Source organism: Plantactinospora sp. DSM 117369, from assembly GCF_053764795.1.
On sequence record NZ_CM132446.1, the window covers coordinates 2,446,642 to 2,504,312 of the forward strand.

47 protein-coding genes and 7 pseudogenes (1 of these 54 running past the window's edge) are annotated in these 57,671 nt (G+C 68.5%); 25 read left to right on the forward strand and 29 right to left on the reverse strand.

All coding sequences use genetic code 11. The features are described from left to right. Window positions 1-254 carry the beginning of a helix-turn-helix domain-containing protein gene (locus ACSMXO_RS10920; RefSeq protein WP_455417589.1) on the reverse strand. 397 nt of this gene lie to the left of the window's left edge, so the window shows 254 of its 651 coding nt (coding positions 1-254); the start codon lies at window positions 252-254; its stop codon lies beyond the left edge, outside the window. A gap of 45 nt (window positions 255-299) precedes the next feature. On the opposite strand from ACSMXO_RS10920, the gene ACSMXO_RS10925 reads away from it, so the two are divergent. Continuing rightward, window positions 300-1,064: an alanine--tRNA ligase-related protein gene (locus tag ACSMXO_RS10925; protein ID WP_455417590.1), complete on the forward strand. Its 765-nt coding sequence runs from the start codon at window positions 300-302 to the stop codon at window positions 1,062-1,064. Here ACSMXO_RS10925 and ACSMXO_RS10930 read toward each other — a convergent pair. Both ACSMXO_RS10930 and ACSMXO_RS10935 read right to left on the reverse strand, forming a co-directional pair. Next, a pseudogene (locus ACSMXO_RS10930) lies at window positions 1,061-1,442 on the reverse strand (pyridoxamine 5'-phosphate oxidase family protein); the annotation flags it as partial. The gene ACSMXO_RS10925 and the pseudogene ACSMXO_RS10930 sit on opposite strands and share 4 nt — an antisense overlap. Then, window positions 1,415-1,817 (reverse strand): annotated as a pseudogene (locus ACSMXO_RS10935) (IS1380 family transposase); the annotation flags it as partial. The pseudogenes ACSMXO_RS10935 and ACSMXO_RS10930, both read right to left, overlap by 28 nt. A gap of 916 nt (window positions 1,818-2,733) precedes the next feature. On the opposite strand from ACSMXO_RS10935, the gene ACSMXO_RS10940 reads away from it, so the two are divergent. From ACSMXO_RS10940 to ACSMXO_RS10955, 4 genes and pseudogenes are all read left to right on the forward strand, one after another. After that, entirely contained in the window at window positions 2,734-4,992 is a 2,259-nt protein-coding gene (locus ACSMXO_RS10940) for an RCC1-like domain-containing protein (protein ID WP_455417591.1), read from the forward strand. A 255-nt stretch (window positions 4,993-5,247) separates the two neighbouring features. After that, window positions 5,248-6,783 (forward strand): annotated as a pseudogene (locus tag ACSMXO_RS10945) (ISL3 family transposase). Between the two features lie 233 nt (window positions 6,784-7,016). After that, window positions 7,017-8,039, forward strand: coding sequence for an IS110 family RNA-guided transposase (locus ACSMXO_RS10950; protein ID WP_455414638.1), 1,023 nt, complete (start codon window positions 7,017-7,019; stop codon window positions 8,037-8,039). A 415-nt stretch (window positions 8,040-8,454) separates the two neighbouring features. Beyond that, complete coding sequence (locus ACSMXO_RS10955) at window positions 8,455-9,222, forward strand: XRE family transcriptional regulator (protein WP_455417592.1); 768 nt, start codon at window positions 8,455-8,457, stop codon at window positions 9,220-9,222. Between the two features lie 307 nt (window positions 9,223-9,529). Here ACSMXO_RS10955 and ACSMXO_RS10960 read toward each other — a convergent pair whose 3' ends face one another. Next, window positions 9,530-9,922: a hypothetical protein gene (locus tag ACSMXO_RS10960; RefSeq protein ID WP_455417593.1), complete on the reverse strand. Its 393-nt coding sequence runs from the start codon at window positions 9,920-9,922 to the stop codon at window positions 9,530-9,532. Between the two features lie 227 nt (window positions 9,923-10,149). After that, window positions 10,150-11,214, reverse strand: a complete 1,065-nt coding sequence (locus tag ACSMXO_RS10965) for an IS701 family transposase (RefSeq protein ID WP_455417594.1) — start codon at window positions 11,212-11,214, stop codon at window positions 10,150-10,152. A gap of 228 nt (window positions 11,215-11,442) precedes the next feature. Between ACSMXO_RS10965 and ACSMXO_RS10970 the strand changes: the two genes are divergently transcribed. Continuing rightward, on the forward strand, window positions 11,443-12,801 hold the full coding sequence (locus ACSMXO_RS10970; RefSeq protein ID WP_455417595.1) for a serine hydrolase domain-containing protein: 1,359 nt from the start codon (window positions 11,443-11,445) through the stop codon (window positions 12,799-12,801). 106 nt (window positions 12,802-12,907) lie between these two features. On the opposite strand, the gene ACSMXO_RS10975 is transcribed toward ACSMXO_RS10970, so the two are convergent. Further along, entirely contained in the window at window positions 12,908-13,441 is a 534-nt protein-coding gene (locus tag ACSMXO_RS10975; protein WP_455417596.1) for a hypothetical protein, read from the reverse strand. A 291-nt stretch (window positions 13,442-13,732) separates the two neighbouring features. Here ACSMXO_RS10975 and ACSMXO_RS10980 point away from each other — a divergent pair, with 291 nt between their 5' ends. After that, the gene (locus tag ACSMXO_RS10980) at window positions 13,733-14,764 is read left to right on the forward strand and encodes a tyrosine-type recombinase/integrase (RefSeq protein WP_455417597.1); all 1,032 of its coding nucleotides are present in this window, start codon (window positions 13,733-13,735) and stop codon (window positions 14,762-14,764) included. Between the two features lie 445 nt (window positions 14,765-15,209). Here the strand turns inward: ACSMXO_RS10980 and ACSMXO_RS10985 are convergent, their stop codons facing one another. Next, window positions 15,210-15,614 (reverse strand): hypothetical protein, encoded by a 405-nt coding sequence (locus ACSMXO_RS10985; RefSeq protein ID WP_455417598.1) that lies wholly within the window; start codon window positions 15,612-15,614, stop codon window positions 15,210-15,212. 231 nt (window positions 15,615-15,845) lie between these two features. Then, entirely contained in the window at window positions 15,846-16,559 is a 714-nt protein-coding gene (locus tag ACSMXO_RS10990) for an IS6 family transposase (protein ID WP_455417599.1), read from the reverse strand. Window positions 16,560-16,826: 267 nt separating this feature from the next. Here ACSMXO_RS10990 and ACSMXO_RS10995 point away from each other — a divergent pair, with 267 nt between their 5' ends. From ACSMXO_RS10995 to ACSMXO_RS11005, 3 genes are all read left to right on the forward strand, one after another. Beyond that, a complete protein-coding gene (locus ACSMXO_RS10995) occupies window positions 16,827-17,633 on the forward strand; it encodes a PPOX class F420-dependent oxidoreductase (RefSeq protein ID WP_455417600.1) in 807 nt (268 codons plus the stop codon). A 361-nt stretch (window positions 17,634-17,994) separates the two neighbouring features. After that, complete coding sequence (locus ACSMXO_RS11000) at window positions 17,995-18,240, forward strand: hypothetical protein (RefSeq protein WP_455417601.1); 246 nt, start codon at window positions 17,995-17,997, stop codon at window positions 18,238-18,240. Next, the gene (locus tag ACSMXO_RS11005) at window positions 18,228-18,833 is read left to right on the forward strand and encodes an integrase core domain-containing protein (protein ID WP_455417602.1); all 606 of its coding nucleotides are present in this window, start codon (window positions 18,228-18,230) and stop codon (window positions 18,831-18,833) included. Before ACSMXO_RS11000 ends, ACSMXO_RS11005 begins: the two co-directional genes overlap by 13 nt. 1,177 nt (window positions 18,834-20,010) lie before the next feature. On the opposite strand, the gene ACSMXO_RS11010 is transcribed toward ACSMXO_RS11005, so the two are convergent. Beyond that, window positions 20,011-21,279, reverse strand: a complete 1,269-nt coding sequence (locus tag ACSMXO_RS11010) for a serine hydrolase domain-containing protein (protein WP_455417603.1) — start codon at window positions 21,277-21,279, stop codon at window positions 20,011-20,013. Window positions 21,280-21,749: 470 nt separating this feature from the next. On the opposite strand from ACSMXO_RS11010, the gene ACSMXO_RS11015 reads away from it, so the two are divergent. Next, complete coding sequence (locus ACSMXO_RS11015) at window positions 21,750-22,196, forward strand: hypothetical protein (protein ID WP_455417604.1); 447 nt, start codon at window positions 21,750-21,752, stop codon at window positions 22,194-22,196. Window positions 22,197-22,552: 356 nt separating this feature from the next. Continuing rightward, complete coding sequence (locus ACSMXO_RS11020) at window positions 22,553-24,013, forward strand: tetratricopeptide repeat protein (RefSeq protein ID WP_455417605.1); 1,461 nt, start codon at window positions 22,553-22,555, stop codon at window positions 24,011-24,013. On the opposite strand, the gene ACSMXO_RS11025 is transcribed toward ACSMXO_RS11020, so the two are convergent. From ACSMXO_RS11025 to ACSMXO_RS11050, 6 genes are all read right to left on the reverse strand, one after another. Then, window positions 24,010-25,302, reverse strand: a complete 1,293-nt coding sequence (locus ACSMXO_RS11025; RefSeq protein ID WP_455417606.1) for a hypothetical protein — start codon at window positions 25,300-25,302, stop codon at window positions 24,010-24,012. The genes ACSMXO_RS11020 and ACSMXO_RS11025 overlap by 4 nt on opposite strands. Before the next feature lie 655 nt (window positions 25,303-25,957). Further along, window positions 25,958-26,278: a hypothetical protein gene (locus ACSMXO_RS11030; protein ID WP_455417607.1), complete on the reverse strand. Its 321-nt coding sequence runs from the start codon at window positions 26,276-26,278 to the stop codon at window positions 25,958-25,960. A gap of 273 nt (window positions 26,279-26,551) precedes the next feature. Further along, a complete protein-coding gene (locus ACSMXO_RS11035) occupies window positions 26,552-27,025 on the reverse strand; it encodes a hypothetical protein (protein ID WP_455417608.1) in 474 nt (157 codons plus the stop codon). Between the two features lie 181 nt (window positions 27,026-27,206). After that, on the reverse strand, window positions 27,207-27,659 hold the full coding sequence (locus ACSMXO_RS11040; RefSeq protein ID WP_455417609.1) for a hypothetical protein: 453 nt from the start codon (window positions 27,657-27,659) through the stop codon (window positions 27,207-27,209). 59 nt (window positions 27,660-27,718) lie between these two features. Further along, a complete protein-coding gene (locus tag ACSMXO_RS11045) occupies window positions 27,719-28,507 on the reverse strand; it encodes an SGNH/GDSL hydrolase family protein (protein WP_455417610.1) in 789 nt (262 codons plus the stop codon). A gap of 55 nt (window positions 28,508-28,562) precedes the next feature. After that, window positions 28,563-30,248, reverse strand: a complete 1,686-nt coding sequence (locus ACSMXO_RS11050; RefSeq protein ID WP_455417611.1) for a glycosyl hydrolase family 28-related protein — start codon at window positions 30,246-30,248, stop codon at window positions 28,563-28,565. Window positions 30,249-30,587: 339 nt separating this feature from the next. Here ACSMXO_RS11050 and ACSMXO_RS11055 point away from each other — a divergent pair, with 339 nt between their 5' ends. After that, window positions 30,588-30,938 carry a sialidase family protein gene (locus ACSMXO_RS11055; protein WP_455417612.1) on the forward strand — a complete coding sequence of 117 codons (351 nt, stop codon included), beginning with the start codon at window positions 30,588-30,590 and terminating at the stop codon, window positions 30,936-30,938. 35 nt (window positions 30,939-30,973) lie between these two features. Continuing rightward, a pseudogene (locus ACSMXO_RS11060) lies at window positions 30,974-31,258 on the forward strand (hypothetical protein); the annotation flags it as partial. A gap of 240 nt (window positions 31,259-31,498) precedes the next feature. On the opposite strand, the gene ACSMXO_RS11065 reads toward ACSMXO_RS11060, so the two are convergent. From ACSMXO_RS11065 to ACSMXO_RS11090, 6 genes are all read right to left on the reverse strand, one after another. Beyond that, entirely contained in the window at window positions 31,499-31,999 is a 501-nt protein-coding gene (locus ACSMXO_RS11065) for a MauE/DoxX family redox-associated membrane protein (protein ID WP_346263070.1), read from the reverse strand. 3 nt (window positions 32,000-32,002) lie between these two features. Then, window positions 32,003-32,314: a S24/S26 family peptidase gene (locus ACSMXO_RS11070; RefSeq protein ID WP_455417613.1), complete on the reverse strand. Its 312-nt coding sequence runs from the start codon at window positions 32,312-32,314 to the stop codon at window positions 32,003-32,005. Next, window positions 32,311-34,089 (reverse strand): ABC transporter ATP-binding protein, encoded by a 1,779-nt coding sequence (locus ACSMXO_RS11075; RefSeq protein ID WP_455417614.1) that lies wholly within the window; start codon window positions 34,087-34,089, stop codon window positions 32,311-32,313. The genes ACSMXO_RS11070 and ACSMXO_RS11075 overlap by 4 nt, the downstream gene beginning before the upstream one ends. Window positions 34,090-34,091: 2 nt before the next feature. Continuing rightward, the gene (locus tag ACSMXO_RS11080) at window positions 34,092-34,574 is read right to left on the reverse strand and encodes a hypothetical protein (RefSeq protein WP_346263067.1); all 483 of its coding nucleotides are present in this window, start codon (window positions 34,572-34,574) and stop codon (window positions 34,092-34,094) included. A gap of 68 nt (window positions 34,575-34,642) precedes the next feature. Beyond that, window positions 34,643-34,882, reverse strand: coding sequence for a hypothetical protein (locus tag ACSMXO_RS11085; RefSeq protein WP_455417615.1), 240 nt, complete (start codon window positions 34,880-34,882; stop codon window positions 34,643-34,645). A 66-nt stretch (window positions 34,883-34,948) separates the two neighbouring features. Further along, window positions 34,949-37,870 carry a BTAD domain-containing putative transcriptional regulator gene (locus ACSMXO_RS11090; protein WP_455417616.1) on the reverse strand — a complete coding sequence of 974 codons (2,922 nt, stop codon included), beginning with the start codon at window positions 37,868-37,870 and terminating at the stop codon, window positions 34,949-34,951. 325 nt (window positions 37,871-38,195) lie between these two features. Between ACSMXO_RS11090 and ACSMXO_RS11095 the strand changes: the two genes are divergently transcribed. From ACSMXO_RS11095 to ACSMXO_RS11105, 3 genes are all read left to right on the forward strand, one after another. After that, the gene (locus tag ACSMXO_RS11095) at window positions 38,196-38,426 is read left to right on the forward strand and encodes an AfsR/SARP family transcriptional regulator (protein WP_455419219.1); all 231 of its coding nucleotides are present in this window, start codon (window positions 38,196-38,198) and stop codon (window positions 38,424-38,426) included. Window positions 38,427-38,434: 8 nt separating this feature from the next. After that, a complete protein-coding gene (locus tag ACSMXO_RS11100; RefSeq protein WP_455417617.1) occupies window positions 38,435-39,223 on the forward strand; it encodes a hypothetical protein in 789 nt (262 codons plus the stop codon). 465 nt (window positions 39,224-39,688) lie between these two features. Beyond that, window positions 39,689-40,759 carry an IS110 family RNA-guided transposase gene (locus ACSMXO_RS11105; RefSeq protein WP_455417618.1) on the forward strand — a complete coding sequence of 357 codons (1,071 nt, stop codon included), beginning with the start codon at window positions 39,689-39,691 and terminating at the stop codon, window positions 40,757-40,759. 389 nt (window positions 40,760-41,148) lie between these two features. On the opposite strand, the gene ACSMXO_RS11110 is transcribed toward ACSMXO_RS11105, so the two are convergent. Then, complete coding sequence (locus tag ACSMXO_RS11110) at window positions 41,149-42,120, reverse strand: MBL fold metallo-hydrolase (RefSeq protein WP_455417619.1); 972 nt, start codon at window positions 42,118-42,120, stop codon at window positions 41,149-41,151. A gap of 553 nt (window positions 42,121-42,673) precedes the next feature. On the opposite strand from ACSMXO_RS11110, the gene ACSMXO_RS11115 reads away from it, so the two are divergent. Next, window positions 42,674-43,027, forward strand: a complete 354-nt coding sequence (locus tag ACSMXO_RS11115) for a YybH family protein (RefSeq protein WP_346263783.1) — start codon at window positions 42,674-42,676, stop codon at window positions 43,025-43,027. Window positions 43,028-43,186: 159 nt separating this feature from the next. Here ACSMXO_RS11115 and ACSMXO_RS11120 read toward each other — a convergent pair whose 3' ends face one another. From ACSMXO_RS11120 to ACSMXO_RS11130, 3 genes are read right to left on the reverse strand one after another with little or no spacing between them, the layout of a single operon-like run. Next, entirely contained in the window at window positions 43,187-43,489 is a 303-nt protein-coding gene (locus ACSMXO_RS11120) for a muconolactone Delta-isomerase family protein (protein WP_346263784.1), read from the reverse strand. 17 nt (window positions 43,490-43,506) lie between these two features. Then, on the reverse strand, window positions 43,507-43,860 hold the full coding sequence (locus ACSMXO_RS11125) for a TetR family transcriptional regulator C-terminal domain-containing protein (protein ID WP_455417620.1): 354 nt from the start codon (window positions 43,858-43,860) through the stop codon (window positions 43,507-43,509). A 33-nt stretch (window positions 43,861-43,893) separates the two neighbouring features. Further along, window positions 43,894-44,214, reverse strand: a complete 321-nt coding sequence (locus tag ACSMXO_RS11130) for an integrase core domain-containing protein (protein WP_455417621.1) — start codon at window positions 44,212-44,214, stop codon at window positions 43,894-43,896. Between the two features lie 23 nt (window positions 44,215-44,237). Between ACSMXO_RS11130 and ACSMXO_RS11135 the strand changes: the two are divergent. Beyond that, a pseudogene (locus ACSMXO_RS11135) lies at window positions 44,238-44,646 on the forward strand (helix-turn-helix domain-containing protein); the annotation flags it as partial. Between the two features lie 623 nt (window positions 44,647-45,269). On the opposite strand, the gene ACSMXO_RS11140 reads toward ACSMXO_RS11135, so the two are convergent. Together ACSMXO_RS11140 and ACSMXO_RS11145 are read right to left on the reverse strand one after the other, a co-directional pair. Beyond that, on the reverse strand, window positions 45,270-46,022 hold the full coding sequence (locus ACSMXO_RS11140) for an SDR family NAD(P)-dependent oxidoreductase (RefSeq protein ID WP_346263617.1): 753 nt from the start codon (window positions 46,020-46,022) through the stop codon (window positions 45,270-45,272). Window positions 46,023-46,129: 107 nt separating this feature from the next. Beyond that, window positions 46,130-46,354, reverse strand: a pseudogene (locus tag ACSMXO_RS11145) (IS982 family transposase); the annotation flags it as partial. Between the two features lie 58 nt (window positions 46,355-46,412). Here ACSMXO_RS11145 and ACSMXO_RS11150 point away from each other — a divergent pair. The 5 genes from ACSMXO_RS11150 to ACSMXO_RS11170 all read left to right on the forward strand — a co-directional run bounded on the left by ACSMXO_RS11150 (window position 46,413) and on the right by ACSMXO_RS11170 (window position 55,397). Further along, on the forward strand, window positions 46,413-46,778 hold the full coding sequence (locus ACSMXO_RS11150; RefSeq protein ID WP_346263618.1) for a dihydrofolate reductase family protein: 366 nt from the start codon (window positions 46,413-46,415) through the stop codon (window positions 46,776-46,778). Between the two features lie 605 nt (window positions 46,779-47,383). Beyond that, window positions 47,384-50,266: an AfsR/SARP family transcriptional regulator gene (locus tag ACSMXO_RS11155; RefSeq protein WP_455417622.1), complete on the forward strand. Its 2,883-nt coding sequence runs from the start codon at window positions 47,384-47,386 to the stop codon at window positions 50,264-50,266. A gap of 253 nt (window positions 50,267-50,519) precedes the next feature. Beyond that, the gene (locus ACSMXO_RS11160) at window positions 50,520-52,529 is read left to right on the forward strand and encodes a VWD domain-containing protein (protein WP_455417623.1); all 2,010 of its coding nucleotides are present in this window, start codon (window positions 50,520-50,522) and stop codon (window positions 52,527-52,529) included. Between the two features lie 263 nt (window positions 52,530-52,792). Continuing rightward, entirely contained in the window at window positions 52,793-54,814 is a 2,022-nt protein-coding gene (locus ACSMXO_RS11165) for a serine protease (protein ID WP_455417624.1), read from the forward strand. Window positions 54,815-54,983: 169 nt separating this feature from the next. Continuing rightward, complete coding sequence (locus tag ACSMXO_RS11170; RefSeq protein ID WP_455417625.1) at window positions 54,984-55,397, forward strand: ArsR/SmtB family transcription factor; 414 nt, start codon at window positions 54,984-54,986, stop codon at window positions 55,395-55,397. Here ACSMXO_RS11170 and ACSMXO_RS11175 read toward each other — a convergent pair. After that, window positions 55,306-56,112, reverse strand: a complete 807-nt coding sequence (locus ACSMXO_RS11175) for an alanine--tRNA ligase-related protein (protein ID WP_455417626.1) — start codon at window positions 56,110-56,112, stop codon at window positions 55,306-55,308. The two genes, ACSMXO_RS11170 and ACSMXO_RS11175, sit on opposite strands and share 92 nt — an antisense overlap. A gap of 333 nt (window positions 56,113-56,445) precedes the next feature. Further along, a pseudogene (locus ACSMXO_RS11180) lies at window positions 56,446-56,982 on the reverse strand (IS701 family transposase); the annotation flags it as partial. A 202-nt stretch (window positions 56,983-57,184) separates the two neighbouring features. On the opposite strand from ACSMXO_RS11180, the gene ACSMXO_RS11185 reads away from it, so the two are divergent. Next, window positions 57,185-57,565: a DUF6355 family natural product biosynthesis protein gene (locus ACSMXO_RS11185; RefSeq protein ID WP_455417627.1), complete on the forward strand. Its 381-nt coding sequence runs from the start codon at window positions 57,185-57,187 to the stop codon at window positions 57,563-57,565. The last annotated feature ends 106 nt before the right edge of the window (window positions 57,566-57,671 follow it).

A 57,671-nucleotide genomic window follows, 5' to 3' on the forward strand; every position in this document is an offset into this window, starting at 1 on the left:
TGCCAGTTCAGCAACGTGGCCGGGGTGACGATCCGGTGTGCCTGTCGTCGGCGGGGCAGCAGGCGGGCGAGGGCGGACAGGATCGCCCGGTCCGGCCAGGACAGTCGCGGCCGGCCGTGGATGTGGCGGCGTAGCACCGCTGTCTCGTGCCGCAGCGCGAGGACTTCGACCAGCAACGCTCTGTCGCTGCGGATCAGCAATCCCAGACCGTTGAACAGGTGGATCATTCCCAGGTACAGCAACCGCACGACCATACCGGCGATCGTCAGACCGAGCCAAGAACTCCCAGCTCACAGCCTGTGCGACAGGTTTGGCACGGTACAGGGCCGACCTCGGAGATCTTCTACGACCGGGGCCCGGCGATCGGCCGCGACGGTGGTCCGGCCGTCGACAGCGAGCGCTTCGTCGAGCTGTGGAACCTCGTGTTCATGCAGTACCAGCGGGGGAGCACCGACGAGGAGATCCTCGGCGACCTGCCCGGCCGGCACATCGACACTGGCCTGGGTCGGGACCGGCTGGCGATGCTGCTGCAGGGCGTCGGCAACCTCCAGGAGACCGCTGTCGTGCGCCCGACGCTGCGCGCGGTCCGCGAGGCGACGGGCCGGGACGACGGGCCGGCGGCGCACCGCCTGGTCACCGACCACCTGCGGACCGCGGTCTTCCTGATCTCCGCGGGCGTCCGGCCCGGCAACGAGGGCCGCAGGTACGTGGTGCGCCGGCTGCTCCGGCGAGCGGTGCGCCGGCTGGTGTTGCTCGGCGTCGACGAGCCGGTGCTCGGCACCGTCGCGGACAGCGTGACCGAGGTGCCGGGCGGGACCCGCGAGGTCGTCGAGCGCGAGGAGCGGGCGTTCCGGCGCACGCTGCGGGCCGGCAACCGACTGCTCGACACGGAGTTGAGCCGTGGCCCGCTGCGCGGCGAGACGGTGTTCAAGCTGCACGACACCTACGGGTTCCCGGTGGACTTCACCGTTGAGATCGCCCGGGAGCACGGGGTCTCCGTCGACACCGACGGTTTCGCGCGGCTGATGCGCGAGCACCGCGAGCGCAGTCGCGCGCAGCGCTAGTAGAGCTTCTTCGCGTAGTCCGGGCCGTAGTGCCGGTCGAGGTCTGCCAGGGTCTCGGTCGGCCGCTCGACCTCTTCGATCAGCACCGCCCGGCGGTGCAGCACCTCCGGGGTGCCAGGTCTCCGCCTTCCACGGCGCGGAGCGGAGGAACGCCTTGGCGCAGTCGTAGAAGGTCTGTTCGATCTCGACCTGGAGTGCGAACCCCGGGCGGTGCCCCTCAACCGCCATGGGATCGAAGTACGGCGCGTCGCGCAGGACGGTGGCCCGGCCGTTGATCCGTAGCGTGTCGTCGCGGCCGGGGATCAGGTAGATCAGCCTCACGTGCGGGTTGTCGATGATGTTGCGGAACCCGCATACGTGGCCGGGACGTTCCCGAACAATGCCCACGCCCGGACCCGGACCTTCGCCCGTGCCCGGCTGATACGCCGCCCCCCGCAGGTCGCTGATCTCGTCGAGGGCCCGCCAACACGTCGCCGGCGACGCCACCAGGCCAAACACCTCGCCCTGATGGCGCAGCATGTCGATATCCGCAATTGCCTCACCGCCGTCGGCGACCATCACCGCAGGGTCGACCAGCACCCTGCCCCGGTCCCGGCCAGGGACGAACTCTCGCCGAGCCACCGCCACCGACAACGCCTGTGTCAGCCCGCTGCGATCAGCCAGCAGCCGCAGCAGCGCCGCACCCACGTGCGGAACCACGCCACGGCCACCGGCCTCAGCGGACAAGCCCTTGGACCAATCGGTAATCTGCACCTACGAAGTGCCTTTCACACCGGAACCTGCACGACTCGACACCGGGCGGTTTTCCTTACGTGGCAGGCACTTCGCCAGATCTACCCACCCGCCATACAGCCAAGATCACGACCGCCGCGAAAGGCCGAGGTTAGACCCCTGTCTGCCTGTGGGGACGCTCCCTGATGTGAGCGGCGGCGGGCGGGAGGAGGCAGTGTTACCGCACTCGTGGTGCTCGAAGCGAGCAGCCTCACCGTCGCTGCGTCGTCCAACCAGGTGCCAAGCACGGCTCTACCGTCCAGTCGTCACCGAGCACCCGCCCCTTCGCCTCCTCGATCGTCGGCAGGGCCCGCTTCGCCAACTCGACGAAACCGGCGACTTCATTGTGAACGCCAGCCAGCAGCCGATTGCTGAGATTACTTGGGCGTCGCGCAGGATCGCCGCGGTTCGCCGATCAGTTTGTCGCAGCACCTCAGCCGCGACGTGGGCCACTCCGGCAGAGGAGCGGTGAGGGTCGTACACCAAGCCTGTCCGTGATCAGATAGTCATACGCGCTAGGCATCCATAGAGTCACTGTCGGTGATGCTGGCCTGGTTTGGTGCCGCCGGTGATTCCGGAGCGCGCTGATCTGCCGACGGGCTCCCATCCCTCACTGATCGTCCGGCCCTGGAACAGGGTTCGGTCGTGTCCCTGTGGGAGGAGCACGTTCATGTCCGAGAACATGAGAAGACGTTCGTCAGACGAGCAGACATGCGGTGTCAGGGATGCCACTGAGAAAGGCGACGCAGCGACCGGTGCGCGGGGCGGTCATGATTGCCGGGTCCTGGTTGGCGGGAGGAGCGGCGGGGGTCAGTGGTGGTCTTGCCGGTGGGTGGGTTCGAGTCGAGGTCGGCGTGGACCCGCGGCGGATGTGGGTCGTGGGTTCACGGCGCTGCTGGTGGCTGGCCTGCTCACCGGTGCCGGGCTGGTGGCGGGGTTGGCGGTGCCCGCCGCAGCGGCGACGGCCGGTACTGATGTCCTCTCCTGGGGAGAGAACAACGATTTCCAGTTGGGTAATGGAACAAGGGGCGACCGTAACCGTCCGGGGCCGGTGTCGGTGCCGGAGGGCGTAACGTTTACGGACGTCGCTGGTGGCCAACGACACGGGTTGGCGGTCAGTTCCGACGGGCTCGTCTATGCGTGGGGCGCCAACGGTTCCGGCCAGGTGGGGGATGGCAGCACTTCCGTCCGTCCGACACCCGTCCAGGTGCTGATGCCCAGCGAGATCACCACGACTGCCGTGGCCGCCGGCTTCGCTCACAGTTTGGCGTTGACGTCGACGGGACAGGTGTATGCATGGGGATGGAACAGCGAAGGCCAGTTGGGGACGGGCGCCCCGGGAGGTAACTCTTCCACTCCTGCACCGGTACAGTTGCCGACCGGCACGACCGTGACCGACATCGCCGCCCACGGCGATCACAGTCTGGCGTTGACCTCCACCGGCCAGGTTCTGGCCTGGGGCGACAACTCGCAAGGCCAACTCGGCGATGGCACCACCACCGACCGGCACACGGCCACGCCGGTGTCGCTGCCCGCCGGCACGACCGTGACCGACATCGGCGCCGGCAGCTTTCACAGTTTGGCGATCATCTCCACCGGACAGGCGCTCGCGTGGGGGCGGAACGCCGAGGGCCAGTTGGGCAGGGGAACTGTCGTCCCTGAGGTCAACCCAGTCCCGGCAGCGGTGTGGCTGCCGCCCGGTGTCACCGTCACCAAGATCGAGGGCGGTTACTATTCCAGCTACGCGATTACCTTTCAGGGACGCGCACTCGCCTGGGGCTACAACTTTTTCGGGGATCTCGGCAGCGGCACCGACGGGGCGGCCCTTACCCCTGTGTGGGTAGCGTTGCCGGCCGGTGTCACAGTCACCGACCTTGACGCCGGCCGGCACCATGCCCTGGCACTCACCTCGACCGGCCGCACGTTGGGCTGGGGAGAGAACAACCATGGGCAGCTTGGCAACGGAACCCTCAACCTCAGCAGGGTTCCAGTGTGGGTGGACCTACCCACGAACACCAAGGCCACCGCCGTCGCCGCCGGCAATTTCTTCAGCCTGGCGGTGGTGGCCAGCGGTCTCGCGTTGGGGTGGGGCGCCAACGATGCCGGCCAGATAGGCAACGGCACGATCACCGACAGAGCCCTCCCGGTGGCGATGGCGTTCCCCGCAGGCAGGGTGCTCACCTCGATCGAGGGCGGCTACAGCCACAGCCTGGCAGCGACCAGCACCGGAAAGGCCTACGCCTGGGGTTCCAACAGCGACGGGCAACTCGGCACCGGCGACACCAGCGACCGAGACTCCCCAACCCAGGTACTCATGCCGTCCGGGACCACGACGGTTGCGGTGGCCGGCGGCGCAGGCCACAGCCTCGCCCTGACCTCTGACGGCCGGGTGTTCGCCTGGGGCCGCAACAACTCCGGGCAACTCGGCCTCGGGGACACCAACCGGCGGCTCACTCCTGTGCAGGTGACGTTCCCCGCCGGCACGGTCATCACCGCCATCGCCGTGCACAACGTGCACAACGTCGCCCTCACGTCCATCGGACAGATCTACACCTGGGGCGACAACACCTTCGGGCAGATCGGCGACGGCACCGCCACCGACCGCCGCACGCCCACCCTCATCCCACTACCCGGCGGAGCCGCCACCGCCGCAGTCGCCGCCGGAGCATTCCACACCCTGGCCATGACCTCCACTGGCGGCGCCTACGCCTGGGGCTACAACAACTACGGCCAACTCGGCAACGCCAGCACCACCAACAGCTCCATCCCCGTCGCCGTCGGCATCCCCGCCGGAACCACCATCACCGACATCGACGCCGGGCTCTCCCACAGCCTCGCCATCACCGACACCGGACGCGCCCTCGCCTGGGGCGCCAACGCTTCCGGACAACTCGGCAACTCGACTACCACCCACAGCAGCCTTCCCGTCTCGGTATGGCTGCCTCCCGGGGTCAGCATCAACACCATTAGCGGCGGTCAGTCCCACAGCCTCGCCGTCACCGACGGCGGTCGCGTCCTCGCATGGGGGCTCAACAACCGTGGCCAACTCGGCGACGGCACCCTCGCCGCCCGCCTCACACCCGTCTACGCCCAACAACCCACGGGCACCATCGCCACAGAAGTCGCCGGCGGCCGATTCCACAGCCTTGCCCGATAAGCCACCCACCACCACACCCCGCCGGGGCCGCCCACCACAACCGGGCCGCCCGAGCTAACCTGACCGCGCGGGTGAGATCAGCCGGACTCGCCGGGGCGCTGGTCGAAGGCGGCCCGCTCCACGACCTCCGCGACCGGCCAGATCGTGCTGCCCGGCGACGACCCCGACCACCACTTTCGTCGGGAGTGTCAAGTTAACTTGGCCCTGTCTCACATTCGGTGGTGACGGAGGGTGGCAGGGGTCGTTGATTCCTATGTGGAGGACCTCAACAGACTTGTACAGACGGTGTTCTCGGGGCTATCCCCGCTGGTCATCGAGGACGTGGTCGACGAGGGTGAGCGGATCGTGGTGCGGGCCCGGACGCCGCGGGACACCGCGGTCTGCCCGGTGTGCGGGGCCTCGTCGGGACGGGTCCACGGCTATCACTGGCGGACGGTGGCGGACGTTCCGGTCGACGGACGCCGGGTGGTGGTCCGCGTGCGGGTGCGGCGTCTGGTGTGCCCCACGCGCGGCTGCCGCCACACCTTCCGGGAACAGGTCCTGGGGTGCTGGAGCGATACCAGCGCCGCACGGCCCGCCTGTCCAGGCAGGTCAAAGCCGTCGTCAAGGAGTTAGCGGGCCGGGCAGGGTCGCGTTTGCTGGCGATACTGGCCATGGGCCTGTCCCGTCACACGGCCCTGCGCGCCCTGCTGCGCATCCCGTTGCCCACCGGGCGGACGCCCCGTGTGATCGGCGTTGACGATTTCGCTCTGCGCCGGCGGGACCGCTACGCCACCGTGGTGATCGACGCCGAGACCCATGAGCGGATCGAGGTACTGCCCGACCGCACCGCCGACACCCTGCAAGCGTGGCTGCGCGAGCATCCCGGCGTCGAGGTCGTGTGCCGCGACGGCTCGGCCACCTACGCCGAGGCCATCCGCCGCGCCCTGCCCAACGCGGTGCAGGTCGCGGACAGGTGGCACCTATGGCACAACCTATGCGAAGCCGCCCTCAGCGAGGTGAAGGCGCACAGCACCTGCTGGGCCCCCGTACTGGACGCACCCCTGTATGACGGGCCCCGCGCGCGGACGACCCTGGAACGCTGGCACCACGTCCATGACCTGCTCGACCAGGGCGTCGGCCTGCTCGAATCCGCCCGCCGTCTACAACTGGCCCTGAACACCGTCAAACGCTACGCCCGAGCCGACCGGCCCGAACGGATGCTCCGCGTCCCCAAATACCGTGCCAGCCTCGTCGACCCATACCGCGAACACCTGCGTAAACGTCGAGCCGAGGACCCCGGCGTCCCCATCAAGCACCTCTTCGAAGAGATCAAGGCCCTCGGCTTCACCGGCTGCCTCAACCTCCTGCACAAGTACATCAACCAAGGCCGCGCGGACGTCGACCGCAGGCTACATCTCCCCGCGCCGGCTCGCCCGAATGATCCTCACCAGACCCGACAACCTCAAGCCCGAGCATCGAGATCTACTGGCACGGCTCACCGCAGCCTGCCCCGAGATGACCCAACTGGCCTCCGTAGTCGGCGGCTTCGCCGAACTCCTGACCCCTCAGCCGAGAAACGCCGACCGGCTCTCGCTCTGGATCGTCCAGGCCCACGCGGCCGACCTACCTCATCTGCACGCCTTCACCCGCGGCCTGGAACGCGACCGCGACGCCGTTAACGCCGCGCTCACGCTTCCCTACAGCAACGGCCCCACCGAAGGCGTCAACACCAAGACCAAACGGATCGCACGCCAAATGCACGGACGAGCGGGCTTCACCCTACTTCGCCACCGCATCCTCCTCGGATAACAACACCCTCCGTCACCACCGAATGTGAGACAGGGCCGTTATTTCCAGTGTCACTCTTGATCAGTCCGGCGGGCTCGCTCTGCCGTTAGATGCCTGCGTGGCTGGTGTAAATATTGCGGCCCGCCGGACATCGAGGACCGGCCGGCATGGCTTGAGAGGAGCGTGCCAGCGCCCGACTGGGATATGCCCACCGACCGGTCCCGCGCCCCCTCGGTCAAGGAGACACGACTCTTATGGTCGTCATCGGCATCGACGCGCACAAGCGCACCCACACCGCTGTCATCATCGACGGCAATGGGCGGAAACTCGCCACGAAGACGTGCGAAACAACCAGCAAGGACCACCTGTCGCTGCTGCGCTGGGCGGCCGGGCACGGCAAGGACCGTGTCTGGGCGGTGGAGGACTGCCGCAACATGACTCGCCGCCTCGAACGCGACCTGCTCGCCGCCGGTGAACGCATCGTGCGGGTGCCACCCAAGCTCATGGCCAACGCCCGCGACGCCGCCCGCACCTACGGCAAGTCAGACCCGATCGACGCCCTGGCCGTCGCCCGCGCTGCGCTGCGCGAGGACGACCTGCCCACCGCCCACCTCGATGGTCCCGACCGCGACCTGCGCCTGCTGATCGACCACCGCGAAGACCTCATCGCCGAACGCACCCGCGCGGTCAACCGGCTCCGCTGGCACCTGCACGAACTCGACCCGGAATGGGACCCACCAGCGCGATCGCTCGACCGCGTCAGCAACCTGGACCACGTCCTGTACCGGCTGACGCAACTGCCCGGCGTCGTCGCCCACCTCGCCACCGCGATCACCCAACGGTGCAAGCACCTCACCGAAGAGATCAACACGATCGAGACCGAAATCCGCCAGCTGGCCGAAGAACTCGCGCCAGCGCTCATCGCCGTGCCCGGCTGCGGCGCCCTGACCGCCGCGAAGATCCTCGGCGAGACCGCAGGCATCACCCGATTCCGTTCCGCGGCCGCCTACGCACGCCACAACGGCACCGCACCGCTACCGGTATGGTCATCCAATAGAGCCCGCCACCGACTCAGCCGAACCGGCAACCGCCAGCTCAACGCCGCTCTGCACCGCATCGCGATGACCCAGGCCCGCTGCCACCAACCCGCCAAAGACCTCCTCGCCCGCCGCCGAAATGCCGGCGACGGCGGCCTTGAAGCCCTCCGTGTACTGAAACGACGCCTGTCCGACGTCGTCTACCAAGCCCTACACACAGACTGCACACCCAGGGCTTGACAGAGGAGCTATGTACAGTCCCCGGATGCGGAGGTCGTCGTCCGTGATGCGTCGGACGACTCGGCAGGGTACTCCAACGGCGACGGTGATGGCCGGGATGTCGTGAGTGACGACGCTGCCTGCACCGACGACGGCGCCGTACCCGATGCGAACGCCGGGGGGCACGACGGCGTGCTGCCGATCCAGACCTCCTCCTCGATCACGATGTAAGTTGAGAACACTACCGGCCAGAGCATGTCATCAAAGCGCTGAAGCGCCCTGGTGGCCCAGGGCGGATCGCCGACTTCGCGAGTGTGCGCCGCGTTCCGCTTCACTCTTCCCCGCGATCAGCGCGCAGGGCCATCGGCTTTCGTGGGGTGGCGGTGGTCCGTAGGGTGGGACGGTGAGGACGTGGCCGACATTTGGCATGCAGTTGATGCGGCTGGCCGAGGTGCGTGGCGTCGACGTCGGCTCGCTAGCCCGACAGGCAACCGTCGCTGAAGCCGCGATCACGTCGGTGCTCGACGGCGGCGAGCCTGACCCGTTACTGCTGCGCCGGCTCGCGCCTACCCTGGACCTGCATCAAAGCGACCTGTTCGTCATCGCCGGTCAGCAGGTACCCGACGACCTCGCCCCACTGGACGCGACCGCCGCCAGCGTCATCGGCTCGCTGGGATGGTCACTAACGTATCTGCCACGTGCTGTACCGGAGCTGCGCCAGCTCGTCCAATCTCTGCCGCAGCAGCCCCGTCCGCAGGGATCGCGGCCACCGATGCCGTCATATCAGCAGTACCCGAGCAGCGCTGGCGGCGTGGTACTGCGCCTGCTGCACAACCGCAACCTCAATTGGATCGGTTCCGCTCGGTACCTGTTCGGCCTGGGCCGCGGCGACATGCTGTCGGCGTCTACGATCGGCATGATCGGGCACGGCAAGAAGGCCCTGACACCCGAACTGCTGGCCGGGTTCGCCGCCTTCCTCGACATCTCATCGCGCGACCTCAGCGCGCTGACCGGCATCGACCTGACGAGTGCCGGCCCGCCGGTCCACCCGGACGCAGCCGAGGCCGCCGCACTGATCTGGAACGCCCGCCGTCTGACCGCCGGCCAGCTGCGACAGGTCGACGATCGGGCACACGCCATCCGGCACGAACGCGCCGACGAACTCGAGCCCGGACTGCGGTGCAGCTGCCCTGGACCTCACTGAGGCCAGGTCACCGACCGCCAGCGACGCCGTCCTGCAAAGTCGCGATTGCGCACGGCGCACTGCCCCACCTGCCATCCGGATCTGCCGCCGAGCGGGCGCCGGGTTGTAACCCTTGTCACCCTCCGTAGACGTCCGCCGCCTGCATGGACCGGCCGCTTGTGCACGCACGTGCCGAGAAGAGCACGTTTGGTCAATTCCCGCCATGGCGCCGTGGCGGCCTCGTAGCTAGACCAGAAGAACGATCAACCAGGGGCCGCGTCCATGATCAGCGGGGTTGCCAATCAGCCGCCGCAGGATAAAAACCGAGTTAGCAGTCGTAACCGTGTTGGCGGAGTAACCGACGGACCGCCTCAGCATCGGGACTCTCGGCTCCCCAGCCGCTGATATCGCTGCCGTTAACCTCATCGATGTGCCAATGGTCGCCTTTAAGAGCACCGGATGACGTTGCCGGGTGTTCCAGCTCTACCGTGCAGCTAACGGAGTCCTGGTCAAGGTTGACAGTCCAATCGAGGTCGTAAGCGACGAGCTTCTTCTTCTTGCCGGACTTCTCTACGTCACGATCGATTGCGACAGCGTCGAAGCCGGCACTCCGCAGCTTGTCGCTATAGGTCTGCTCTCCGCTCTTGTTGCCACAACCGACAAGCGTCAGAAGGGTAGCGATCGTTGCAATCGCTAGCGGGAGTGGTTTCTTGCTGCGCACATGACCTCCTAGACCGGTATCGGAACTTTGCTGCGGGACATTGTAGAGCGTGCTGCCAAGTGTTGATCGAAGCTGGTGCGCCTCATGCAACGCAGGAGGAGGAGAGGGACCCGCGGTAAGTTCGCGCAGTCACGGGTTTGGCGCTGTCGGACAGGTACGGGCCCTCGGAGGCGGGGCGCAGGTTCGAATCCTGCCGCGGGCACCCTTGATGAGCAGCACGAAAGGCCCTAACCAGCGAGAACCCGGTCAGGGGTCTTTAGAGGCCGTTCGGTTCGGTCACTGTCGCAGCGTAGTACGGCGATGTTCGCGGTCCTGCTCGGTGAGCCGTCCGCGTACGAGGGCGGCCGCCGCGTGATCATGCAGTGTGAGGACAACTTCAGATTCCGTGGTGGCCGTAGGCCACAGCGTAGACCCCGCCCGGTGGCAGGCGTGGCGTTGTGCCGTTCGACCTCGCGTGGCCAGCCACGCTGGGTTGCATCATCGGCAAGTCGTTGCTCCAGGCAGAGCCGGTCGTGCAGTCGGGGTGCGTACTCGGTGGTGGTGAAGAACTTGGAGCCGCCGGGATCGTCCGGGCCGCCCCAGGGCACGGCGCGGGCGGCGTCTTTCGGCGTGTATGCCTCGGCACCGTACTGCCAGGTGCCCCTCGACGGCTTGAGGGCCATGACGAAACCCAGCCCGCTCTGGCGGAGCGCACCACGCAGGTCGTCGTGCTCGCCGTAGAAGCTGTCCGCCACTACTGCCCGGCAGGTCACGCCGGCGGCGAGCGCTTTGGCGATCAGGTCGGCGGCGATCTGCAACTTGGTCCGGAACTCGGGGTCGGCCTGGTTGCGAGGGAAATGGGAGGCCGGGGTGTACGGCTGCGCGTGCAACGGATAGTAGACACGCTCGTCGGCCCACACCGTGGTCACGGTGACGATCCCGTTGTCGGCCTTGCCGCAACGGCCCAGCCACTGCCGCCCGACGTGTGCCGTCGCGGTGCCATCCTTACGGTCGCCGGAATCGTCGATTGCGATCACGCCACGGGCGTGCGGCGCGGTGGCCGGAGCATTCACCAGCAACTCCAGCCGCCGCCGGTTGACCTCCGCCGCGTCCCATGTGGACTGCGACGGGAAGTACTGCAACCGTTGCACCGCAGCATGCTGCGCGCCGGCGACCGGCTCTGCCCCGGCAAGACCGGTCAAGGTCTTGTTCCGATCACCGGGTGCGAGCAGCCCGGTCAGATATTCACGAAACCCGCGCCGCTGGGCCAGCCGGGAGAACAACTCGTCGAAACAGGCCGCGTAATCCTCCAACGGAGCCGCAGCCGGCGGACACACCGCACGAACCACCCAGCACCCCAACTACCGCTAGCTACTCTGGCCGGACGTCCGCCGACCCGGACCGCCCTGTCACCGACCCGCACCTCATACCGCCCGACGAGGCCGACCAGCACGCGAAGTTCGGCTGCCGGTGTGGGGCACAGACGGAGGCGGTGACGCGGCCGGACGGGGCGGTCGGCTGGCTGGCGGTACATCGCCGACGTGTCTATACCAGATCGGGTGTGTCGCGGGCATATCGAAAATCGCATACGCCACCGTAACGGTCTTCCGGGTTCAGTGCAGGCGGGGACCACAGCACATCAACGGTCAGATTGTCGATCAAGAAAGGACGTGATTGTGGATTCGGATTCGGTACGTGGTATCGACCGCCGGCGGCTGCTCGGGTGGGGCGGGGTGGCGGCCGCTGGCATGGCGGCCGGGCCGCTGGTGGGCGCCGGGCCCGGCCGGGCCGACACCGCCCCAACCGACGCCGACATCCCGCCGGACACCCGTCCCGGCGGCGCCTACGACCGGTACATCGCGAAGCTGGCCGCCGAGGACAAGTTCTCCGGAGTGGTGATGCTGTCGCATCGCGGCCGGACGGTGCTGTCGCGCAGCTACGGCATGGCCGACACGGAGAAGAGGATCCGTAACCACGAAGGTGTCGCGTTCAACCTCTACGGCGGGCCGTTCGTCAGCCTGTCCATTGTGCAGCTCGCGCAGCAGGGCAAGGTGAAGCTGTGGGACACGGTGGGCACCTACCTGACCGGTTTCGCCACGGAGATCGCTGAGCAGGTACGCATCCACCACCTGCTCATCGGTACCTCCGGGTTGTCGTTCCCGGAGCACGACTACCAACGCATCTTCCACCGCAAGGAGGAGCAGCAAGACTACTACCAGCAGTACACCCGGCAGGCGAAGCTGGTGGCCGCGCCCGGCGCGGGTTCGAACAAACCCGGTTGGGGTTCGGATGTCGTCGTGCAGATCGTCGAGGCGGTTACCGGCATGACGTTCTGGGACTACGTGCACGAGCATGTCTTCGCACGCTGCGGCATGACCGGCTCGGCGTACTACACCAGGCCGCAGTGGCTGGCCGACGAACACATCGCGCACTCGTACATGAAACAGGCCGACGGCAGCCGGGTGGACGCCGCCCGCAATCTGGACAAGGACAGCCCGCACCCGGGCATGGCGGGCCAGAACAATGCCCGCAACTTCGTCCCAGACGGCGGGTTCATTACCGCACCGGACATGGTCCGGTTCGCGGAAGCGTTGTACGACGGCACCGTGCTCGACCCGGCCTGGGCCGACGTGTACACCTCGGTCAAGGCCCCCAACTTCCGAGGCTCCCCGGGGTTCACCACCTACGGGCCGACAGCCCACATCGTCGAAGGCCAGTGGGAGATCGGGCGCGGCGGCCCCCACCCCGGCAGCTCCACCTACTACAGCATCTACCCGGACACCGGGTGGGTCGGCGTCGTCCTCAGCAACTACGACGACATACCGCTGCAGGAGATCACCGGACAGCAGACGCAGGCCATCACCGGGGCTTCACCCGGCAACGGCGGCGGTGGCGGCTGACGGGCGGCCACGGCATGGCCGACCCGAAGAAGGAGGTCCGGGCCGGGAAATCCACCGGCTTGGGGCCGGGTGTATTCCGCCGCTGGCGACCACTTCGCCCGACGAATCATCGCCTCCGGCAGCGGCATCGGTGATGCAGGACGAGGACGAAGGTGACCGGTGACGCGTCGACCGAGTACACCGTGACGGCACTGCCGATGGTCAAGAACCCGCCGTCGACCTTGCGCGCACCGATGCCCTGTAGCCAGGGATAGCGCTCCTCGGCGCGGTCCAAGGCCCCGTCCGAGCCGGCGCCGACATCGTCCGGCCGCGCCGACGTCACGGTGATGAAGCCGGGCATACGGCCGGTACGCTTGTCCAGCACCACGATCCGGAACGAGACGTCAACCTGAGAATCGGGCGGACGTTCCCAGGCCACCCGGCCGAGGAAGGTCCGGTCGCCGTCGCCTGCCCGCTCCACGTTGCTCGGGCTGAACGCGGCGTCCGCGGTGGCCTGGTCGACCAGATTCAGGGTCGCGGTCGCGGCCAACACCTCCGGCCCGTACGGCGGCAGGCTGCGCCACGACCGCCAGCCGGCCAGACCACCTATCCCGACGAGCAGCACCACCACACCGATGACCAAACCTGCCCGCTGCCTCATGCCTGGCAGTACAGCACATCATCATCACCATCGATCGGCGCGGCGGCAGAGTGACGCCGTCGCAGCGCACTGACTTGCGAACCACCCACATGGGAGCCGTCACGCCCCGTTGCCGGCTCGCCGTGCCCCTCAACGTCCGGAACTGCTTGATATGCAGGTAATCCTCGTTGACCCAGTGAGGGCTGATGCCGGTGGGTCAGACAGAGAGGCTCCTGTATGTCGTGGGGTGAGTTGTGTCTGCGGCGGTCCCGGAACGCGGGCGGCGATCTTGTCGTCCGGTTCGGTGTGGCGTTGCTGGATGCGTATCTGGAGTTCCTGGCGGTACGGTCTCGGCCGAACACGGTCGCGGCGGTGGCGTACGACCTGAAGGTGTTCTTCACCGTGGTCGGTAAGCCGCCGGCCGAGGTCGTTGCGGCGGACGTGCTGGGGTTCGTGACCGCGCAGCACACTGGCCGTCCGGGCGGCCGGTTGCAGGATGTGACTGATCGTTCGGCGGGGTTGTCGGCGCGGACGGTCCGCCGTCGATTGTCGAGCGTGTCCGGGTTCTTCGCGTTCCTGCAGGCCCGGGGACCGACTCGGCGGGAGCGGCGGCGTCCCCGTCAGGGCGTGCCGCTGGTACGTACCCCACGGACCCTGCCGAGGGTGCTGTCCCCGGTGCAGGTGGACGCCCTGCTGGCGGCGTTGCGCACGCATCGGGACCGGGCGATGGCCGAGGCGATGGTGCTCGGCGGGCTGCGCCGTTGCGAGGTCCTCGGCCTGCGACTGGAGGACCTGCAGGTCGCCGGCCGGCGGGTGTTCATCGCCGAGGGCAAGGGCGGGCACCAGCGGTTGATCCCGGTCTCGGGCCGGTTCTTCGCATCCCTGGCCGCCTACCTGCACCTCGAACGGCCCGCCGACACGGTCACCGACCGGGTGTTCGTGGTGCTGAAGGGATCCCGTCGGGGGATGCCGCTGTCGCCGGCCGGACTGGACCAGATCCTCGATTCCGCCCGGTCCCGTGCCGGTCTGACACAGGCGACCTGCCACCAACTCCGGCATACCTGCCTGACCCGACTGCGGGAAGCGGGCATGGCGCTGGAAGCCGTGCAGGCCCAGGCCGGACACGCCTCGATCGAGTCCACCCGTATCTATCTGCATTTGGCCGACGACTGGCTCGCCTCCCAGTACCGCAGGGCTGCCGAGGCCAGCAGCGCAGTCCGGCCGGCTACGTCTCTCCGAGCCGGAGGGGTGCGAGTTCTCGGTCGCGGTGGCGGACGATACGCCGTCACCACACGTCTACACCCCGCACAACCTTTGCTGGGGCACCGATCTGGCGACCCTTGAACGAGGGAAGCGCTACCTGCTGGTGGTCTGGTCCGACACCTCAGGTACCGGACGCTATTCCTTCCGGCCAACCGTCGCGAACTGACCGGGCCTCCCGCGAACGACACGGACCCACCGCGCTGACGGCACCGCAGGTGCTGCAGGATGTCGGCGACGGGGGGACCATGAGGAGCGAGGTGGGTCCGGTCAGGGGTTAGGGACCGCAGTCCCAGGCGCGGAAGAAGTCGAGGTGGCCAGTGTCGCCGAGGCCGTGTTCCTGCCGCATGGGTACGAGGAACGAGGGGCCGGCGGTGTCTCACGGCCGCTGACCAGCACCCCGCAACAACCGATGTCTACCGCCGCCGACAGATGTACAACCGGACAGATTGATCGGTCATCTCTGCTTTCCTGGAACGTCCCGGTGTGCCCACCAACGGCGGGCACACCGGGCGTGCGAGAGCAGCGGTCAGCTGACGCTGATGCAGCTGTAGGGGACCCAGCCCAGTACGCCGAAGAAGTAGACCGCGGCGTAGAAGTCACCACCACCGCAGAGGGTGTGCGGGGTGCCTACGGCGCCCTGGAAGAAGTCGCCGTAGCAGGGCGCCGACGAACCGCTACCCGGTCCGGGCCAGAGGTAGCCCCACGCGGCGCTGCTGGTGCTTGGCTGAGCGTGGACGTAAAGGATGTCGGTGGAGATGTTGGTGACCGTGCAGGCGTCGGCCGCCGCCACCGGAGCCGGCGCTCGCCGGCTCTCATCGGCACCGCCGTCGGCTCGTGCGGGAGCGGCGCCGAGCAGTGCGAGCGACGTGGCGAGCGCGGTGACAACCCCGCAGATCGTAGCTCGGTTCCGGAGGGATGATCGCTTGGTCATAAGTGCCTCCCTGGCTCTTTGACGACCGGTACAGCGAGTGGGTTAGGAAGATTCGCGAACCGAGGAATCGGTCCGCTTCCTACAGATGCTCGACGGCGCCCCGCTGATGCGTCCGACAAGGATCGTTCCGAGCCAGCTTTTGGCACGGCACACCTTGACCGTGTCAACGCCGCCGGCGCTGTTGGGTTCTCGAGTCGGTAGACAGGTCGAACCTCGTCTGCTGGTTGGGAATCAGATCGCTCGGGCGAGTTCGGTGAACGCTGCGGCGATGCGGAGCGCCGGTGGCGCCTCGTGTCCGAGTTCGTAGTGTCCGCGTCGCACGTTCTGCATAAACGCGTGTCCGGCGATGACCACCTGCGTGGTCTGGTCGGTCCGTAACCCGCGCATCGGTCGTAACCGGTGCTTGAGCTGCCTATCGGCCTCGATCGGATTGTTGGCGTACCGCTCGACGTGGTGCCGGGCCGACGGGACGAGGTCGTCGAGGACCGCCGGGTAGACCGGCGAGGCGTCGGTGACCACCTCGGCGGGCGTCACCTTCAGCATCCGCAGCGCCCGCTGGAAGAACCGTCGAGCCGCAGTGGCATCCCGGCGGTCCGACACGAGGACATCGATAACCTGGCCATGCTGGTCGACCGCCCGGTAGACGTACCGCCACACGCCATTGACCTTTACGTAGGTCTCGTCGACGCACCACCGGTCACCAGGCGCGTGCCGGTGGAACCGGGCGGCGTCGGCCAGCAGCGGTGTGAATCGCTGCACCCAGCGGTACACGGTCACGTGGTCCACCTCAACGCCCCGCTCTGCCAACCGCTCTTCGACGTCGCGGTAGGAGAGGTTGAAGCGCAGGTACCACCGAACCGCGAGAATGATGACCTCGGGCGGGAACCGGAACCCAGCAAACACCGACGGCGGAGACCAAGATCGGGAACGAGACGGCGACCTCACCGGTTCAGCTGACCACAACGATCACGCAGGCGATCGAACATGCCTCGTCCAAGGCAACAGACCCGGCTGCGGCGGCAGCGGTCGACGGATCGGACCGGGCGGCCGTCACAATCGCCCGCACTGGATCGTCCATCCTGAAAGGACCGCACCATCCGCCCGTTGCGGTAGCCCGATTCCGGTTGTTTGGCAGCCGCCGATGCGGGTAGCGCGCGAAGTGAGGAGGCGACAAGCATGGATTCGCCAGATCGGGTCAGCACGACCGCGACCGTGGAGCCGTCCGGCATCTTCACCACCGCGGTCCAGGTCGCTGCCGGAGTACTGACGTTCGTCGCCGGCGTGTGGCTGCTGGCCTGGCCGGACTCGTTCGCCGAGTTCGCCGGCTTCGAGCCCCACCAGCACTTCGGACACGATCTCGGCGCGTTCAATCTCGGCATCGGCACGACGCTGCTGCTGGCGGTGCCCTGGACCGATGCGGCGGCGGTGACCCTGGCTGGCTTCTTCGTGGGCAACACGGCCCACACCATCAACCACGTCGCCGATCTCGACGTCGGCGGCCGCGGCCGCGACCCGTGGATCCTGGCGCTGGGATCGGTGCTCGTGCTCGCGGCTCTCGTGTTGCGGATGCGCCGGCTCGGCTGGGTCGCCGGTACGGTGACCACGACTGCCGCGGTCCCGGCGCTGGCCCCATTCGTCCGTCAGAAGACGATCCTGTTGACCAGCTACCGCCGTGACGGCAGGGCGGTCGGCGCCCCGGTGAGCGTGGTGGTTGACGGCGACCGCGCCTACGTACGCAGCCCCGGCGCCGGCGGCAAGATCAAACGGATCCGGAACAACCCGCTCGTCGAGATCGCTCCAAGTACCGGGTCAGGCAAGGTGACCGGACCGGCCGTCCGGATGCAGGCCGGTTTCCTCGACGGCGCCGAGTTCCGCCATGCGGGCCGGCTGCTGCGGCGCAAGTATCCGGTGCTGCAAGGCGTGTTCGTTCCACTGCTGCATCGTCTGGGCCGCGCCAAGTTTGGTCGAACGGTCCATCTGGTGCTGACCCCGATGACCGGCCAGTCGGCTCAAAATTAGACGCACGCTCAACTCGGGGCGGGGACGGCCGGCACGTCGGCTGGCCGTGCCTGACCGGCTACCTGCGCACATTGGTCGCGGCGCCTGCGGCCTGGACGAGCAGGTCGTTGAACTGGCAGGCGCCACCAACCGCTGACCATCACAGCCACACTCATCAGGATCATGCGGCCAGCTATCGTGCTCAGCCTCGATCAATCAACCGTATGCGTAGCCGAATGTTGAATGGTCATGATCCGTTGACAATGGCCATCTATCGCTGACAGTCACATCATCGCATTGCGGAGAGCCAACCCCTGTACCGTTCGGAAACTCGGTCGCGGGGCCTTGACGTGCGGGTTTGTGCGACGTCGGGTGGGCGTTGATGGCCAGGCTGGCGACCCTGATCCTCTCGTGTGGGTACCTGTTCCTGTGTCAGGTGTTGCAGTTGATCGTGGTCGGTCTGTGTGGCGAGCGGTCCATAGAAGTCGAGATCCTCGTGCTGCGTCACCAGGTCGCGGTCCTGCGCCGGCAGGTCAGCCGTCCGGATCTTGAACCGGGGGACAGGGCGGTGTTGTCGGCGTTGTCGCGGCTGCTGCCCCGCCGCAGTGGGCCTACGTGCTGTTCCTGATCGAGATCGCCACCCGGCGGGTCCGCATCCTCGGCGCGACCACGAACCCGACCGGGGTGTGGGTGGCCCAGCAGGCCCGCAACCTCATGATGGACCTCGGGGAGCGGGTGGGCCGGTTCAGGTTCCTGATCCGGGACCGCGACAGCAGGTACACCGCCGTGTTCGACCACGTGTTCACTACTGAAGGGATCGAAGTCCTGCGTAGCCCGCCCGGCGCGGCCAGGGCCAACGCCCACGCCGAACGGTGGGTACGCACGGTACGCCGGGAGTACCTGGACCGGATGCTTATCGACAACCCGCGGCACCTGCATGCCGTGTGGGACGAGTACGTCAGGCACTACAACGAACATCGGCCCCATCAAGGCCGGTCGCAACGCCCTCCGAACCGCGAGGACGCTCCCAGCGGCGCTGAACCGCGCTCAACCGGCGGGACCTGCGAGTACCGGCTCCGCGCCGACCTGCCGCCCTTGCGTCGTCGCTGGTCGGGGCCCTGCTGGGTGTTCCTTGACACGGAAGAGGTCACTGGTTCAAACCCAGTATCGCCCACCAGCTATATAAGCAGGTCAAATGGCTCGTTACCGGATCATCGGTAACGAGCCATTTTATTATTGTTCCTTACCGTGGGACCAAACCGGGAGCACATGATCATCTACGGCGATCCGGCGGCGGGTCCAGGCGATAGATGATGCGGTACGGGGGAAGTTGCCTCAACCGGGTGCCGTGAAGGCATGGTCGGGCCGTTCGGCCGGAGTGAGCCGCGTGTGACGGTGGTGTCGGACGAGGTGCAGGGGACGACGCCGACCTCCCGCGGCGGCTTGCACTGCTCAGTTGCCGGTCCAGCCGTTACGACGAGCGGGGTGTGCTGCGCCGGTGTCTGAACCGGGACGAGGTCGGGCCGGGTCCGACGGTGGCCTGTTGGCGGTGTGGTGCGCGTATGGTGAGCGACGCCGGTACGGCCCCCGGCTCGTTGCCACCGCCAGTGGCGTCCGGCAGATCGTGCTCGACGCTGCGTGGAGCCGTCGTTCGTGCACCCGCTGCCCGGCGGGCAGGCTACCGCTGGTCGCCGCCCGGATGCGCGGTCGCTGGCCGAACGCGTAGATCTGAACCGCCGACGGGCCGAAGCTGGGCGGAGTACTTCGACAAGCCCTGTTCGGACCGAGTCAGCTGTCCCGGCACGAACTCGCCTGCTACGACGACCGACTCACACCACGTGCGGGCGTAACCACCACGGTCTCCCTCCGGGCGCGGGGCTCCATGGGCTGCTGGTCGACGGGACCAGGGCCGCGCACGTCGACGGATATGCACCGATCTCCGACCTGCCGACCCCGCTCCGACTCGCACCCGGTACACCCGCTGGCGCCGACCCGGCTCGCCGCCTCGACGGCCGCGAGGTCTGGCAGGCACAACGGTTCTGCGGTGGACAAGTCCTGTACGTGTTCAACCCCGGCCTGTGCCACCACCACTCTCGACGTCCGCTCCGTGACCGGTCTCCCGTAGCGATCGACGTCCGGATTTGCCGATGTTAGTGCGCCGGTCTGTGCCATTCTTCTATGCCAGCTGGCGCCAGGCGAACGCGTGCGTCCACATTCCCATTCCCAAGTGATCTTCAGCAATACGCCTGCAATGGACCTCAAAACGGAGTAGGGCTACTGCATGATGGTGGCTATGCTCCGCCGCGGGTGGAGCATAGCCACCAACCACCAGGCAGGGCGTGAACCCACTCACGAGAACGTCAGGAGACTCCTTCTCCTCGTGTCGGCCCGCCGCGCGTCAGCCGCCGCCGCCTGGGGGCGGGTTGACTGGCGCGCCGGTGATGGCAGCCTCCTGCTGCAGGAGGAGGTCCTGTATCTGCACGTTGTCGTCGTTGCTGAGGGCGACGCCCACCCAACCGGTGTCTGGGTAGATGCTCCAGTTGGCGCCGATGCCGGGGCCCCCGCCGCCGCGCCCGAATACCCACTGGCCGTTGGTGATGCTGAGCGGCATCGTGTACCCGTGGAACGACGTGGGGTCTCCGCCGGGGAGCTTGGCCCCGGTGAACAGATCGGCGTAGGGCCGGTCCAGCACCGTGCCGTTGCGCAGCGCTTCCGCGAACCGGACCAGGTCCGGCGCGGTGGCGAAGCCGTCGCCCGAGGCGTAACCGATGAAGCCACGACCTGGATTCCTGCCCTGTGTGTTCGAGTCCACGCTGCCCTTGTCCAGGTTGCGGACGGCGTCAACCAGGCTGCCGTCGGCCTGCAGCATGTACGGGTGCGCGATGTGCTCGTCGGTGAGCCACTGCTGCCTGGTGTAGAACGCCGAGCTTTTCATGCCGCAGCGCCGGAAGACATGCTCGTGCACGTAGTCCCAGAACGTCATGCCGGACACGGCCTCCACGATCTGCGCGGCCATGGCCAGGCCGACCCCGGCGCCGGGACGGTGGCCGTTGGACCCCGCGCCGGGGACGCCCACCAGCGTCGCCTGCCGGGTCCACCGCTGGTAGTGCTCGTGCACCTCCTCCCGGCTGTGGAAGATGCGTTGCCAGTCCGGCATCGGCGCGTCCAGCCCGGTGGTGCTGGTGAGCAGGTGGTGGATGGTCACCTGTTCGGCGATGTCCGTGGCGAAGCCGGTCAGGTGTTTGCCCACCGGGTCCGATAGCGTCAGCCTGCCCTGCTGCAGCAACTGCAAGATGGCCACCGACAGGAAGGGCTGGCTGGCCGAGGAGAGATTGAACGCGATGCCCTCGTGGTTGCGGATCCCCTTTTCCTTGTCGGCCATGCCGTAGCTGCGGGACAGCACCGTCCGGCCTCGGTGCGACAGCAGCACTACACCGGAGAACTTGCCCTCGGCGGCGAGCTGCGCCACGTACCGGTCGTAGGCGCCGCCGGGCCGGGTGTCCGGCGGGATCCGGTCGCGCTCGGACGAGCCGGTGGGGTCCGAGTGGGCGTGGGCGGTCCTGGCACCGACCAGCGGCGCGCTGGCCGCCACCACGCTGGCCGCAGCCAGCCCGCCCCAGGTGACCAGCCGCCGCCGGTCGATGCCACCTACCGAGTCGGAGTCCATGATCACAGTCCTTTCCCGGTGGACAAACCTGGTGTTGACAGTGATGCTCTGTGGTCCATGCCTCCACCGAAGACGAATGACTGTTGCGGTGGCGTAAGCGAATTTCGATATGCGCGCAATACACCGGATCCACGCGCATGATCCATCTCCTGCGATCCTTGCCAGTGGGTCATGGCTCATCAGCGCCAGATACACACACCCTTGCGGGGTGTCTCGACCGCTTCGCGTCTGAGTTGGGTATCCGCAATTGCCGCCGAGCGGGCGCGCTGGACCCGGCGCCCCGTTACTCTCCGTACGCCATCGTCCAGTTGCCGAACGTACGCTCGCGTCGATGAGCGCGCGTTGTCCGACGACGCGAGCAGCCCACTCTTGCGGGTTGGATACGCCGTCCGGCATGCGCTGGTCGGCCGGTGGCGACATCGGGCGGTGGTGGGAACCGTCGTGGGGGAGCCACGATACCGTGGGAAGTCTTGGCCGAGAGCGATCGTCACCAGTGGGTCTATCAGCCTCTGGTCGGGGTAGGCCCGCTGCGGTTCGGAATGAGCTTCGAGCAGGCGGCAGCGGCCCTCGACGAGTGGACTGTAACCGTCATTCCGGCACACCGCTCCGCCTTCGAGGGCGACCAGCGTGCTGGGTTCCGCACTGCGGGTACCCCATCGTACCGCCGTCCCGTAACGGCGTATTTCGGCGATTCGGAAGGGCTCGTCTGCGTCGTGGCCGACGCCCTCTGCGGGCCGCAGGTCTCGCTGGACGGGATCCCGCTGGTGGGCCGTGTCCCATCACAGCTTGACGCGGAACTCCGTGAACTCATGCTCACCCGTGGAATGAGCCCGAAGTATTTCCCGAAGGCGACATCGGAGCCGACGAGTGAGGGCTCGTCATTCGTCGAGTGCAACGGGCTGGCGACGTCCTCCTAACCAGGCCCGTACTCGCCGTCGTTCGGCAGCGCGCCTACACGCTGTGGGACGGTATGCCATACGACGAGCTGCAGGTTCATTGACAGTAGTCGGCAAAAAAGGACGCCTGGGCCGAGATGCTGCCGACGGACATCCGCTCATGCCGCCGTCCGTGTGCGGCACTCTGCCGGGAGCCGTCGCGCCTCGTGGCCAGTCTTGCGTGTCGGTCGGCATCAGCAACCGCCGCCGCGGGTAGGTGTCGGTCGAGCAGGCAACGCGGGCCGCTGAGGCTGACCTTCGCAGGTGCGTCACAGGTTCGGCTGGAGGTCAATGCACTATTCCGGTTGCCGGTCTGTGGCCTCTCTACACTGCTCGGCGTGGCATTGCAGGCGTACGACCGTGGTCTCCTCGCCGTGCAGCGCGGCGCGTTCGAGGAGGCCCGTGAGCAGTTGGAGTTGGCCGGGCCGGATGGGCGAGCGTTGCTGCTGTTGGGGCAGTTGGCCAGCGGCGGTCAGGGCGAGGCGGCAGATCCTGTACGGGCCTGTGGGTGGTACGAGCGTGCGGCCGAGTTGGGCAATGCCGAGGCGGCTCACAACCTCGCGGTCCTGTATGCCACTGGTCGGGGTGTCGACCAGGACCAGACGGCGGCGTTGCGGTGGTACCAGCGTTCGGCCGAGTGGGGTCACGCGCCCGCTCGTCGAATGGTCGGTCTGATGTACGCCACCGGTCAGGGCGTACCAGCGGACCAGGACGAGGCGGAGCGTCACTGGCGGATGGCGGCAAGCGTCGGGGAGGTGCAGGCGCTACACGATCTGGGCACACTCTTCGCCTACCACAAGGTGGACCTGCCGGAGGCCGCATCCTGGTACCTGGAAGCCGCCAAGGCGGGCATCGAGGCGGCAAGGAAGGAACTGGCCCTGCTCGCGCCGAAACTGCGCATGCCGGCGTCGGTGAACCGCCGGGCCCGAACGATGCTCGGCGTGATCCGCGCCTTCCATCTCGCGGATCCGGCCGGAGGTGTGCGACTGCTGACGGTGTCGGCGGACGACGGTGATCCGGTCGCTGCGCGCACGCTCGCCTATCTGCTTCAGCACGGTATCGGCACAACCCGGGACGACACCCGGGCAGCCGGGCTCTATCGGGCCGCCGCGCAGTCGGGAGACGCGCTTGCCGCGTTCAACCTCGGTGTGCTGGCGGGCGGATCTGACGATGCGGTGCGCTGGCTACGCCAGGCCGCCGAGGCCGGGGTCACCGAGGCGTACGCACGGCTCGGTGATCGACTCAGCGAGCGTGATCTCGACGAGGAAGCGCTGCGGTGGTACGTGCGGGGCGCCGAGGCCGGGGACAAGGCCAGCATGTTCGCGGCGGCCTGCTGGTACCGCGACGGATTCGGCGGACCGGTCGACCTTGTGCAGGCACTTCGCTGGTATCTGGCCATGCTCAACGTCGGCAGCGGCGACGGCATCCATGAAGCCCACGAAATCGTGCCACGAATGACTCCCGATGAAATCCACGACGCCGGCCCGGCTCTCAGGCCGGCTACTGGAGGCAGACCTCTTCGTCCAGCGTCAGACCTCCTCATAGCGCGGTGTCCAACCGACCGATCGCCGCGGCGGGGCCGGCATGACCCGGACTGCTGGGTCCGTGCCCCCCCACGCGTATCCGGATCTGTCGCCGATAAGGCGCGGCGCCGGGTGGCCGCGGCGCTGGCTGCTGCTTCTGGCGTGGCGAGCCGACGGGCGGTTGCGGGTACAACGCCCGCCAGCGTGATCAAGAGTACGAAAGAGGAACTCCTCCTCGCCGAGGTACTGCGGCTGTGGGCGTTTGAAGCTGGTTAGTGGTGTTTCCGGACCGCTTGCCACGCCGCGCCGAGCAGCGCGAGTATCCGGTACAGCGCGTACAACGCCCACACGGTGGCCAGAGGCACACAGATGAGGATGACCGCGCCCCCCAGGTAGTGGGTACTCTCCAGCATCCAGCCGCCAGCCAGCAGGACGGAGCCCACGACGACGGCCCAGGCCAGGATGCGGCCGGCTTTGGTCAGCGAAATCCACAGTCGGGCGTTTTCGGCACCGGCTGGCTCCGTCGGGTCGCCGACCTGGGACTGCAGGGCGAGGCTGTCGATTTCTCGGGCGGCGGCCCAGTCGGCCTCATGTGGCGACTCGCGCAGCACTGCCGACAGGGCGTGCAGGTCGGCATGGTCGCGAAGCCGTCCGGTCCGCGGATCGCCGAGCAGCACCACGGCGTGCGGGAACCCGAGCAGCCACGCCTTGCCGTAGCCTCGTCTCGTCCCCGGTGGCAGCACCACGGCTTTGCCGCCGTGCATGTCGTAGCGGTGGGTGCGGTCGCCGATCACTTGAACGAGTTCCGTGCCGGCGATCGCTACCTCGGTGTCGACGAGGTCGGTGGCATGGCTGAACAGCGTGACGAACTGGGCGTACGCGGCGACGACCGCGAGCAGGCCCGTTACCGCGACCGCGGCGCCGAGCAGCTCGTGCAACCCGGCCGCGAAGACGGTGAGCAGCAGCGCGGGGACAACGGCGAACAGGTACCAGCCGACGAACAGCAGGAAGCGTCCCCGGTTCAGCCAGCGCTGCGTCCGCACGCCCTCCGCGCCAGGCGGGAAGGCGGGGAGAGCTTTCCCGCCCTTCAGCCGTTGCCGGGCGTCCTCGCTCAGCAGCATCAGGTTGAGGCGGTGGACTCGAACCTCGAGGCGGTCCCCGGCCAGACTCGCCAGGTCGCGGACGAACTGCTTCTCCTCGATCTTCAGGTCGGCCAGGTCGAACAGCCGTACCGCCGGCCGTCCGTCCACGGTGGCCTGCAGGTCACTCGGAGTGTCCAGGCTGACGCCCGGGTCTGGTACCAGGTAGAGCGCGGGAACGGTCCGGCGGTGACCTCGCCCCTCGATCTCCCGGTTCTCGATCACCACCGCTGAGATCTTGGCCCATCGCAGGTCACGTCGGTACCGGCCGATCCGCACCGTCCAGCCGTCCCGGTCGACATCAACCTGAAACCGCTGCAACGCGTACCGGAGAAAGCTGGCCACCATGAGCAGGACGATCAGCGAGATCACGCCGATGCAGAGCCGCCCGGACACCGAGGCGCCGACAGTGAACTGCAGACTCACCAGATAACCGACTAACCACACCATCGACGCCGCGAAAACCACCGCAAGCACGCGGGAGCTCACTGGACGGCGCAGATTCACCCGTTCATCATCATCCAACCGGGCGACTCAACCACTGCCTCGCCCCCGGTGAACCGCAACGGCAGTCCGGCGGCGAAAGCCGAAGTAGTCGACCTGGCGTCCGAGGTGTTCACTCTCATGCCGCCGTCCGCGCGCCTCGCACCGGCCAGAATCGTCACGCTCTGTGGCCGGCCTCTGGTGCCGGTTGACGTCCGGACATGACGATGCTCGTCACTGCAACTCTCGCGGTCACAGCTCACATGCGATCCACTTTCACCAGTACGCCCGAGGCGCCCTGCACAACCCCAGATCAACGCACTAACCGGGATCCAGGCACACCACAACCTCGCCGGATGTGTGACCACCCTTATGTCGATCTGGGCCGGCCTACCAGCGTCGGCGCCACCGTTGCGGCAGTCCAGTCCGAGATCAGGGCACCGAACTCCCTCCAGAGGCGGCGTCAACCCGGTTGGCGGCAACCGACCGTCAACTCGAGCACCGTCGATTGACCACTCTTCACGGCCCTTGTGTCCTCGGCGTCGAGTCCCAAGAAGTCAAACGAGGCGACGTCCTCTTTGAGCTGCGCGACGCTCAGTTAGCAAGACATATCTCGATACGGGATGCGATATCCCTCAGCAAGGTACTGGAACAGCAGTCCGACCGTCGGGGCGGCTGGCGGCGATGAGCCGAAATCGAAACCCGGGGCCTTCACCGCGGCGGCGACGTCGCTACCACTCGGCCCAACACAGACGAGGACGGTATCCTCCGCCCGGACGTACCTGTCCACCAGCCGAAAACCGTCCACCTCGACCTGGTCGGCGTACGAGCCACCAACCTTCTCCTCGACGCTGGATCCACAGGCGGCGGCAGCCAGGCATACCGTGCCTGCCAGCAGGCAGACCAGAACCGTCCGCACCGGTCTCAGCCGGATACCCCGACGTGACAAACGACCTCCCGATCACCAACGAGCCGCCAGCCACCAGCGGTCAGGCCATGCAACTGACGCAGGACACGGCCCACCCCCCACCAGACTCCCGACCGCACCTCCACCGGCTACGCCTTCCCCCCAAGCCGAGCCGCCCACCCACACCACAGCACCGACGAACCGACAGGCAACACCTCCGGCAACCACCACTCATCCCCGAGGCGGGTACTCCGTCCTGCCGCGATCGGCGTGGCACTGACCAACTCAGCGCTGACGGTCGATCTCCACCCACGGCAGCGCGTCGAGTGCCGACTGCACCTCGGCAAGCGGGGTGCGGCATACGGTAGCCGGCAAGGCCGGCAGGACAGTGTTGCCTGACGCGTCCGTCAGCGCCAGCAACACCGGCATCACGAAGACGGCCGGACACACCAGGTCGCCGGTAGTCTCCGGCGGCGGTAGGCGCAGCGCGCGGACGAGGTCGTCGAACGGACCGGTGGCCCGCTGCGCGGTAGCCCAGGTGAGGCCCGACGAGGGCGGACCCGCGGACTGCGCAACGCTAAGCCGGAACGTGCACCGGACGGCCGCGACCGGCAGGAAGTCCGCAGGCAACGGGTCTGCGGAGCGTTGTCCGGCCAGCCTGTCTACCGGTGGACAGGCAATGGCCGGCTGAGTGAGGTAGGGAGCGCGCCCGGAGACGTTCGAACAGCCCGCCACTGACAGAACCGCCACGAGCACCATGCCGATCCGTCGCACCCTCATGCAGGTGAGACGGCATGGCAGGGTCGCCGGTTTCGAGATACCTCGAGCGCACGCACGATGAACGACCGAAACGCGCTACCGGCGACCCGCCCGCCCGACCAACCCGTACCTGATCGGACATCCGCTTCTGTTGCCGCTCTCCGGTACAGCAGCAGCCACGTCAACCTGTCGTGCCGTACGACCAGTGCGGCGCGACGTCAGGCTTTATCCGTAGCCACAGAGCGGAAGCCGGCGAGTCATCCGGGAAATCGACCCGTAGCAGCTCGCGACCGTGGATCCGTTCGACTCCGACACGCTGAACGCCACGCAGATCCAGGTCGAGCAGTTCGGCTCCGTCGGGGGCGGTCCGCAACCGTAGCCGAACGACCTCGTATCCCGGCTCGATGTACATCTCTATGTCGTATCCGGCTCGGGTGGTTCGGAACGTCACTGCCGTGTAGGGCCACAGCTCTCGCCAGTCGAACTGGTATCCGGCGTCGCGCTCGTCGTCCGCGTACCGATAGACCGGCTCCGCCTCGAACAGCCAGATCAGCTCCTCGTAGCTGGGGACCGGCTCCATGACCACCAGAAGATCCTTGCACGGATGCCGGAGATGCCCGCTCAGCATCCGCATCTGCTTGATATGCAGGTAATCCTCGTTGACCCAGTGTCGGCTGATGCGGGAGTGTCAAGTTAACTTGACAGACCCACGACCACTGACCCTTGGAATAGATCGTCTAGCGTCATGCCCGTTGCGTTGGGTCGCCGTTCCCGGTGCGGCGAGGCGATCGGCGACATGACGGCGATCGGCACGCCCGGGTGGGCGTCGCGGATCGTCTGGATGAAGCCGGAAACCTGTTCGGCAAGGGTTCTGCGGCCGAAGCTGGCGAGGCCGTAGATGTTGATCCCGAGGCACAGCGACACCAGATCCGCCGGTGTCCGCGCGATTGCGTGCGCCGCAACGGGATCCAGGTGACACTCCCCGGCGAACCCGAGGCAGGTCAGGTCCCAGCCGAGGCGCCGGGCGACGAGGGCGGGCCAGGTCTCGCTCGGGCCTGCGGCCGTCCGGCACTGTGCGATCGAACTTCCATAGGTGATCCAGCGCAAGCCGTCCCCCGCGACAGCGGCAGCACCGGTCGCACGGTGCAGGACAAGGGGTCCGATCCGGAGCTCGCCGAACTGGGGCAGCCAGACCTCCACCACTTTGGTGCCGGGCAGCAGGTCGACGTGGCTCGTCGACGCTCCCGCCGCCAGCGGCACCCGCCGCCACAGGTCACCGTCCACGACGACGTCCAGCGATGTCACGTCCTCGTCGGCAGCGAACGTCTCAAGTTCGAGCGCGGCAGCGTCGGTGCGCACGACCGCACGGACACCGGCTGCCATGCGCGCCCGCCCGCCGAGCCCGAGGGCGTGGGCGGTGGCGAGCCGGGCCGGTGGCAACCGCCATGGCTGCCACCGGTCGTCCGTCACCGTCCATGCCAACGCTCCCCGCCAGACCGGTTGCGGGTCGTCGGGAGTGAGCCGGTCGTCGTCGTGGTCAGAGCTTGTCGCCCAGGGGGACCGCGTGCCAGGCCTCGCCGTCGGAGAGTGCCAGGGTGCGCTTGCCGGTCTTCGGGTCCTTGATGAGAACGAGACCGCCGACGTTGTCGGTGGCCTTCGGCAGCTCGGTCGGGGCTTGCTCGGCCAGCGCCAGCTGGTGGGTGTACACCGCCCGCATCCGCTTGTCGGCGGCGCCCAGGTCCCGCAGGTTGTCAGCGGGTGGGATCAGGCCGGTGACGTTCGCGGCCATGGCGACCACCTCGTTGCTGCTGTTGGTGGCGCACAACAACTCGGTGGCGGCGGATCCGGCGTCGTTTATCGCGACCACCCGGATGCCGCCCTTGTTCCCGGCGGTGCCGGGGTGACCTGCCGCCAGGAACGAGCCGTACTTCCCGCCCGCGGCGATCGTGCCCTGGCTGTTGATGACCCGGATCCTGCCGTCGGCGCCCGCGTGGGTGACCTCGAGCTGGTTGAACTTGCCGGGCGTGGTCTGGATCTGCGAGTCGTTCACCGTGGTGACCGCGACCAGGTTCGGCTGCGGGTACGTGTTGCCGATGACGTGTGACCTGGTCAGCGTGTCGACGCGGAGCGGCGCCCGGTTGGTGGCGTCCGGCGAGAAGACGTTGCCGATGACGGTCGTGTCGGTGGCGGCGCCGACCACCCGGATCGCCGCGCCGAGAGCGTCGGTGCCCATGTGCCAGTTGTCGAACGTGTTGTTGGCGATGGTGACCCGGCTGGCGCCGCCGAGGAACCGGACCGCCGTCTCCCGCGTCCAGTTGAAGCTGTTGCCACTGATGGTGACGTTGTGTGGAGTGAAGCCGGTGGCGAACGTGATGGCGCCGGCGCTGCGGGTGATCGGCATTTCGAAACCGCCGAGGACGTTGTCGGCGATGGTGAGGTTGTGGCCGCCGCTGGTGATGGTGATGATCGCGGCGTCGCCCTGGGCGTGTTCCACGACGTTGCCGCTGATGGTGGAGTTGGTGAGGCTGCCCCGGAACAGCCGGCGGCCGATGTCGAGCAGGTTGCCCTGGATGATCGCGCTGCGGTACTCCCCGTTGCTGGTGGGGGTGGTGACGATGGCGTCCTGGACGGTGTGGAAGTGGTTGTCGGTGATGAGCCACTTCCGCAGCCCGTACGGCGGGTGGTGGACGGCGTCGTCGCCGCCGGTGTTGCCGGTGGGCCAGGAGAGGCTGATGCCGGTGGCGCACTGCGCGACGAGGTTGCGGGAGAAGTACAGGCCGCGGCCGACGAGCTGGATCGCGGTGTCGAACTGGATGAACGTGCAGTCCAGGATCGCGCCGTCCATGTCGTCAGTGTTCGCGACGCCGGAGAACCGCAGCCCGACCTGGTCGAGGTCGACGGTCGCCTCGAAGCACAGGCCGTGGATGGCGGCCAGCGAGCTCTGGATGTGCATACCCACGCCGGCGTGGGCCTGCTTGATGGTGGACGCGCGGTTGCCCATCGTGCCGTAGCCGCGGAGCTGGATCCGGTTGTACGGCTCGTCGGTGAGGTCGGGGACGACGATGGTGCGGGTGATCTTGTATGTGCCCGGCGGGAACAGCACGAACGGATGGCCGGGCGCGTCCCGCTGGGAGTCGATGGCCTGCTGGATGGCGGCGGTGTCGTCGTGGACCCCGTCAGCCAGGGCACCGAACTGCTGCGGGGTGACGACGCCGTCGGGCACGTCGGCAGCGGCGGGGGTCGCCTGCCATGGTGCGACGGCTGCAGCTGCTCCCAGCGCCGCGCCACCTGCCAGTAACAACGCGCGACGGTTGGTGCGCTCGGACATGGTCCTGCCCTTCCGGAACGTTGGCTTCGCTCGAGGTGATACGTATAGACACGGCATCGTATTGACGCGCCGCCACCTCGACAAGAGCCCCTGAACCACCGTTTCCGAAACCGCGGCGCCCGGCTTTCCGTCATGTGCCGGAAACAGGACCCCTTGTTGCGGCCATGATCAGGCCCCTACAGTGACGCTCCTTGTTACGTATCAGTCCGCGATCGAGCCGCTCGGAGGCACGCGATGATCAGCAGACGCACGTTCGCCAAGGGACTCGTCGCCGGTGCCGCGGCCGTGACGGCACCGCACGCGCTGACCGGCGCGGCGTTCGCGGGGCAGTCGACACCGGCGTGGTACGCCGAGACCACACTCTGGGACTCGGAGGTGGACCCGCACGTCAACTACCACGTCCACGGCCTGGCAGTGCTTCCCGACGACACCGTCGTCGTGGCCACCGAGGGCCGCCACGAGGTGTGCGACGCGGGCCCGCGGGACCTGCTGGTCCGCCGCAGCACCGACGGCGGCGCGACCTGGACCCCGACGCAGACGGTCGTGGCCTCGGTCGACGGCACTGCAGCGAGCGACCGCCGGTGAGCAAGACCTGGGCCCGACGCGGTCGCACGCCCGTGGTGGAGATCTCGGGCAAGGGTTCCGGCCGGGTCTCGATCGCCGGCCTGGTCAAGCCCGGACAGCCAGGCCGGTTCATGTGGCGGACCCGGCTACACCGCGGCCGTGAAGGTGAACGCGGCAGCTTCAGCGAGGACGACTACATCGCCTTCCTCGACCAGGCCCATCAACGCCTCCGCGCGCCGATCGTGCTGATCTGGGACAACCTCAACACCCACGTCAGCCGCCGCATGCACACCCTGCTCGCCGCCCGGCCCTGGCTGACCGTGATCCGCCTGCCGTCCTACGCCCCAGACCTCAACCCGGCCGAGGGCGTCTGGCGGTGGATGAAACGCGGCCTGACCACCGCCGAACCCACGGCCCGAACCGACACGGAGGCACCGCGAACCCGGCGCGAACACCGGGCCCGCCGCGTACCTACCCACGACAAGCAACGACCCACATCGATCGAAACCTACTCGACAGCGAAACCGAAACAACTACTCACGGGTTCGGGTCTGAAGCCGACGGTCGTCGAACCGTCCGCGTCATGCCCGGCGGGACGCGCCGAACAGGTAGCGCACCTCGTCCAGCATGACGATCAGCGCGGCGGCGATCAGCGCGGCGGCGACGGCCACCACAGCTTCGGCCGGGCGTACCGGGCCGGACGGTGCGAGCGCACCGACGACGGCGCAGCCGATGAGGAAAGCGTTGCGCCACACATGGTGCCGGCCCAGCGGTTCCGCGGTGCGGCCGAAGCAACGACAGGTGGCGCCAGCCTGGTGCAGGTTCGTGGCGATGGCGACGGCGAAGGCGAGCAGCAGAACGGCCGAGCAGAGGAAGCCGGCCAGGGGGAACACCGCCAACAGGACGACGGCGGTGAACTCCGTGGCGACCACGGCCGCGGCGAGTGGGCCGGCTGGCCGGTAGCCCAGGTCGCGCACCGACCGGGCGAACTCGCGGAATGCGGCCCGGCCGGAGACCTTGCCGACCGCCGCCGCCAGCAGGACCACGCCGAGCAGCACCCGGCACCCGATCTCCACGTACATGTGTCATCGCCTCCCTCTGGCCACGCCGAGGACCGCCTCGGGAGGCACCGCGCCGAAGTGCCGCGAGTCCTGGCTGTGCGAGTTGTCGCCGCGTACGGTCACGGCACCGTCGGGTTCGACCCGGTGTACCCGTTTCACCATCCACGTCACGTCCGTCTCCGGTACGACGTCACGGGCCCGGAAGACGACGAGGTCACCGGCGGCCGGCGCCCGCCCGACCCGGACGATGACCCGGTCGCCGTCGCGCAGCGTCGGCGCCATGCTGTGCCCGCGCACGACCACCAGGCGCCAGCGGCGGCGCAGCCAGCCGGTCATGTCGCCGCCAGCTGGTAGCCGTCGGCCTGGAGCCGGAACAACCGGGCGTACTCGCCGTCGGCCGCCATCAGCTCGTCGTGCGTACCCGATTCGCTGACGACTCCGGCGTCCAGCACGACGATGCGCCGCGCGTCGCGCAGGGTGCTAAGCCGGTGGGAGATCAGCAGTCCGGTACGGCCGTGACGGATGCGGGTCAGCGACGCGTGCACCCGGGTCTCGGCGTCGGCGTCGAGGCCGGAGCTGGGCTCGTCCAGGATGAGCAGGTCGGCGTCGGCGCGCATCAGGGACCGGGCGAGCGCGACCCGCTGCCACTGTCCGCCGGAGAGCGTCACCCCGGGCTCGCCGTCCTGGTCCGCGAAGGTACGACTGAGCAACGTGGCGTACCCGTGGGGGAGCGCGCGGAGGCGGTCGTCGATCTCGGCGCGGACGGCGGCGTTCTCGACCTCCCCGGAGGTGTGCGGCAGCCGCCCGACGCCGATGTTCTCCGCCGCGGTGAGGTCGTAGCACATGAAGTCCTGGAACACCGCGCCCATCCGCCGCCGCAGCGTCTCGATCCGCAGCTCACGCAGGTCGATCCCGTCCCAGGTGATCCGACCGCGGACCGGGTCGTAGAAGCGGCAGAGCAGCTTGACGAGGGTGCTCTTGCCGGCGCCGTTGAGACCGACGAGCCCGACGGCCTCGCCGGCGGTGATGGTGAGGTCGACGCCCCGCAGGATCCAGGGGCCGTCCTCGTCGTAGCGGAACCAGACGTCCTCGAACCTGATCCCGGTGCGCAGCGGCGGTGCCGGCCGGGACCCGTCGGCCAGGTCGACGGGACTGTCGAGAACGGCGACGTAGTGCCGGAACAGCCGCATGGCCGCGCCGACCTCGCCGAGTTGGCCGGCGACGCCGGCCAGGCCGCCCTGCGCCGCGGCGAACGCGGCCAGCAGGAGGGTCAGGTCGCCGATGGTGAACCGGCCGCGAATCGCGGCGTTCACCGCGATCACCGTGGCGGTGAGGGTCACGGCGGCGCCGGCCAGGGCCCAGCAGGCCTGCACCGTCGTGACGTGCCGCGCGGCGGTCAGTTCGAGCTTGTTGGCCGCCCGCAGGGCACCGGTGAGCCGGTCGTGGAAGAACCGGCCGAGATGGTAGAGGCGCACCTCGCGGGCGGCGCGCAGGTCGGTCAGCACGGTCTGGAACAGGAACCGGGCCCGGAACAGGCCGGCGCTGTCCTCCACGGCCCGCGCGGTGTGCCGGGACAGCCGCAGCTGGATGAGGAACTCGGGTACGGCCACGGCGAGCAGGAGCAGGCCGGCCGGCGCCCAGAGGGATGCCAGGATCACCGCGAACCCGCCGATGGTGACGACGCTCTGGGCGACGTTGACCGTGAACATGACGACCGCGTACGGCGCCTGGTCGGCGGCCTGCTGGGCCAGTGCCAGCCGGTCGCGCAGTGCGGGCCGCTCGAACGGGGCCAGGCCGAGGAACCCGTTCAGTTTCCGGTACAGCCGCACGTCGGCAGCGATCGTGATGGCGTGCTGCAGCGCCGTGGTGAAGTAGCCGGACAGCCGGTTCGCGATCGCCGCCAGGGCCACCAGAGCGGCGATCGCCACCGCGTACCACGTCGCGGTCGACGGGCTGGCCGAGCGGCCCCTGCTCACCTCGTCGAACAACAGCTTGGTGAACCAGGCGACGCCGATCGGCGGGGCCGCGCCGACGACGACCAGGGCGACCATGGCGGTGAGCGCCTTCGGGTCGGCGCAGCCCAGCCGTAGCGCGGCTCGCAGGGTGGTCACGGTCAGACCAGGACCGGAAGCTGGTGGCTGGCGTCGACGACGACGCCGTCGACGACCGACAGCACCGCGGGGAACCCCTTGACCCGCAGCTCCTTCTCGGCGAGTTCCTCGGAGAGCGTCGTGGTGTCGAAGCCGGTCAGGCGCGGGACCATCGACGCCGTCTCGGCCGGGGTGCCGATCATGACAACCAGGGTGTCGTGGCGGTAGCGCTCGGCGTCGGCGGTGAGGGTGTCCAGGAGGGTCTGGCACGGTGGGCAGGTCGGGGTCAGCATGACCACCGTTCGCCGGCCGGCGGCCAGGTCGGCGTGCGGGAAGCCGCTGACGTCCAGGCCCGGGGCGGGCAGCACCTCGGGGACGGGCTCTCCGTCGTGGGCGTGTCCGGCCCGCACCTCGCGCAGCCGTCGGGCGAGGGCCAGGGTAAGGACGAGGTTGAGCGCGGCGACCGCGCCGATGACAGCGAGGGCGGCGTAGGCGAAAGCCGGCATGGGAACTCCTCGGCGAGTCAGGGATGGGGGCCGCGCCGGACGACGCGGCCCCCGACGGGAACCCCGGGTCAGCAGGCGCCGACCTTCTTGACGTAGCAGACCGACCGCGACGTGCTGGTCACGCACGCGCCGTTGCAGTTGTAGTAGCCCTGCCGGTAGTAGCGGAAGTAGCTGCCGCCCGAGCAGTAGCCGTTGGACGCGACGCACGAACAGGCCTGGCCGTGCTCGGGCACGCAGGCACCGGCCTCCTCGCGGCCGAGCACCTTGCCGAGGACGGCGTCGCCGACGCGGGTGATGATCCTGGTCATGGCAGACCTCCTTTGTGGGTGGTTGCCGACCACTCTGCGAGTCGCCGCTGCGCGCGCCCTGCGCTTCTACTGCGCGTGCGCTGCGCTCCGCCAGCGCGCGAGTCGTTCCCGCAGCTCATCGACCTGCGCGGCGTGGAAGTGCTCGAAGATGCGCAGCGCCTCCTCGCCGAGGGCGACGGCCCGGTCGTGCCTTCGCAGAGCGGCCTGAGCCCGCGCCAGCAGGCTCAGTGAGTTCGCGAGCGGGAACGGCTGCCCGATGCCGCGCAGCATCGCTACCGAGCCTTCCAGCTCGACCACGGCCCGACCCGCGTCGCCCTCCTCGAGGTGTGCCTTGCCGAGCAGTCGGCGGGAGATCGCCTCGCCCCACTCGTAGCGCATCTCCCGGAACGCCGGCACCGTGCGGGCCAGCAGTCGGCGCGCCGAGCCGATGTCCCCGGCGGCGAGGTGCGTGGCGGCCAGCGCCTGCTCGCCGGTGGTCACGCTCAGCCGGTCACCGAGCCGCCGAGCGGCGGTCACCGCCCGCCCCAGGTGCTCCAGGGCCTGCGGCCACTGCTCGGCGTGCCGGTGCAGCAGCCCGAGGCCCTCCCGCGCTAGCGCCTCGCCCCACAGGTCGCCACCGTCCTCGAAGTGCCGCAGGGCCGCGGTGAAGGCGGCGTGGGCGAACGGTGAGGTGAGCTGGTACTGCCCGTGCTGCTCACCGAGGGTCAGCAGCACGTGCCCGCCCACCGGGCCGACCGGCCAATGCGTGGCGCACGACCGCACCATCAGCAGCAGCGCGGCGTCCGCCTCCCGTACCCGGCCGAGCGTACGACAGCACAGCGAGTAGCCGTGCAGCGCGGCGAGCCGGTGGGCCACCATCGACGCGGGACTGTCCCGGTGGGCCGCGCGCAGCAGCGGCACGGCCTCGGCGTGCCGGTTCACCATCCGGTAGGCCGTGCCGAGGCACAGCCGCAGCGAGGTCAGGGTCGGCAGGGGCAGGTCGGCTTCCCGCTCGAGCACGTCCCGCAGGCAGTCGGCGAACTCGGGCAGGTGCTGGCTGCGTATGATCGCGAAGTTGCCCATCGTGCAGGCCAACCGCCCGGCCAGGTCGACCGCGTCCAACCCCAGCAGGTCGTGCACCGCCGCGACCAGGTTCTCCCGCTCCGCCTCGAACCAGTCGACGGCCTCCCAGGCGTCGATCGTGGACGTCACGTCCGCGACCGGCAGGACTTTGCAGGGCAGCGACGCGTCGGCGCGTTCGGCGTACGCGTGCAGCCGTCCGTACCAGTCGAGCAGCTGCCCGGCGGTGACGGTGGAGCGTTCCCGGGCGTGCAGCCGGATCAGGTCGTGCATCCGGACCCTGCCGTCGGGATCGGGAGTTAGCAGGTGGGCATGGCACAGCTGCTCCAACAGCCGCTCGGTGGCCTCGTCCCACATCCCGAAGCTGGGCAGCGAGGTACGGCCCAGCACGGTGAGCAGGTGCGCGGCCGGCGCCGGCAACCGCTCGAACCCGACGCTGAAGCTGCTGCGTACGTCGAGGTCGCCGAGCGACAGCTCGTCGAGCCGGCGCCGCTCGTCGCGCAGCCGGTCGCGCAGCCGTGCGACGGTCATCGCCTCCCGCTCGGCCAGTCGCACGCCGGCGATGCGCAACGCCAGCGGCAGCCGCCCGCACAGCTCGACCACCTCGGCGGCCGCCGTGGCCTCCCGGTTGATCCGCTCGGTTCCGGCGACACTGGCCAGCAGGTCCAGCCCGTCGTCGAGCGGCAGGACGTCGACCGGGACGACCTCGGTGCCCGGCAGCTCGGGGAGCGTCGCCGTGCTGGTGACGAGAGCGCTGCTCCGGGCGGGTGGCAGCAGCGGGCGTACCTGCGTCGCGTCCGCGGCGCTGTCCAACATCACCAACATGGGCTGGTCGGTGAGCATGGACCGGTAGAGCGCCGCGCGTTCCTCGGCCTCGGCCGGGATGGACTCCCCGGCCACGCCGAGGGCGCGCAGGAAGGCGCCGAGCACCGCACCGGGCCGGGCTGGGTCGGCGGTGTTGCCACGCAGGTCCGCGTAGAGGCACCCGGCGGGAAAGCGGTGACGGCTCTCGTGCGCCGCGCGTAGCGCCAGCGTGGTCTTGCCCGTACCCGAGAGCCCGGTCACGACGATGACCTGGGCGGCCCCGGCGGCGGACGGGGTGCGCCCCAGCAGCGACAGCAGCAGGCCGAGCTCCTTGTCCCGGCCGACGAAGTTACCGGCGAGGCCGGGGAGCTGGTTGGGCCGTACCCACGCCCGGGGCGACGTCTCCTGCTCGCTGACGAGGATCTCCCGGTGCAGCCGCCGCAGCTCCGGTCCCGGGTCGATGCCGTGCTCCTCCGCGAGCATCCGGGCGGCGTCCCGGTACACCGCGAGCGCCTCGGCCTGCCGGCCGCTGCGGTGCAGGGCCGTCATCAGCTGGCCACGCAGCCGCTCCCGCAGCGGCCGGTCACGGACCAGCGTGGTCAGCTCCGGTACGAGCTCCTGGTGCAGACCGAGCGAGAGCAAGACCTCGACGCGGAGTTCGTTCGCGTGTTCGCGAAGCTCGTGCAGCCGGTCCCGATCGACCTCGACCAGCTTCGCGCCGACGTCGACGTACGCGTCGTCACGCCAGCGGGCCAACGCCCGGTCGAGCAGCTCCACGGCTCGCCGGGCATCGGTGGCGGCCGCGGCGGCCTGCACGTCGGCGGCGAACTCCGCCGCGTCCACGACCACGGCGGCGTTCAACTGGTAGCCGGGAGACCTGGTGAGGATCAGCTCGGGTGTCGCACCGCGCCGGACCGAGGCGACGACCGCCTGGACCCGGTTGCGTGCCCCGGCGGGCGGGTGATCCGGCCAGAGACCGTCGATCAGGCGGTCGACGGAGACGACGCGTCCATGGTGGGCTGCCAGGCTCCCGACGAGTGCCCGTTGCAGCGGGGCGAGCGTCACGTCCGTCCCGTCGACGCTCAACTCGATCCGTCCGAGGACGCAGACCCGATACCCACGCACTGCGCAAAGCTAGCGTGCGTCCGGGAGCCGGCGCCTTCGGCTGACCTGGTCTTTGTAGCAGATCACATGTCGAACCGGGAGCAACTTAACCGCCAGCCGTGGGCGTCGACCTGGTGGGGCCGGAGGAGGACCACGTCGACGTCGTAAAGTGCGACGGCGATGCCGATGAGCGGTGGTGCCGGCGCCGGACGCCGCCGATGCTCGGAGCTCGGGAACGGACCGGGGTGGTGGGCCAGACTTGATCGGTGGTGGCGCGGTGGACACCGACCGGAGCGAGGGACGGCGTTACCGCCTGTTGGAGCCGGTCGCGGTCCACGAGGGCGGTGTGCCGCTGCCGTTGGGCGGTCCCAAGCCGCGTACGATCCTGGCCGCGCTGCTGCTGCAGGCGGGCCGGGTGGTGCCGGAGGAGCGGCTGATCGACCTCACCTGGGGCGAGACGTGGCCGGCCACGGTACGCGGTCAGCTGCACACGTACGTCTCGGGCCTGCGTCGCCGACTCGGCGCCGGGACGGTGGCAGCGATCGCCGTGATGAGGATTGCCAGTGGTAGCGGCTGACGGTCGAAGTGCTGCATCGCCGTGTTGGAGAGCAGCGGGTCGGGGATGAGCCATCCGGCGATGAAGCCGGTGAGTCCGGCGCCGATGATGACGGCGGGCCGGTGGTGGCGGACTGCGCAGGCGGCTCCGGCAGCGGCGGTGGCGGCGGTGAGGATCCCGAGGACCGTCGGCACGGCGTCGAGAACGTACACGCCGTGGCGTCCCCATTCTCCGGTGCCTTTCCAGGCGAGGATCCCGAGCGGGACGAGGGTCCACCAGAACAGGCGCGGTCGGGGTATGGTCCACCGCTCGCGGTCGGCGATCGCGAGCAGGACGAGGATCAGGACCGGTGTGGCGTACGCGAAGAGTTGTTGGCCGGGGTTGATTCCCATGCCGGCACCGCCCGGCACGTCGATGACGAACCAACCAGCGGTGACCGTCAGGAAGATTGCTTGCAGGGTGAGGGCGGTCCGGGTCGCGCCGCACAGCCAGGCGATCAGCGGTGCGAGGGGCAGCAGGCCGAGGACGACTATCTGCGGCCAGCTGGAGATGATGGCCGGCATGTCGGTGGCGAGGACGGCGCCGGTGAACAGGTCCAGGGTGTCACCGGCGGGTTGGGTGCCGGCGGCGATGAGCAGGGCACTGAGTCCGGTGGTGAGGGCTGCGGTGGTGACGGGCGTCGTGAGTCGCAGCCGGATTGCCAGGGCGATGATGTTCAGTGTCTCGTGCCGGCTCGGGTGTCGGCGGCCGTGGTCGAGGTCCAGCAGCAGTCCGAGCAGTTCCTCGCCGCGGGCGGTGCGGTGCGTGGCTGGCAGTAGGCGCAGCAGCCGGTCTGAGATAGTCGGATTGACGACCGGGCACTACGAAAGGTAGGCGTTCGCATGCGTGGCGTAGAAGTCCAATGGACATGCCTGTAGTTGGGTGCTCGAGGGTCGCTCGATCAGGGCACTGGCAACGCGGTCTGCGTGACGGCTCGGGCCGGAATTGGCGCGGCGCGTCGGCGTCGTTCGGGGGCGGATATCCGCGGTACACGGGGCGGCGGGACGGCTGCACTGATTTGGCCCGACTGATGTCACTCCTGAAGTCGTGGACGTTGTTGGGGGAGCAGATTGGGAGCAGGTCTGCGCTCCCGCGGGCGTCGACCGGCGCTCAACCGCTCTGACCTGCACGTATCGGCTCCGGGTCGACCTGCGGCCTTCGCGTCGTCGCTGGTCGGAGCGTTGGTCGGTGTTCCTTGATGGCATGAAGGAGCGGGGCCTCGCTCCTTCATGACTCCCGGCGGGATGCTCGGGGTGCTCACGTCAGACGACGAAGGAGGCCCCACCATGGAGGCAGAGTACGACGGCCCGCAGGTTGTGGGTATCGATCTGCATCGGCGTCGGTCGGTGCTCGTGCGGATGACCGAGGCCGGCGAACGGCTGGACAGCGTCCGTATCGACAACGATCCGATGGCACTCGCGGCGGAAATCGCAAAGGCCGGCGAGCATCCCCAGGTTGTGCTGGAAGCCGCTTACGGCTGGTACTGGGCGGCCGATGTCCTGACCGATGCCGGCGCCCAGGTGCACCTGGCGCACCCGCTGGGGGTGAAGGGGTTCGCTTACCGGCGGGTCAAGAACGACGTCCGGGACGCGGCGGATCTGGCGGACTTGCTGCGGATGGGCCGACTGCCCGAGGCCTGGATTGCCCCGCCCGCGATCCGCGAGCTGCGGGAGCTGGTGCGGCACCGGGCCAAGCTGGTCGCCTGGCGCAGCGGATTGAAAGCATCCGTGCACGCGGTACTGGCCAAACAGGGCCTGCACCCGCACGTCTCGGATCTCTTCGGCGTCGCCGGCCGGCGGTGGCTCACCACCGCTCCGCTGGACGCGGCGTATCGGCTGCGCGTCAACTCACTACTCCGGCTGATCGACGGCATCGACTTCGAGATCAGCGCGGTCGCCGGACCGTTGCGCGCGGCCCTGGCCGGTCACGCCGGGTTCCGGGCCGTGCAGAAAGTGCCCGGCGTGGGCTCCACTCTCGCCGCGATCTTCGTCGCCGAGATCGGCGACGTGACCCGCTTCGGCGCCCCGGCGCACCTGGCGTCGTGGGCCGGGCTGACGCCGAAGCACCGTGAGTCCGAAACCGTGATACGACGTGGACCGATCACCAAACAAGCCTCGACTCTGGTGCGGTGGGCCGCGGTCGCAGCCGCCCAGGGCGCCCGCAACGCCGACTGGCTCACCGAGACCCATACCCGGATCGCCGAACGGCGAGGCCGCAACATCGCCACCGTCGCGGTGGCCCGCAAACTGCTCACCTACGTCTACTACGGCCTCCGCGACGGGCACATCCGCGCCCTGGCGAAAGTGGCGGCGTGAGCGGGCTCGGACGTGACCGGACGCGGGTCGTTCTGTGTCTGACCCCCGTCGGCCGGCGGTGTGGTCGCCTGCTTGATTGACCCCGTCCGGTCACGGTCGTACATCACCATGCCCCCCGTCGGCGGGGCGGATGGATGACCGGCAGCCGAGCCCTCGGCCTGCCCTTCCGGCATCACCCGGAACCTGGCGATCACGACCACACCCCACACCATTACCGCCACAGAACAGGAGGCGGCACACCAACGCGCCCACGCCCACCCTCAACACCGAACCAACCAGCCCAAAACCCCCGACTTGACCGACCCCACTCCTTCATGGATGACACAGAGGGGTGCCAGATGAGTAAGCCTGGAGGTGGCCTCTGCCGGCCAGGTTGTACGAGGGCAAACTCATGGGACGATGCCGAATGGGCCCATGCTGTTGTAGTCCAGGCGTAGGGCTTCGGCCATCGTCCAGGCGTTCGGCAGTGTGAACAGATCTGCGCCGCCTAGGCGCTCTTTCCATCGTGGTACGAGGTCGTCGGCGGCTTTGGCGGCCACGGCGTCTAGGTAGGATTTGAAAACGGCCCAGGCGTTGGCGGTATCGATTGGGGCCATGATCTCGTTCAGGTCGACCGAGGAGAGTGCTGCTTCGGTAGTGGAACGTAGGTCGTTTATGTATTCGATCTGGGTTCTTACATCGTCCGGGGTGCCGGGTCGGTTGACGTGCCCGCCGATTAGCTTTTCGAACGGGTAGGTGAGTGCCTGCTCGTGGGCGTTGACGTAGCCGGGGATGTTCGCGGAGACCGCGAGGTTCGAGAAGGGCACCCAGCCGGGGAAGATTACGTCTACGAGCATTAGGACGCGTTGCTTCGGGGCGAAGATGAAGATGTTTCCTTCGGCGTGGTTGGGGCCCTTGTAGTCGAGTTGCAGGCTGTGGTCTCCTGCGTCGATCGTCAGGGTGTCGTCGAATACATGTGTCGGCATGGGGCGGTTCGGGTCGTCGAGTAATTTGAGCCGTTCCGCGGTGATCCGGTGGGCGTAGCGTGGCACGTCGTCGGGGTAGACCGAGATCGCTCCGACGTGGTCGGAGTGCTGGTGGCTGTAGACGACGTGGGTGATGGGGCGGTTGGTTACGCTGCCGATTGCTCGGAGGATGTTGTGGCCGAGGGTGGGTGGCGCGTCGACGGCGATGACGCCCTCGTCCGTGACCACGAACATCATGTTGTACATGCCCTCACCGAGGAAGAAGACGCCGTCGGCGATCTCCTGCAGGGCATAGCCGGCTTTGGAGTTCTCGGGCCCTTGGGCGGCCTGCGGCACGGGGGCCATGGGCATCTTGCGCGTTCGCTCGGCGGCGTCGGAGTACGGGGTCGTCGACATGTCTGATCCTCTCCCTGACGATCGCCACTGGGCCTGCGCACGGACCCGCCAGGGATCGGTGTTCGGCACGCTCCCGCCTGGTGGAGTACGGGCCACGCTCGTCGAGCATTCAGGCGAGCGTCGCGTCCCGCAGCCGTTTGGCCCCCATCTCACCCTCGTGAGGGAAGGAAGACGCCTTTTGGCCGGCGCGCCCCAACGTCGGGAGGGTGTGCCTCAAAGTTCGTCACACCATGGCCACTCACTGGAAGCAACCTGGCTCGTTACATCGTGGCGTGGCTGTTCGATGACACGGCTATGTGTAGTAGACCGGTTGACAACATATCCCACAGCCGGGAGCTGCTGGTTTCGGTTGGGCGCGCGTACTGGGACAACCAGCTGGGCGACTGCCGACGAGAGCGCCCTGCGCGACTTGGGTGCCGAGTTGGCTCGCTGCGCTTCCGGCCTGTCTGGGACGTGGCTTCCGGCCTATTTGGGGCGCGCCCCGGTCTCCAGCAACAGGACTCCACATCGACAACGAGGAGAGACGAGGCCCGGAAATATGACGAGTGAGCCGATGGAAGAAGTGCTGGCCCGCTGGAAGGCGGCGTTCGACGGCCACCAGGTGGACGCCATGGCCGACCTGTTCACTCCGGATGCCCTCTTCCAGGGCTTCGGGCCCGAGGTCGTGGTCGGCCGAGACGCGGTGCACGACTATTACGAGTCGGTGCCTGATAACCGCGATGCCGAGGTGACCCTGCTACACACGTACACGATCGGGCAGGAAGTAGCCGGGGGGTTCGCGGACGTCACTTTCCGGGACCCGACAGGTTGGGAGGCCCCGGTGCACCTGTCGCTGGTCCTTCAACTCAGCGGAGGTACCTGGCGGATCCGCCAGTACCACGTGTCCCGGATCAGCAAGGAGCACTGACCTTGATCGGCGCCGCAGCGCTCCGGCGCCGCAGCGTTCCGGCGCCGCAGCGCCGCAGTGCCGTGCGGCCGTCCTCATCAAGGTGCTCCTGGCCATGAGGCGCGACGAGCCATCGCGCGTCGCAAACAGTGGCAGCGGGTGCCGGATCATGTGGGCCGGTCACGTGGGCGCGTCGGCTTTGCCCGGGTCGTTGGGGTGGGGCTCCACCTCGGTGATGGCGGGTGTCATCCACGGGCGCAGCGGCAGAGTCCCGAGTACCTTTTCGTGCAGCTCGGCCTCGTTGGCTGCGCGCCACAGCCCGATGCTGCGCAACTCGCCGACGGGGCGCCACAGCCGCACCAGGTGACCGGCTGCGGCCAGTTCCCCGGCACGGACCTTTTCGGCGGCACGGCGTCGATCGACCTCGGCCGGGTCAGTGCCCTCTGGGACGTTCGTGACGAGCTCCACCAGAAACTCTTTCATACCCGTACTCCATCTGGTCAGTTCGCCGCCGGTTGCGCCTGCGGTGGCACCTGCGGTTGCGCCTGCACCTGCAACAGGTCCAGGCAATTACCCCACAAAGCATCGAGTTGCGTTGGATCGTTGAGCAGTTTCGCGAGCAGCACGCGTCCCTCGATCTGGGCGACGATGGACCGTGCGGCGTCGTGCGGGTCGACCGAAGCGCTGGCCTGGCCAAGGTCTTTCGCCTCGACGACCACCCGCTCGATCAGGTCGATCTGCCTCGAAGATCTCCTGGAGCCGGCTGCGGATCTCCGCGGCCTGGCTGCTGACTTCCAGGGCGAGGTTGCCGAACAGGCACCCGACGACCAGGCCAGCCTTCTGCTGCCCGGCACGCTGAGGCTCCCCCCGGGATGTGGACACCGGGTTTACGCCGCGACTTGATGCAGCGTAGTGGGTGTGAGGATCTGTTCGTAGTCGGCAGGGCTGAGGTAGCCGAGTGCGGAGTGGCGGCGTCGGTGGTTGTAGAAGGCGATCCAGCGGAAGACGTCCCGGCGGGCGTCGGCCTCGGTGGCCCAGCGGCGGTGGTCGACGTCGAGTTCGCGTTTGAGGGTGGCGAAGAACGCCTCGGCCAGGGCGTTGTCGTACGACGAGCCGATGCGTCCCATCGCGCGGCGGATGCCGTGCCGTTGGCAGGCCTCGGCGAAGTCGCTACTGGTGTACTGGGCGGATTCAACCGGTCGTCGCAATACCTCGTCGGAGAGGTGGAGCGATGGCGTGCGGGCCGAGGCAGAAGCAGGTTCGGGAGTATCGGGGTCAGATGCCTTCGCCGGGGCGTCCGACGGTGGCGTGGCGTGAGGACCGGGTCAAGTTCTGGGCTGCGATCCGATCCGGTGTGATGACTGAGGACGCGGCCTCGGCGGCTGGCGTGTCCTCGCCGGTCGGGATCCGGTGGTTCCGGCACGCTGGCGGCGTGAAGCCTGCGTTGCCGCCGACGGTGTCGGGCCGATATCTGTCGTTCAGTGAACGCGAGGACATCGCGCTGTCGCGGGCGCAGGGCATCGGTGTTCGGGAGATCGCACGCCGCCTCGGCCGGGACCCATCGACGATCTCGCGGGAGTTACGGCGCAACGCCTCGACCAGGACGTACCGGTTGGACTACAAGGCTTCGACCGCGTCCCAGGTCTGCCATCCACACGAGCGCGGCCCTCGCACGCCGCTCACGCAACCATCCCGGACGGCTAAGCACCGTCTTGAAAAGTGGGAACGTGTTGTTGTCCCAGACGTCCGCGATTCGGGCGACAGCCTGCCGATCGAAGTAGCGACCATCGGCCGTTAGTTCCCCGATCCGGGCCACCGACCGGTCTAGCAGCGCGGCGAACATCAACATGGCAGAAGACCCGGTCATGACCACGAAGCCTAAGGACGACCCGACACGCCCGTCCAAACCACGGGCCTCGAACCCGACTCATCCGCGATCACGCCCTCTCATCCGAGCCAGGAGCGTGCGCCGGAGGCCCAACAGGGCCCCTGCGACACTGTAGCGACGTCAGGGATCTCGGTATCCGAACGACCGCCAGGCGCTGGTCCTGCACCGGTTCGTTCACCGGCGACGACGGAACCCACATTCCGTCCGTGGCGCCAAAGACATCTGCCTCGCTCTCGACATCGACGCCGCTCCAAAACACGTCGAAGGCACCCGCGCAAAGCTGAAACGCCTGGTCAGCCGCAACATACTCACGGAGAGTCAGCCCGGAATATTCACGCTCGCCCTGAAACGGGCCTAATCTCCGTAACCGCCCTCTCAGGTCGCGAGGGCCCCGCCGTCCACGGGGAGGAGTACACCGTGGATGTGTGACGCGTCTTCACTGGCAAGGAAGATCACAGCCGCGGCGGTATCCTGCACGCTGCCCGTACGCCTGTCCGGGTTGTTCTCGGCGAGCTTCTCCAGGAGGGGGCGGAGGTCTTCGTTCCCCTCCGTGATGGTGGGTCCGGGGGCGACGGTGTTCACCCGCACGCCGTCGGCGGCCAACTCCGCGGCCCACGACCTCGTCAGCGAGTGCAGGCCTGCCTTGCTGGCACCGTACAGCGAGGTGAACTTGATTCCCTCTACGCCGCCGATCGAGCCTATGTTGATCACCGATCCGCCGCCGTGCTCCACCATCGCGGGCACCAGGGCCGCCGTCAGAAGGAACGGGGCCTTGATGTTGACCTCCAGCACCTGGTCGATCTGTTCCTCGGTCGACTCTGTCATGGGGTGAGGCGGCACGAGAAAGGCCGCATTGTTGACCAGGATGTCGATCGGCCGACCCGCCAGGGCCGTCGCCTCCTGTGCAAGGCGGCGGACCTCGGAGCCACCCGCAGAGAGGTCTGCCTCGACGAAGTGGGCGATGCCGCCCTCCGCGACGATTCCGTCGACGATCTGAGCACCGCGCTCCGAGCCAAGTCCGGTCACGACGACGATGGCGCCCTCGCGGGCCATCGCCTCCGCCACACCGCGCCCAATTCCGCTCGTCGAGCCCGTGACCAGTGCAGCGCGCCCCTCGAGACGATTCATGCGATTCATGCCAGTACCTCCGGTCGTTGCGGCGATGTCGATGGACGCGGGACGGCTAAACCTCTCGTCGAACCCATCCAAAGTTGCTTGCCCAAGCAAGTATCCAGCGACTGCGACGCACAGTAACCGTACTGGGCCCAGCCGGCCAGGTCCGAGCGTTTGGCCGTCTCCCTCGAGCAGCCGCAGCCAACAGGCGTCGAGTCGACCACCCACACGTCGTCGCTCCACAGCGAGGTGTCGGTCGCCAGCATGCGGATCATGCAAGTGATCAGTCCGGACGCGGCCCGTAGCCGCTTGTTGTAGCCGGCCTGCTGGGGCGGATACGGGAACAGGTGGCGGAAGTCGCGGCTTGCGCGGCGGATGGCACGAGGACCCCGAGTGGAAGGGCGCGTGAGTGTCAACCCGCCGTTTCACACACCGCGCTTCGTCCTCACCCATCATCCGCGCCCGTCGATCGAGATGGCGGGCGGCACGACCTTCCATTTCATCGACGCCTCGCCGGCCGAGGCGCTCCAGACGGCCCGCGCGGCTGCGGGCGGCCTGGACGTACGCATCGGCGGAGGTCCCACCGTGATCCGTGACTTCCTCGCTGCCGGGCTCGTCGACCACATGCACATCGTGGTGGTCCCGATCCTGCTCGGCCGAGGCGTACGCCGCTGGGACGGATTGGAGGGCATCGAGAAGGACTACCAGGTCGAGGCCACCTCCTCGCCCAGCGGAGTCACCCATGTGACGTTCACCCGTGCGGGTGCCTGAACCGCCCCGGTCGAGAAGCCGGGACGGGGCCGCTGCCGGGGGTGGCTGGTCGACCGGGACCCAGCTGACCGTGGAACCGCACATGATCGGCGTACCGGAGCGCATGCGAGTGACGTGCCCGGCGGTCGCCGGACCCGCGCGAGCGAAGCGAGCGCCTTAACTGGGCCGGATGGAAGGGGAAGCGCCGTGACCACGATGCTGGAGTTCGGTGCCGACTACTTCTTCAGCCTCAACCGGTACGTGTTCTGCGCTACCCGCTGATCCGCGGGACCAGGGAGCGCGGGATGTCCCGGGACTTGTCGTCGTCAGGGCCGCCGCCACGCGTGCCCGGGCGGGTCGCCGCTGATCGCGACCACCGGTCGTCCCGACGTCGACGACCTCGTTTCCCGCGCCGTCCAGATCGTCCACGAGTCTCCACCACGCCGGTCGTAGCGGATCGGCCCCAGGTAGCGACTCTCAGCCATGAAGTAGGCACACACGGCTTCTCCGCGGTGCGACAATCGCCCGGGAGGCGTGGCGCGTTTCTGAATGGACGAGCCGCCCGCGAGCCGGGGTCAGCTCGGGGTACGGCGAGTTCGCTCCGATAGCGGACCAGGGTGGGCTGCGTGAGGTTTCGGGTGCTGGGACCGATGGAAGTCCAGCTCGACGGTGGCCGGATGGAGCTGGCCGGGTCACGGGAGCAGCGGATCCTCGCGGCCCTGCTGCTCGACACCTGTCAGGTCGTGCCGGTGTCGCGACTGGTCGAGGCGCTCTGGGACGATCGGCCCCCGCCGACCGCGGTCAAGGCCGTTCGCAACTGCGTGTCGACGCTGCGGGGGCGGTTGGCCAGCATGTCTGGACCGGCCGTGCTGATCGCCACCGAGCCAGGCGGGTACGCGCTGCGGATCCGGGACGACGACGTCGACCTGCGGGTCTTCGCCGACCGGGTACGCGCGGGCCGGTCCCTGGCCACGGAGGGGAACCTCGCCGGCGCGGTCACGAAGCTACGGCAGGCGCTGGCGCTGTGGCGCGGGCCAGCCTTCACCGGGGTGACCGGGCGGCTGATCGAGACGACTGCGGCCCGGCTGGACGAGGAGCGCCGCAGGCTGCAAGAGGAGTGCCTGTCGCACGAGCTCGCGCTGGGGCGTGGGCCAGAGCTGGTCGACGAGATCGCCGCGCTGATCGCGGAGGAACCGCTGCGGGAACGGGCGCAGGGACAGCTCATGCTCGCCCTGTATCGCGCGGGCCGCCGAGCCGAGGCGCTGGACGTGTACCAACGGGCGCGGCGGCTGCTGGTCCGGGAAGTTGGCATCGAGCCGGGACCGGAGCTGACCGAGTTGCACCGGGCGATTCTCGACGGCGATCGGCGGCTGGGCTCGGTACCGACGATTACCCCGCTCCTGCGGCCGATGCCCGGCCCGCAGCCCCGGCCAGCGCCCGTGCATCCGGTTCCGGCGCAACTGCCGGCGCAGCCGTACGCCTTCACGGGCCGTACCGCGCAGCTCGCCGAGATACTCGGTCTGCTGGAGGCGGCCACCCGATCAGGCACGACGGCGCTGGCGATGCTGTCGGGGACCGCCGGAGTGGGAAAGACGGCGTTGGCCGTCCACTTCGCCCGCCGGGTCGCCGAGCGGTTTCCCGATGGACAGTTGTACGTTGACCTGCGGGGATACCACCCGACTGGTTCTGTGCTGGATCCCGGCGAGGCGGTACGCGGATTCTTGGACGCGTTCGGCGTACCGGCTCGGCAGCTACCGGCCGGTGCCGCCGCTGCGTCGGCCCTGCTGCGTACCCTCCTGGCGGGTCGCCGGGTGCTGATGGTGCTGGACAACGCCCGTGACGCCGAACAGGTCCGGCCACTGCTGCCCGGCGGTCCCGGCTGTCTCACGCTGGTCACCAGCCGCAGTCGGCTGACCGGTTTGGTCGCCAGCGACGGCGCGCATCCACTCACGCTCGGGCTGCTTTCGTCCGACGAGGCGCACCAGTTGCTGACCCGCCGGCTCGGTACGGCGCGGGTGGCCGCCGAGCCACAGGCGGTGGCGGCCATCGTCACCCGGTCCGCCGGACTCCCCCTAGCCCTGGCGATCGTGGCCGCCCGGGCGGCGAGCCATCCCACCTTCCCGCTGTCCGCGATTGCGCAGGAGCTGGAGAAGGCACGCGGCGGGTTGGACGCGTTCACCGGGATCGATGCCAGCACCGACGCACGGTCCGTCTTCTCCTGGTCGTATCAGACCCTGACCGGGCCGGCGGCGCGGCTGTTCCGGCTACTCAGCCTGCACCCCGGCCCGGACCTGGACCTGCTCGCGGCGGCCAGCCTCGCCGGTGTCCCAGCACATCTGGCGCGCGCGCCGTTGGCCGAACTGGCGCACGCGCACCTGATCGCGGAGCACACCCCCGGCCGGTACGCGATGCACGACCTGCTCCGGGCGTATGCGGGGGAACGCGCGCGCGGCGAGGAGACCGAATCCGGGCGGCGGGCCGCGACTCGCCGGATGTTCGACCACTACCTGTACGGCGCCCACACGGCGGACGTCCGGCTGTACCCGCACCGCGACTCGATCCGCCTGCCGGACCGGTCCGACGAGGTCACCACGGTGGAGATCAGCGACCGCGAGTCGGCGTGGGCCTGGTTCAGCGCGGAGCACCCGGTCCTGCTCAGTCTCACCCGGCAGCCCGCCAGTGCCGGGCACGAGACCCACGTGTGGCAGTTGGGGTGGTCCCTGACCACATTCCTGGACCGCCGTGGCCACTGGCACGACCAGGCTCTCGTGCAACATGCCGCACTCCAGGCGGCTCGCCGGCTGCGGGACCGGGACGGCCAGGCCCGGGCCTACCGCAATCTCTCGGTGGCGGACCTGCGGTTGGGGCGGCACACCGAGGCTCGCCTACACCTGCGGCGCGCGCTGCGGCTCTACCGCGTGCTCGGCGACCTCGTCGGTCAGGCGCGCACCCTGCTCAATCTGGGTACGGTCGCCGAACGCGCCCGCCGGCCGCGGCTCGCCCTGCGCTACGCCGAGCAGGCCCTGGGCCTGTTCCGCGCCGCCGGCCACCGGGCCGGCCAGGGAAACGCGCTGAACAACGTGGGCTGGTACCACATCCAGTTGGGTGACCACGAACAGGCGCTGCGCTGCTGTCGGGAGGCGCTACCGCTGCAGCAGGAGGTCGGCAACCGCTACTGGGAGGCGCACACCTGGGACAGCCTCGGGTACGCCCACCACCAACTGGGCCAGTACCCGCAGGCCACCGAGTGCTACCGCCGGGCCCTGACGCTCTGGCGTGAGGGAGGCGAACGCTACTACGAGGCCACCACCCTGACCCACATAGCTGACACCAGCTTCGCCGAGGGCCAGTCGCGGGCCGCGTACGACATCTGGCGGCGGGCCCTGGAGATCCTCACCGAGCTGGGGCACCCGGACGGCGAGAAGCTCCGGGAGAAATTGCGCGACGGCGGCCCGACCCCGCCAGACCGATCTCCTGGCGACGCAGGCGGGCGACACCTGTCCCGTTGAACGCGAGTGGCGCGCGGATCGAGCGTCTGCACGGCAGACAGACCGCCACGGCCGACGGGCGAGCCCGTGGATGGGGTGTGGACGATCCGTGGACGCTCACGCCGAGACTGATGGTGCGCCGCAATCGGTGAGCGCGTGAAAAGCGAGAAGGGAATCCTTTGGCGAAGCTGCCCTCTGGCGGCTGCCACGGCTCTGGTCTCCAGGGCAATCCACCATTGCAAATGCCTCGCGATCGCCTGACGCCCAGCCAGGTGTGGAGGCCCGGCCCTACCCAAACGATGCCGGCGACCGTAGGGAGAGGAAGACGATGCGGTTATCACCACGAATATGCGGAGCAAGACGCAGGTTGGCGAATGTCACGCTATTGGTGATCCTGCTGTCGACAGCAGCACCGACCGGTGCGGCGGCGGGCGCGCCGGCTACGACGGAGAACCTTCAAGCCTGGCAGACGAAGATGGAGCAGGTGGCGGAGCCGTCGGCGACGGGGTGCTTCACTGCCCGCTATCCCAGGCTGGTCTGGCAGGAAACCGCCTGTGTGGCCGCGCCGGCCACCCCGATGGAACCCAGAATCCCCGGACCGACCCCGCTGTCGGTGGGCAGCTACGACCATCTCGTTGCGGAGAGCCCGACCGAGTCGATCTCCCGCGCGGAAGGGACGTTCGAGCAGGTGACCGGGGTGGCGAGCGTTCGCTCACCCATCGAGCTCGGCGGCCCGGACGTGATCAACGCCTACACGCTTCAACTCAACACCAACTACTTCACCACCCCGCTGTGCAATCCGGACAGCGACTCGTGCCAGGGATGGCAACAGTTCATATTCGCCAACGACGGTACCAGCGGCCTGCTGTTCATCGAGTACTGGCTGCTCAACTATGCCAGCGACGACACCACGCCATGCCCGGCCACCTGGAGCACGCACTCCACCCTCGGCGGAATCTCCTGCTACAAGGACACTCCGGCAAAATCTATACCAGTCAATACGCCGATCAAGGACATGAGCAAGTTCGCACTGACCGGTGACATCAGTAAGGCGGACGCCGAGGTCACCTTCACCCCCGATGCCGGGATCACCCTGCACGAGCAGAAGGGCCCGAAGATCCTCGACGTCGGGTCGGATTGGAAACAGGCCGAGTTCAACGTGTTCGGCTACGGCAACGGGACCCAGGCCACCTTCAACTCCGGCGCGTCAACTCGGGTCCGTACGAGGATCGACTACGGCGGGACCGTCGAGCCCAACTGCGTGACCGCCGGCTTCACCGCCGAGAGCAACAACCTCTTCCTGGGTGACCTCGCGACGAACCCGCCGGCCCCGCCCAAGGTCGGACCTCCGCCCGCCACCGCTGGCCCGGCTCTCATCTTCTACGAGAAGAGTGGATCGGGCATCCTGACCGCCGAATGCAGCAGGGCCGTGACTGTTGGCGACACCCATCAGGCCACGTTCGCCGGTCTGCTGTACGACTTCCAGGCGTCGGGCGACTTCGTCGAGGCGCAGGTCGGCCCCGCGTTCGAGGTCCAGAGCCGGAAGGTGTCCGGTGCGCCGAGCTGGCCCAACACCTCGGTCAACCGATCAGCCGCCGTCAGGATGGGCAACACCACGGTGGCGGTGTGCGAGGGAACGCGTCTGATCGTGGACGGGGCACCCGCCGCCCTGCCCCCGGGCGGGTCGGTGACCCTGCCCTCCGGGGTGCGGATCCAGCGCGCCGGAAACATTCATTACGTCAGAGACGCGTCCGGTAACGGGATGCGTGTCGAGTTGAGGGGCGCCTACATCGATCTGCACGTCGGTCTCGGCCGGTCGCCGACGACGGTGCGCGGCCTGTTGGGCAACCCCAACAACGACCCTACCCGGCTCGAAGCCAGGGACGGCGCCCAGTTCGTCGTGCCGAGCTCATTCAACACCCAGTTCTTCAACTTCCTGTACAACAGGTTCGGCCCCAGTTGGCGGGTCCCGGCCACCTCGTCGCTGCTCGCTCCCTGCAACACAGTCACCCCGGGCAACCCGACCGCGCCGTTCTTCGCCCGTGACCTGCCCTGGGAGCTGCGGCAGTCGGCGGAGTTGGGCTGCCGTCAGGCCGGGGTCGCGCAGGCATGGCTGGACACCTGCACCTTGGACGTCGCCGTGCTCGGCACGACGTCGGCCGCGGCCGTCTACGTCGGACGCAGGGCCCCGATCGTCGACGGTAACCGTACCCCGCCAGGTTGTTCACCGGCCGGCTGTCGAGAATCTCGCCACCCTTTGGCGCAGCCCGCTGAAAGCGATTAATGCCGGTAAGACACGCCGGGGATGCCCCAGTTGGCTGGGGCATCCCCCGCCACGGCTACGCCCGTGTCCGTGTCGATGGGGGCGCGGCAATCGCCGCCCCTCATCGTCACTCCGATTGCGGATCACCTGCCAGCGATTTCGGAGGTTCACCTGTGCTACCACGCGATGAGCACGACAACATCAGCCGTTCCGCGCGGGCCGGACGGCCACGGCGGTCTGCCAAATCGATCGGCCGAGGTGCCGCCGCCGCGCTGGTCGCGGTCATGGCACTGCCGGGCGCGGCCCAGGCCGACGTACCCAAGCCTGCGGAGCCAGCCCAGGTCCAACCCGCCTCCGGCGGCCAGACGCAGGACACCGATCCGGCGCCGAAGCCGCTGTTGCCGTCCCAGAAGGAGCCCGGCCCGAAGCCCCGACCGGACGGCCCGAGCACCAACATCGTCGGCGGATCCCCGGCCGCCGCGGGCGAGTTCCCCTACTTCGTATCGCTGCAAAGATCCACCGGGGGAGCCTTCTGCGGTGGCTCCCTCATGTCGACCACGAAGGTGCTCACCGCGGCACACTGCGTCGACGGCGGCGTGAACCCGGCCAGCCTCCAGGTCAGCATCGGCGGAACCACCCTGGTTCCCAGTAACGGCGTCGTCCGGAACATCGGCGCGGTCACGGTCCATCCGGACTGGGACCCGGACACTTTCCAGAACGACGTGGCGATCCTGACCCTGGCGACCCCCATCGTCCGGACCGACCCGGACGTGCAGTGGCTGCGGCTGGCGCGCGGCAACGAGCTCGGCCTGGTCGATCCGGGCGACACCTCGACGGTGATCGGCCACGGCCGCGTCTGCTCAGGCTGCGCGGCGTCGAACCAGCTCCTCAAGGTGGCGGTGCCCGTCCAGTCCGACGCGACGATGTCGACGGCGTACGGCGCGTCGTTCCACGGTCCGACAATGGTCGGCGCTGGTCCGCTCTCCGGGGGAGAGGACTCCTGCCAGGGCGACTCCGGCGGCCCACTGCTGATCACGTCGACCCCGCAGGACATCCAGATCGGCAACGTGAGCTGGGGCTTTGGCTGCGCCGAGCCCAACTACCCCGGCGTTTACGGCGAGCTCTACCAGGGCGCCATGGCGACCTTCGTCAACGGCCAGGTCTCCCGCCCGTCCCACGACCAGTTCACCGCCGCGGCCACGCTCGGCGGCAACTCCGGATCAGTCGTCGGTACCAATGAGAACGCCACGGTGGATCCGGCCGAACCAGCGGGCGAGACCACCGTCTGGTACAGCTGGACACCCACGGTCAGCGGCAACGCCAAGATCGCGGTCAACCAGCATGGTTTCGACTCGAAACTGCACGTCTACACCGGCTCGTCCTTGTCGGCACTGACGCAGGTGGCGTTCAACGACGACGCCAACGGCACGCTGCAGTCCGAGGTCGAGTTTCCCGCCGTGGCCGGCACCACGTACCGGGTGCGGGTGGACGGCTACGGATTCGACTATGGCAGGTACCGGCTCGGCTACGGCGTCAACCGGCCGGCCAACGACAACTTCGCCGGCTCCCAGTTGCTCACCAGCCCGTTCGGTACGGTCGCCGCGAGCACGGCCAACGCCACCGGAGAGGCCGGCGAGCCTAGCGAGGGGACGGGGTGGGCGGACGCGACACTGTGGTACACGTGGGTGGCGCCGGAGTCGGGCATCGCGCGTTTCACCACGTACGGATCCAAGTTCGACACCACTCTGGCCGCCTATACCGGTGACTTTCTGCCCGAGCTCATCGGGGCGGCACACAGCGACGACTTCAACGACACGTTACAGTCGTTGATCTCCTTCGCCGTGACGGCCACGTCGGTCTACCGGATCCAGGTGGGTGGCTACGACAGCCAACGGGGCGATCTCCGCCTTCAGTACAGCGTCAACCCGGAGGCCAACGACCTGTACTCCACCGGGCAGGTCATCAGCGGCGGCTCCGGAACGGTCGCCGGGTCGAACAACCGGGCCATCGCCGAGCCCGGTGAGCCGGCCTTCGAATCGACCCCCGAAACCAGCATCTGGTACCGCTGGACCGCGCCGAGCACAGGCACCGTCCAATTCCGTACATGTGGGTCAAACTTCGACACCACCCTGGCGGCAGCCACCGGCACGGCCATCACCGGGCTGACCGAGATCGCGTCGAACGACAACTCCACCTGCGGGTCTCAGTCGATCATCAGCTTTGCCGCGACGGCGGCGCAGACGTACTACATCTGGGTCGACGGGATCGACGCCGCCCGGGGCGACGTCGTGCTGTCCTGGAGCTGACGCCAGGAGGAAGCCACCGAACTGGCGCACGCCGGCGGTGTCGCGCGACCGTACGCGACACTGCCGGCGTGCCAGCTCAACCGGGGTTGGGGCCACCGGACACGCGCGGGCACCGACTAATCTGCAAAAGATGGTTTGTGCAAATGGTCTTTTGCGTTATGGCGAGGTCATGCCCGCTTCTCTCGTGGCGCCCGGCCCAGACCTGGACTCGGCCTTCGCCGCCCTCGGTGACCCCGTCCGTCGCGCCTTGGTGACTCGTCTCGCGCAGGGTGACGCCACGGTGGGAGAGCTCGCTGAGCCGTTCGACCTGACTCCACAGGCGATCTCCCACCACGTCGGTGTCCTGTGGCGGTGCAGCCTGGTCGAGCAGCGGCGCGAAGGCGCCAGACGCCCCTGCCGGCTGAGAGTCGATCAGCTGTCGCTGCTCGGCACCTGGATCGACGATCAGCGCCGCGCCTGGGACGACCGGCTCGACGCCCTTGAGCAGCACGTCAGCGGTGACGCACCACGTACCTGCGGCCCTCGTTGCCGGGCCGGACGCCCGCGGAGATCAGGAAGACCGCGGTCCGCAGGTGGTCGGTGACCAGGCGGTGCGCCGCCGGCTCGTCGTCCCGGCCCGTCGCCTCGCGGACCGCGCCCAGCGTCGGGCGCACGACATCGGTCTCCTGGAGGTTGCCGACGCCCTGCAGCAGCATCGCCAGCCGGTCCCGACCCAGGCCAGTGTCGATGTGCCGGCCGGGCAGGTCGCCGAGGATCTCCTCGTCGGTGCTCCCCCGCTGGTACTGCATGAACACGAGGTTCCACAGCTCGACGAAGCGCTCGCTGTCGACGGCCGGACCACCGTCGCGGCCGATCGCCGGGCCCCGGTCGTAGAAGATCTCCGAGGTCGGCCCGCTCGGACCGGGCACGCCCAGGCTCCAGAAGTTGTCCTCCGGACCGAGCCGCTGGATGCGCTGCGCGGGCACACCGAGGCCACGCCACAGGTCGACGCTCTCCTCGTCGCCATGGAGCACGGTCATCCAGAGCCGGTCCCGCTCCAGCCCGTAGCCACGCGTGAGCAGCTCCAGCGCCCACGCCATCGACTCGCGCTTGAAGTAGTCGGCGAACGCGAAGTTGCCGAGCATCTCGAACTCGGTCGCGTGCCGGTCGGTCAGCCCGATCCGGTCGATGTCGACCGTGCGGACGCAGCGCTGCGCCGTCATCAGCCGGGGTCGCGGCGGGCGGGAACCGCCCAGGAAATAGGGCTTGAACTGGACCATGCCCGCGTTGGTGAAGAGCAGGTCGCGCTCATCGGTCACGAGCGGACCGGGCGGCAGCTCGAGGTGGTCGAGGCTGCGGAAGAAAGTCGAGGAAGGTCGAACGTATCTGGTCGGATCGCATGATCTGTCGCCGTTTCGAGAGGACAGCTCGAACGCGCTCACGACCCCGGCTGTCGAAGTGGGGTCCTCACCGCGAAACGTCGCGAACGCGTGGGGTCGGTTGACGCACACACGCCGAGCCGGCACCGAGGATCAGGCGAGGACGCGGTCCTCGACGATCGGCTCGGCGCGACTAGCTCGCCGCACACCCACGCGCATGGATCAAGGATGACGCGCGCGGGCGGCCTAGACAACTCGATTAGTACTCCAACGTCACTTGATCGTCGGGCTGGCGTCGTGAGCAAGTCTGCGTTGGTAGTGGGATCGTCGGGCTCGGGCTTGGGATGTTCGTCGCCAGATCGACCAGTGCAGGGTGTGCGCTGGTGGTAGCGGCAGGGCAAGGACGAAGGCGTTGAGGAGCCGCCGGATCTCGGCGACGGTCAACGCGATGATCTTCGGGTCGGTGTCGGGCTGCTGCGCGGTGGTGGCGGCGAGGATGGTCAGGGCGGCCAGGGCGAGCATGGCCAGGGTGATGAACCGGTGCCAGCCGGTCCAGCCGCGGACCTGGTAGTGGTCCAGACCGGCCTGGCCTTTGCCGGTTTGGAACAGTTCCTCGATGCTCCAGCGGGAGCCGGCCACCCTTACGAGGGTGTGCAGCGGCACCGGGCGGGGTGACCAACACAGGTAGAAGGCCAGCTCGCCTGTGGTGCGGTTGCGGCGAATGAACAGCCACCGATACTCATCCGGCCGGGTGGCGGTGGTGATCCACGCCCACAGGTAGTCGCGGGGTCCTTTCGCCCCCGGCCCGCAATGCGCGTCCGCCGCCTGCCCGCTTGCACCTGCGGAGTCAGCCGGATCGCGCTGAGGCTCACGAATTCGGTGAAGCCAATCTGAATCCGGGCAGCGTTAGCTTTTTCGTACTCGAACACCAGACGCAGAAGGGTGCTGAAGATCGTTCGCCGCAGGTGGCATCCGCGTCGTGGTACGACCACCGGTCGTCCAAGGAGGAATCATGACCAACGGCCCAACTGTCCCAGCGCGAGTACGGGAGCGTGCGAAGGCGCTCAGGCTCGCCTCCATCGGTGCGGGCGCAGTGGCGCTCGCGCTCGGTCTCGGCGTCGCGCCGTCCGTGGCCTCGGCGGCACCGGCTGGTCAAGGATCGACTGAGGCTGGTGCCGCAGCGACTCCCTGCGGTTACGTTACGACGACCGACGGCTTCCACGCCTACTACAACCACTGCGACTCGCCGCCTCGGACCGATGTGGTCATCAACGTCGACACCATTTTCGCCCCCGACTATGAGCTGTGCGTGAAGCCGGGCCTGACCTACCTGGGACGGACCTACGACATCCGGTACGCGGTCTATGTCGGGAGAACCTGCAACGCCGGCTGACCCGGCACGCACCGGGCGATACCGGGGTTGCGGCGGCGGTGCGCCCAGACGGTCCTGTGGCCGGCCGGGCGCATCGATCCGATCGCTGGTCACCGTGCCGCAGAGC

What these genes read in the sequence shown, in the direction of transcription:
- ACSMXO_RS11185 (WP_455417627.1), top strand. Translation starts at nt 57,185, where the DNA reads ATGACCAACGGCCCAACTGTCCCAGCGCGAGTACGGGAGCGTGCGAAG.
- ACSMXO_RS11165 (WP_455417624.1), top strand. Translation starts at nt 52,793, where the DNA reads ATGGCACTGCCGGGCGCGGCCCAGGCCGACGTACCCAAGCCTGCGGAG.
- ACSMXO_RS10955 (WP_455417592.1), top strand. Translation starts at nt 8,455, where the DNA reads ATGCGGCTGGCCGAGGTGCGTGGCGTCGACGTCGGCTCGCTAGCCCGA.
- ACSMXO_RS10985 (WP_455417598.1), bottom strand. Translation starts at nt 15,614, where the DNA reads ATGACCAAGCGATCATCCCTCCGGAACCGAGCTACGATCTGCGGGGTT.
- ACSMXO_RS11170 (WP_455417625.1), top strand. Translation starts at nt 54,984, where the DNA reads ATGCCCGCTTCTCTCGTGGCGCCCGGCCCAGACCTGGACTCGGCCTTC.
- ACSMXO_RS11080 (WP_346263067.1), bottom strand. Translation starts at nt 34,574, where the DNA reads ATGCCGGCTTTCGCCTACGCCGCCCTCGCTGTCATCGGCGCGGTCGCC.
- ACSMXO_RS11085 (WP_455417615.1), bottom strand. Translation starts at nt 34,882, where the DNA reads ATGACCAGGATCATCACCCGCGTCGGCGACGCCGTCCTCGGCAAGGTG.
- ACSMXO_RS11140 (WP_346263617.1), bottom strand. Translation starts at nt 46,022, where the DNA reads ATGAATCGTCTCGAGGGGCGCGCTGCACTGGTCACGGGCTCGACGAGC.
- ACSMXO_RS11120 (WP_346263784.1), bottom strand. Translation starts at nt 43,489, where the DNA reads ATGAAAGAGTTTCTGGTGGAGCTCGTCACGAACGTCCCAGAGGGCACT.
- ACSMXO_RS11010 (WP_455417603.1), bottom strand. Translation starts at nt 21,279, where the DNA reads ATGGACTCCGACTCGGTAGGTGGCATCGACCGGCGGCGGCTGGTCACC.
- ACSMXO_RS11055 (WP_455417612.1), top strand. Translation starts at nt 30,588, where the DNA reads ATGATCAGCAGACGCACGTTCGCCAAGGGACTCGTCGCCGGTGCCGCG.
- ACSMXO_RS10975 (WP_455417596.1), bottom strand. Translation starts at nt 13,441, where the DNA reads ATGAGGCAGCGGGCAGGTTTGGTCATCGGTGTGGTGGTGCTGCTCGTC.
- ACSMXO_RS10950 (WP_455414638.1), top strand. Translation starts at nt 7,017, where the DNA reads ATGGTCGTCATCGGCATCGACGCGCACAAGCGCACCCACACCGCTGTC.
- ACSMXO_RS11040 (WP_455417609.1), bottom strand. Translation starts at nt 27,659, where the DNA reads ATGCGGATGCTGAGCGGGCATCTCCGGCATCCGTGCAAGGATCTTCTG.
- ACSMXO_RS11000 (WP_455417601.1), top strand. Translation starts at nt 17,995, where the DNA reads ATGGCCAGGCTGGCGACCCTGATCCTCTCGTGTGGGTACCTGTTCCTG.
- ACSMXO_RS11035 (WP_455417608.1), bottom strand. Translation starts at nt 27,025, where the DNA reads ATGGTGCTCGTGGCGGTTCTGTCAGTGGCGGGCTGTTCGAACGTCTCC.
- ACSMXO_RS11065 (WP_346263070.1), bottom strand. Translation starts at nt 31,999, where the DNA reads ATGTACGTGGAGATCGGGTGCCGGGTGCTGCTCGGCGTGGTCCTGCTG.
- ACSMXO_RS11105 (WP_455417618.1), top strand. Translation starts at nt 39,689, where the DNA reads ATGCTCGGGGTGCTCACGTCAGACGACGAAGGAGGCCCCACCATGGAG.
- ACSMXO_RS11110 (WP_455417619.1), bottom strand. Translation starts at nt 42,120, where the DNA reads ATGTCGACGACCCCGTACTCCGACGCCGCCGAGCGAACGCGCAAGATG.
- ACSMXO_RS11070 (WP_455417613.1), bottom strand. Translation starts at nt 32,314, where the DNA reads ATGACCGGCTGGCTGCGCCGCCGCTGGCGCCTGGTGGTCGTGCGCGGG.
- ACSMXO_RS11115 (WP_346263783.1), top strand. Translation starts at nt 42,674, where the DNA reads ATGGAAGAAGTGCTGGCCCGCTGGAAGGCGGCGTTCGACGGCCACCAG.